The sequence below is a fragment of the Chryseobacterium gilvum genome (genome assembly GCF_025628965.1).
In the GTDB taxonomy this organism is placed as follows: Bacteria; Bacteroidota; Bacteroidia; order Flavobacteriales; family Weeksellaceae; genus Chryseobacterium; species Chryseobacterium gilvum.
Genome location: NZ_JAOTEN010000003.1, coordinates 288,358 through 341,063 on the forward strand (window position 1 = coordinate 288,358; position 52,706 = coordinate 341,063).

A 52,706-nucleotide genomic window follows, 5' to 3' on the forward strand; every position below is an offset into this window, starting at 1 on the left:
TTGGTTTCTTCCGGAACTCTCTGGTCAAAACACCTGTTTCCTGCTTCCATGTGGAAAATAGGAATATGTCTTTTCTTTGCAGGAATGGCGCACAAACAAGAGTTGGTATCTCCTAAAACCAAAAATGCATCAGGCTTTAATTCTTCTAATAACGGATCAATTTTAATTAAAATATTCCCTACTGTTTCTGTAGCTGTTTTTCCGGCAGCTTCCAGGAAATAATCTGGTTTACGAAGTCCTAAATCTTCAAAAAAAATCTGGTTTAATTCGTAATCATAGTTTTGTCCTGTGTGAACAATGATATGTTCTACAGCTTCGGAAGCATCTAAAGCATCTAACACGCGTGATAATCTGATGATTTCTGGCCGTGTTCCCACAACCGTCATAACTTTAAGTTTTTTCATTGTATGGTTTTGCTCCTGCATTTCAGCGATCGGCTTGTATAGCAGTGTTTAAGGTTATTATTTAACTAAACTTCCAGAAAATAAGTATCTGAATCTTCAGGATTAAAAGCTTCATTAATCCAGAAGATCGTATACAATTCTTCTTCTCCTATATTTTTAATATTATGGGTGTACCAAATCGGCATATCTACATAAGCAGGCTCATTTCCGTCAAGATAAAAATCTAAGACTTCATCGGTATCTATTTTTCTCAACTGAATCAAAGCTTTGCCTTTTATTACGGCAAAACGCTCAATTTTTCTCGTGTGGTAATGATTTCCCCTTGTGATATCCGGAACTGTAGTTGAAAAAGAACACTGCCCGCCAATTCCTAGTCTGATTACTTCTACAAAAGCGCCTCTCGGATCTTTATGTTGGGTAAATTTTACGGGAAAATGGCTTTTATAATCAATATACGAACGATAGGTATTGAATAGGTTATGTTCAAAAGAATCATTGATTACAGGAATTTCCCCACCATCAAAATATTTGGTTTTATAATCATTGAGTAAAGCTAAAACCTCGGAAACCTTTTTGGTTGCGGTAGGTTCTATGGAAAACTCAGCTTTACTGTTGCCTTCTCTGATTTCTCTGATAATCATATCAACCAATTCCTGCACATAAATCAATTTCACCTCCCCATCATTGGCAATCGTCGGAGTTTCTCCGTGTGTTAACTGATAGCAAAATGTAGCAACGAAAGAATTGTAGAAAGGTTTCCCGAAAGCACCGAATACATTTGGAATGATCAATCCTGTAATTTTACCTCCATTTTCTCCGGCCCAGTTAGCAAGAGCTTCCCTGCCTTCTTTTTTGGATCTTCCATATAGATTGTCTTTTTCTTCCTGAGTGGAAGAGGAAATCATCACGTGTGCTTTTGAATCGGTTCTTTTTAAAGAATCAACCAATTTTTGAGCTAAACCTACATTGGTCTCATAGATAAACTGCTCGCTTTCATGGCGGTTCATGGCTGCAAGATGTACAATAACATCACATTCTGCAATAAACTGATCCAGCTGATTCTGATTTTCAAAATAGTCTTTATTGAAATCAACTCTCTGAAATTCTTCAGGAAATAAACCTAACGTATTGTACAAATGTCTTCCGACAAAACCATTCTGACCGGTGATTCCGATTTTTTTCATCTTTATTCGCTTTTGCTGACTTTCGGCGCAACCGATTATCAATTATTGTATCGTTTTAAAATAGTCTAAACTGTATCTGTATTCATCATTGATTTCTCCCAGACTATAATCTGCTAAAACCAACAGCTTGCTGTTTTCTTCTTTTGCCTGAATGGCCGTGATGCAGCCAGAAGGAATGTGCAAATAGGTCAATACATCATCTTTTAACAGATATTTCTGAATGGTTACCTTTCTGGAAGGATATATAAAATCATCCACAATGATCACTGAAATTTCAAAGCTTCCTTTCATACACGCAAACCAGCGCTGTTCTATCTTATGGCCCTGCCAACCACGAATAAAATCTGTAGAATGATTTTCTATGGTATAGATTCTTTTAATCTGTGAGAGATCAAAATCATTATTGTAGGTAATGATGCCTCTTTCATCCTGATGACTTTTTCCTTCCAGTAACATGCTTCTATCAGATTAAGGATATTGCATTACATCTTCTCCGAATACCTCTTTACGGATCAGCGGTAATGTAGAAATCAGTTTTTTCAAGCCTTCTACACCCTGCTGTTCTGTATTATGAGAATGATAGTCTTCAATATGCGCTACTTCTTCTTCCCCTTCGGAAAAATACTGTGCATAGTTCAGGTCACGGTTATCTGCAGGAACACGGTAAAAATCTCCCATATCTTCCGCTTTAGCCATCTCTTCACGTGTACATAAGGTTTCGTACAGTTTTTCACCATGACGGGTTCCTATAACTTTTACAGGGACTTCTTTCCCGGTAAGCTCAATTAAGGCTTTTGCCAAGTCACCAATTGTTCCTGCAGGAGCTTTATTTACAAATAAATCTCCGGGATTTGCATGTTCAAAAGCAAACAGAACCAAGTCTACGGCATCTTCCAATGACATAAAAAAACGTGACATATTCGGATCGGTAATCGTGATAGGTTCTCCTTTCTGAATCTGATTTAAAAATAAAGGAATTACAGAACCTCTTGACGCCATCACATTCCCGTAACGCGTAAGGCAAACTACTGTTTCCGTTGTATTTCTGGATTCTGCTACGGCTACTTTTTCCATCATCGCTTTGGAAATTCCCATCGCGTTGATAGGATAGGCTGCTTTATCGGTAGATAGACAGATCACTTTCTGCACTTTATTAGCCGTAGCGGCACGAATTACATTCTGCGTACCTTCAACATTGGTTTTAACAGCCTGCATCGGGAAAAATTCACATGAAGGGACCTGTTTTAAAGCTGCGGCATGAAAAATATAATCTACCCCTCTTGTTGCCGGTTCTACACTTGAAAAATCTCTTACATCACCGATATAATATTTTATTTTATCGTTTTTGTACAAATTTCTCATATCGTCCTGCTTCTTTTCGTCACGGGAAAAAATACGGATCTCTTTAAAATGATCAGTATGCAAAAATCTGTTTAATACGGCTGTTCCGAATGAGCCTGTACCTCCTGTTATAAGAAGTGTTTTATTTTGAATTTTCATAATTTTTAATCAGTTTATTTATAATATTGAGATACTTATTCGTTCTATCCATGCTTGAGCCAAAACGTTTTAAATTTTCTGTTCCTTTACTTACCAAATTATTCCTGAGATGATCGTTATTCATTAATGAATGAATAGCAACTGCGTATGACTCAGCATTTGTAGGTTCACAAAAATAAGCAGAATCTCTGCAAATATCACGAGAAAATCCTAAATCTGATGCTACAATCGGTTTTTTCATCCGCATAGCTTCTAAATAGGTTGCCGAGAAAACCTCTAATAACGTAGGAATAAACACAATATCACTATGCATATATAATGACGGAATTTTTTCTAATTCTACTTTTCCCAAGTATTCTATATTTTCATTAATTGCTTCAGGAAAATTCAGATCTTCTTTTTGAAGGGTAATGAGAAATTTAAAATCTTTTGATTTCAGCTTATTCCTGAGGATTTCAATAAGCTCAGGAAGGATCTGCATATTTTTGTGCGGATAATTGGCCGTTAAAAATAAAATATTGCAGGATGATGAGGGCAGACTTTCAAAATCAACCCAACATTCCGGTTTTAAAAAAATTTCATTCAGTGTATTTCCTACTGTAAAACTATCTTTTTTGAAGCGTTCTCTTTCCGTAAAGATTCTTCTTGCATTTTCTGTTTCAAAAACCAATGCATCAGAATATTTTTTGAAGCTGTAGATCTTTATTACCGACAGAATTCTATAGTAGAGATTTTCTTTGAATGAAGTAAGTTTGAAAAACGGAGAATCCGGATAAATAATAAAGGGAATGGCAAAACCTACCAGTTTTGGAAATCTACTTTTATGATATGAAGGCCCGAAAAGGGTAAAAATACAGTCTGGTGCAATGGCGTTTTCGATTCTTTTTACACTTTTGATTCTTTTTGTTTTAGAATTTTCTTCAGTTTTGTTCAGGTTATAGAAAGTAAAATTATCCGGAAAGATCTCATCTCCAATAATATTGGCGCAATTGACAGACTGGATCACGTGAAATTCATCCGAGAGATTACTTTTCTTTAAATCTCTTAAAAATGATGCGGCCACCTGTAAGCCGCCTCCTGCGAAAAGATTAGAATTATCTATAATCAATTTCATTTTTTTATTTTTTGTAAAAATGAGATTAGATTTTCAGCTGCTTTTTTTCTTGTAAATGATGCTGAAGCAATTCTGAAAGATTGTTCACCCATTTCCTCTAACTGAGCTCTACTTGTTTCTGCAACAGTATTAATACTTTTCGTCAGATGTTCCTGAGTGATTTCGCTGATAATCCAGCCATTTTCATTGTTGGGAATCAATTCCTTTGAATTCCCTGCTTTTGAAGAAATGAGAAGTGCTTTTTTTAGAAATGCAGCTTCTATGGGGCTTAAAGGATTCGGGTCAGACTTGGTAGGAAGTGCAAATACATCTGCTGCAACCAGATATTCTCTCACCTCTTTTGCTTCAAGCTGACCGGTAAGCATATAATGATCTGAAAGCCGGTCTTCTTTTATTTTCTGCTGTAATGTTTCGTAGAACTCTCCGGTTCCAATCTGTACGACATACAGGTTTTCAATATTGGATTTTTTGAAAGCTTCGTAAAACTCTAAAACCCCTTTTCGCTGATCTAATGATGAGACCAAAACAATAATAGTTTTATCTGAAGGCAGGTTTTTTCTGTTTCTGCTCTCTGCTTTGGAATCACTCTCAGAAAGTGAGAAAAATTCTTCATCTACCGTATTGGGTAAAAAATCTGCAATAGCATCTGTATTATAGTGATGAATATATTCTTTTGATTTTAAATTGGGAACTACAAAATAATCAATGTTGCGTAATATTTTTTTTCTTAAATAATCCACGTATTGATTAGAGCGTACCTGTGCGTCAATATGTCCTTCACTCCAGAATAAAACAGGGATGTTTATGTTCTTTTTATTAAGAAGAACATTGATTGTTGCGGGAGCATTCCAGCTTCCTGCAAGCAATACCCAATCGGGCTTAAGCTTTTTCAGGCAGGAAATAAGCCCAAAATTAATATGAGGATAAAAGCCTTTAAATTCCGGATGAAAACCTTTTAAAAAAGTATAAGGGTAGGTATTTTCATCGGGATTAAATTTCCAATGTCTTCCGGTTTCTGTTTTTGCACAATAAATAACATGAAGGGAATCGCCCTTTTTCAACAATTCCTGATTCAGGATATTAAAAAAAGCGGTTCTATACGGCGTTGGTATGTTGGTTACTATTGCTAACATATTGTTTTTTATAAAATAATTTTAGAGTAATGAGCAGAAAAACCAGTAAGGTAACATTCTGAGGCAAATATCCCCGGGTAATTTCCTGAAACATTACCATTGCAATCAGTACAATGATTACACGGTCTCTGGGTACATTCAGATCTGTTTTTTTAGAAATATATCCCAGAAATATTCCTAGTACAGTCATAAAAAATATGATCCCGAAAAGACCGAAGGCGATATAATATTCAATGACATTAGAAACGGCAGCTCCAGCATACCTTCCTTCTTTAGAATTAAATGAACTTTTAATGATATTCATCTGAGGAATTTCCGGCTTCTTATTTCCTTCAAAAAAAGTTGCCGGGATAATTCTTACCAAGATATGGACAAACATAGATTCTCCGTAATCATACTCCACATTATTATTTCTCATATGATTGACGATCATCATTTCGGTTTTGTAATTATCAGTCTGATGCATAACCAATTGATATGGAGACAATCCATTTTCTACTTTTGACTCAAAGGTTACATCACTGAATTCTAATGTTTTAAGCGCGGTTCTGTTTAAAGTAATAAAATTAATTGCATATGAAATTGCCATCCCTATAAAAATCCATTTTATAATAGTTTTACCAGAAAGTTTATTGGTGATTACAAAATGATAAATAATGCCTATGATGAACAATAATATTCTGTATCTGAACCCTAAGATCATATAACAAAGCAGGGATGCTGCCAAAAGGACCCACAGCCAAGGTTTGTTGAATTTTTTCTCATAAATTAAAATGATAAATGCTATGATAAGAGAATCTCCCAGAAAAACCAAATAATTGAAAAAACCTCCACCATAAACACCCTCACTTACATTCCGCCCGATCATTGAGACCAATGATAAAAAGAAGAGCCACATGTAGTATTTATAATTGGGATTTAAAACAAATTTTTTTCTTTTATCAGAAATTCTTTTTTTAGAAAACCTAAAAGCAAGACCATACCCTGTTAGCAAGCAGAAAATCCCGATAGAATATAAATCTAAAGTGTCATAAAATCCATCAAAAAAATTACCGCCAAGATGGGTATATTTATTAAGATTGACAGAATTCAAAGGCCCCAGAAAAAAACATATAAAATAAATAAGTAAAATAAATAAAATAAGAAAATGTTTGCGAAAATCTCTCGCAACCATTAGAAGACCTAATAAAAATAAACTTCCTAATATATAAAACTCCATTTTCACTTTTTATAATAAAGACTTTTAAGATCAGTAATTATTTGCGCCCTGAAAGTTTTCCAATTTAGCTTTTCAGAGGTTTGAAATCCTGCATCTCCTATTATTTGAACCCTTTCAGGATGATTAATCAGCATCTGTATTTTTTCTCTAATTGCAGCATGGTTTCTTATGGGTATCAAAAATCCGTTTTCCCCATCAATAATAATATCTGCCGCAATTGTATTTTCTGATGCAATTACCGGAATTCCTGTAGCCATTGCCTCAAGAATCACCTGCCCGAAACCTTCTACCAGCGAAGGTAATACAAAACAATGAGAATTCTGTAAAATAGAAATCATCTCGTCATGCGGTATGTTTTTATGTATGCTGACTTTTACCCTATACTTGCTGATCAGGTCCATATCAAAAATACCTCTACCAATAATATGAAGTTCTACATTCGGAAGGCCATCCAGCGCTTCCAGCAAATAGGTAATTCCTTTTCTCTGGTTTAAACTTCCTATAAAAACTACTTTAAAAACCGATCCATTTTCACGTATTTCTCTTTTTTCATAAGGATAAAAAGAGGTATCAACTCCGTATGGAATGACTTTAATACGATCTTTTGAAACCCGTTCGTTTAGTAAAGATTTTGCAGTAACGCCGCTAGCGCAAATAATATGATCTGCCAGATGAATCTCTGTCGAAAGGTGTTCTAAAATTTCATCAGAAACCGAAAACTCATATTCCTGCAGTAATGATTTTCTGGAAATGGGATTAATCTCCATTTCTTCCGTTAATATTTTTTTTACAAATGCAGTATGCGGATGAAACTGAAATAAAACCTTAGGATGTATCTTATTTCCTTCAAAGGCATATTTTGCATAGGTATTCATACTTAGAACCGGTATGCCATGCTTCACTGAAAGTTTTTTGGCAGCATTTCCCAATGCTTTGTCCTTATGTGTACTGTATTTGATATTTCGGGTAAGAATATATAATATTTCGTAAAATATGGACAGGTAACTGATAAAAACCAATGTGCTGCTTAAACCCGGTTTGTATCTTTTTAAAAATTTGGACTGAATCGATTTTGGTAAAATTTTTATCAAATTACCTATAAGAATACTATCGTATGGTGCATAAAAATCTGTAACCAGAAACTTTAGGGCATTTTCTTCAGCAAGCGCCAAAGCCACCTGATAATCGTCTCTTCTACCTGCATGCACTACGATATATTTCATATGGATCTTTTCTTTAAAAATTTCGCAGGAATACCACCCCAAATCTCGCCTTCTGGAATATCTTTTGTGACCACGGCTCCTGCAGCAACCACTGCGTGATCACCTACTTTCACACCCTGCAGGATAATACAGTTCGCAGCCAGCCATACATGATTTCCAATTTCTGCTCTCCCTTTACTTTTCACAAAAGATTTGCTGTCATAAGTACTTGGATGAGTAGAATAATTATCGGCATCGTGCTCTTCCAGACCAATTTTAACGCCTGGTGCAATGCTGCAGTAAGATCCTACGGTTGCGTGCTGAATATATGCATCGGTCATATAAGTATGTTCTCCAATAACCGCCTCATCCAGGACTACGGAATTTCCGAAAACCGAGCAATTTTTCAAAGCGGCTTTTTTAGAAACATATGATGATGTCACTACTCTCACTCCTTTCATATTCCAAAAGAAGTAGCCTGTCATTTTTGACAGTGAATTGTATATATCAGACAGTAAAAATTTCATCAAACAATTTAATTATGGGTTAATTCTTTTTTTGCTTAAAAGTTCTTCGTAAAACGTCAGTGTTTTTTCTGTCATTGAAGAAATTGAGAATTTCTTTGCTCTTTGAAACGCATTTTCGCTGTATATTTTCCAGCGTTCTGTATTAAAGACATTATCAATCTCTTTCGCTAAATCGATAGGGTTGTTATCCTGTATCATGATCCCTGTTACATCATTCTGGTGCATATCAATAAGGCCACCTTCTACATTAAAGCTGAAAATAGGAATCCCAACAGATAAGGCTTCCAAGACATTATAAGGAAAGCATTCTTTCCTTGAAAGCATTAAAAAACCCTGAGCGTTAAGAAGTTCCGGTATTACATCTTTCTTCCATCCTGCAAATGTCACATATTGTGAAAGTGAGTGTTCTGCTATTGTTTTTTCTATTTTGCGGATATATTCTGTATCGTCCACATCTCCTTCGCCTACTAATGTAAGATGAAAGATGCGGCTGCTGTTTTTTATGAGATAATGAATAATTTCTATCGCGAGATCCGGCTGCTTATCCTGCGCAAGCCTTGATACCATGATTAAATTAATGACTTCTTCCGGTTTTTTATAAAGATTTTCGTTAAAATTGACAATTCCGTTATTGATAATTTTTCTTTCTGAAAAGGGTAAATAATTGATGTTTCTATAATATCTTTCTACATTTTCAGACAAATAGATGACCCCATCAATAATTTTACTGAAAAACTTATTCACTTGACGGTTTTGGTCTAACTGATGAATCGTATATATTATTTTACCGTTATAAAAAGTAAGCGGCAATACACTTAGAAAAGGGATGACGTTCAAGTGAATAATATCTGGTTTGAGGGTACGGATGATTTTATAAAAGGAATAATTCATTTTAAGATCTCTTCCGTTTTTTCCGTTCAGCTCATAAATTTTTATATTTTTAGATCTCAAAAATCCGATATCATCATTTTTTATTTTATAAAATACCAGCAGCGAAACCTCAATATTTTTTTCAGATAAATTCACTGCCAAATCGTGTACATATTTCTCAATGCCACCCATATAATATCTTCCTGTACAGAGTAATACTTTCACAATTTTTAATTTAAATGATATAATTAAGCCAGTTTATAATACAGTTCAACGGGCAGCCTTAAAGTTCTGAATAAAATTTTCGTGGGAACCGAAGCTTTACTTTCAGCAAAGAGATTCTTTAAAAAATAATCATATTCTGTAATATTCTTTTGGAATGAAGATACGTGATCTTTAATATATTTTTCAAAAATAATTTTTTCAGTTCTAAAAAACGGGTGGATATATAGTGCATTTTTACCTGATGAATACGTAGATTTTCCATGAATTCTGTAATAAATCAAAGCTTCATCGATGTAATGAAATTTTGTTCCGTTTTTGGTTATTTTTAACCAATACGGCCAGTCTTCACAGTTTGGGATAGTTTCGTCCAAATTTCCGTTTCTTTCAAACAGGGATTTTTTCATTATTACAGATGGTGCATTGATGGGACACGCCATTGATAATATGTGAAACTGTTTTTCTGAACTTACATCCCTGTTTAATTTTTTTTCATCATCAGAGGTGGGATACATCAGTTTCTTTGAACCGTCATTTTCTTTGCTGAATTTGATAACGGGACTGTGGATAATTTCACAATCAGGGTGATTTTTACTATACCCCATCATTTTTTCGATGTATTCTTCTGCAAGTAAATCATCTCCAGCAATAAGCTTGATCCAGCTGCCTTTTGAAGCGTTGAAACCCCGGTTGCAATTGGCAGGAATTCCGGTGTTTTTTTCAACAGTGATCACTTGCATTGCAGAAAATCTTTTTTCATTGTCTCGAAACCAATTGTTGCACAATTCTATTGTACTGTCTTTAGAACCGTCATCAGAAACAATAAGCTCTATGCTTGGATAGGTTTGCTTTTTGATACTTTCAAGAGTTTCAATAATAAATTCTGATGAATTGTATGTGATAACAACTACAGAAACCAATGGCATTTTATCAAAATTGTTTTCCAGCATACATCATGGTTTTTTACGTGAAAATTTCTGCATTATAAAGCTCTTTATATCGAGCCTTTTGTTTAGGTGGTGATAGCTGTAGGCTGCATTGAGTAAAAACAAAATGATGGAGCTTCCGTACGCTATGTACTGATTGGATATATAAAAACTAAAAAAAACAAGAAGTATAAATGCAAGTGAAATGAAGAAAAAACGACTGCTTTCTTTATCTATTTTAAAATTGTATAGCTTTCTGGTAGTTATAATTATCGCAGTAAAATAAATAATATATAAAGCTAAATACCCTATAGCAAGACCAAATAAACCATAAAAATAATATAAAATTAAACTCAGGATAAGATTGAATAAATTTCCTACAAGTCCTTCCATAATTAAATATGTTTTTCTATCATTTTTTGCGAAAGAGATATATCCCATACAATAGGATGCCAACTGAAAAAATGACCCAAAAGCTATAAATCTAATAAAATCGGTAATGGCAAAAAAATCTTTGGTCAGCAAAATTTTAATTAAAAGCGGAGAGGTAATAATCATAATGATCAGTAAAGGCGTTGCAAGCAGCAAAACTATTTCAGTCTGTTCGTTTACTACTTTATTTACTGCGTCTGTATCTGAAGAAACGGCAGCAAGCCTTGGAAAGTAATCTACTCCAAGTGAGGCTAAAATGAAACCCACATACTGACCACTGATGCTCATGGCAGCAGCATAAAGACCTACATCTTTTACATTACCGATTCTAGCGACACCTACACTTATAAGATATTTTACCAATAACCCTACAAGAATAGAAAAAACCAGCATCAATCCTAATTTCATCATTTGTTTGCCTTCCTGCCAAACTTCCCGATTAGTGATTTTCAGTTTTATTTTGGGAATCTTGCGGTAATAATACCATGATAAAGTTAAACTGCTCAATGCTGTGATAATCATTGTAGGAACAATCCCATTTATCCCGAAGAAATAATAGAACGGAATTGAAATGATAACCCCCGCTAAAGTACCATAAAACCCCGATTTAATTATAAAATTAACTCTTCTTAATCCTCTCATTACAGTTTGTTGGCCTTTTGAAAGAGTGGTAAAAAATACAAAAAGAGAGAGCAATAGATAGGAGACGGTATAATGGTAGTTTCCAAACGTAAAATGACTCAAGAGAGGAGAAAACACTGCCGAAATCATTGCGCCCAATAATGCCGTATAGAAAAACAGTTTTTGTACTATGGTAACCGTTCTGTTGGTTTGCTCTTCGTTTTCAGTTTCATGGGCCTCCGAAAGGCTACGCACTGCACTAAGATCCAGCCCCAAATCATTGAAAGTGGTAATCAAATTCATTGTTGTAAGTAAAAGATTATTAATCCCTATTCCTACCGGTCCCAAATAAACAGCAATAAATTTGCCTTTAATCAGATTAAGAAAAATAGTAATTATTTGTAATCCTCCAAAAGCAAGTGTGTTTTTAAAAGTTGATTTATATGATTTTTCCAAAATAAATTTAGTTTATAATTCTGTACCTCCAATGCCATATTTTTTTTGCAGTTCTTTACCACTATCATTAAGTGTGTAAAGTACTTTCTCTTCAACATCATTATAAACTTTAACTTCATCAGGTATAAGATTAACTTTATTTATACTTGACATAAGCTTTAGTTTTAGTCTGAATCCTCTGACAAAAAAATCATTTAAAATTTTAGGATCTATATCTATGGTAGGATTATTAACTATTTTTGATACCTGATTTAATAACGTTCCTACAGCTATTGACTTAATAGGTCCCAAGCCAATGCCGAAAAGCTTATTTCTCGTACAATATCCCATAACATTTCCTTCCAAGGATACAGGATTGTGGTATGGTACATTACGCAATATTTTCAGAAGTGTTTTACGGTGATATACAGTTGCATCAATGGCAAAGTTGTAAGACCAATGTGTAATATTTTTATCTACAAAATAATTCCACAAATAATTGTCTCCCCATCTTTTTACATAGGACGGAAAATCCTCTAAATTCTCCCCTACATACGCCCTATAGCTCACATTTTTCGGATTATTGCGTATTAACGAATATACATCTTCACCAATGGTCAAATTATCTAAAAAAACACCGTCATCTGTATTGAACATTATAAATTCACAGTCACTTTTTTTAATTTGTTTTTCCAGGAGTGCTTTAAAATTATCGGTATTTTTTTTAAAGAGCCGAGAATGCATTACGACAAATTTAAGATCAGATTTATTTCTTATCGCAAAAAGACTGGCAGTATCTAAAAGATTGGGTTTTCTTTCTACAAAAGAAAAGTTATCATAATTCTTATATTTCTCTTGTAGGATTTTATACCCTTCATGATGATTTCCTGTAGTATGATATAAAATTAAGATTTTATATTCAATTTTATAATTATCGATTATCGACTGCAAAAGATAATCTAATTGCATAGCTCTATTGAACGAAAAAATTATATTCAGAAGCATGCTATATTTTATTTATAATTCCTATGATATGACTCACGTCTTCATCAGTCATCACCGGGCTTATCGGTAAGCTCAGTACCTCATCATGAATTTTTTCTGTAATCGGGAAACTTAAATGATTCATTTCTTGATAAGCGCCCTGTTTGTGGGGAGGAATAGGATAATGAATTAAAGTCTGGACGCCGTTTTCTGTGAAAAAATTTTGTAGTTTTTCCCTTTCCTGCGTTCTGATCACAAAAAGATGCCAAACATGTTCCTTTTCATCTTTAGGCAATTCGGGAAGAATAATATCTGGATTTTTAATTTCAGAAATATATCTTCTGGCGATATCTTTTCTTCTTTGGTTTTCTGCATCGATATATTTTAGCTTCACATCTAAAGCAGCAGCCTGTATCTCATCAAGGCGCGAATTTAACCCTTGAAAAGTGTTTACATATTTTTGATTAGAGCCATAATTTGCCAACGCTCTTATGGTTTTTGCCAATTCTTCATCATTGGTTGTCACCGCACCCGCGTCACCCAAAGCGCCCAGATTTTTACCCGGATAGAAGCTAAACCCGGAAGCATCACCCAGATTTCCGGTGTTCACACCTTCGTATTGAGCACCGATTGCCTGCGCATTGTCTTCTATAGTCTTTAACTGATATTTTTCTGCCAGATTTTTTAATTCCTGAGAAAAAATAACTCTTCCGTACAAATGCACGATCATGATCCCTTTTGTTTTAGGAGTAATTTTCTCTTCAATTTTAGCAGAGTCAATATTGAAGGTATTGTTATCAGGTTCTACCAGAACAGGAACCAATCCATTATCTGAAATGGCTAAAACAGAAGCAATATAAGTATTGGCAGGAACGATGATTTCATCACCTTTCTGCATAATACCCAATTCAATGTATGCTCTGAGAATCAACCTCAAGGCGTCCAGTCCGTTTGCTACACCAATGGCATGCTTTGCACCTATATAGTTTGCTAAATTATCTTCAAAATTTTTCGCTTCGTTTCCTAATAAATACCATCCGGAACGAAATGTATCCAAAATTCTTTTTTCAATTTCTTCCTGATGTACCAGATTGATTTTCTGCAGGTCTAAAAATTTTATCATATTATGTTGATATTGTGGTAATTTTTAAATTTTTTTAATAAATCATTAAATAATGTTTTCTTAAATTTCAAATGAACAAGGTTTCCTGAAATTTTATAAATTTCACAGCCATATGACAGATGAAAATTTAATCCCTTTATATTTTCTGTTCTTACTTGAAAATCAGCAGTGGAAAGTTTTAGTATATTAAATCCAAAATTATAAACCATTACTAAACTTTCAACAGCAATGGTCTTTGGCGCAGTGCGTTTTACAATCCATCGACCTACATTAAAATTTTTATTAATGATATCATATGCAGCAGCTGTACCCAGCAATTCTTCCTTATTATTCATGATCATAAAATAATAATCACCATTCTTTTTTCTTTGATCATCAATCCATTCTTTCTGTTTCTGAAGTTCTGAAGAAGTTTCATTGATGAATTTTTTTAATTCCGGATCTAATCGAAGATCTAAAATAAACTGTGCATCATCAGTCGTTGCTGATCTCATCTGAATATTTTTACCTATCAGAACGTTGTTTAAAATCATAAGTTGATTTAAATGAAAATTATATATTTTATAAATATGTAATAACTCCATTTTCATCAATTGTGCCTCTGTGTTTTGCGGGATTTCCAAACCATACGGTATTGTCCGGAATATTTTTTGTTACTACGCTGCCCGCGCCGATTAAGGCGTTTTCTCCAATTGTATTTCCTGCAACTATTGTGGCATTAGCTCCTATTGAAGCTCCTTTTTTAACCAATGTTTTTGCAAAAGCTTCAGGATATTTTTTTGAACGCGGGATCAGATCGTTTGTAAAAGTTACATTGGGGCCTATAAAAACATTATCTTCTAAAGTAACCCCATCCCAGATCTGAACACCCGGCTTTATTGTTACATTATTTCCGATTACAACTTCATTTTCAATTAAAACCTGGCAGTTGATATTGCAGTTTTCCCCAATAATAGCGTCTTTTAACACGACACAATATTGCCAAATCATCGTATGATCTCCGATGTTTTTACTCTGAACATCAGATAAAGCATGAATTTTAACCATTTTTTCTAAAATTTAAAAACTGATTGTATTCTCTAATATAATCGCTTTCTGCATATTCTATAGAAGCAAAGACAAGACAAATACTCCCGCTGGAAAAGTCTTTCATCTCTCTCCAAATACCGGGAACGATGTGCAGTGCTTTATTGGGATGATTAAGAAATACTTCTTTTTTGTTTTCACCGTCATCTAAAATAAAGGTGAAAGATCCGCTTGCTGCTACTACGTATTGCTGCAATTCATAATGTGCGTGGCCGCCTCTTTCTGCTCCCATAGGAACATCATACAAATAATATATCCTACGAATCGCAAAGGGAATGTTCATATTGTTTTCCATCACGGTAATATTTCCGCTGGCGTTATGAACAATAGGTAATTCTACAACTTTACAATCATCAATACTAAATTGCATTTTTTATATTTTTAAATTGTTCAAAATCTCTGATATAATCACCTTCATCATATAATCTGTCTGAGACAATCAAAGCCAGAGAATTGGTTGAAAAATTCTCTAATTTCCGCCAATACATGTTAGGAATATATAACCCGTAATAAGAACGGTTTAATGAAAATCGTTCCTCTTTTTCACCATCATTCAGTACCACATCAAAACTTCCTGAAAGAGCAATGATAAATTCCTGCTGCTTTTTAAAGGCATGGCTGCCTCTTACTTCACCCCCAGGTACATCATAAATCCAATAGGTTCTTGCGATCTCGAAAGGAAGCTGGCCGGGATGCTCAAAAAAAGATAAGTTTCCCCGTTTATCCAATATTTTCGGAAGATCAATGATGCTTGGGTTCATTATATTTGCTTTTCAAAGTTTCTGTACTGATCATTTTATCGTAGTGTAGACTGATATTTCTCTAATTGATTATACACTTTTTTGACATCTTGGGATTTTTCTTTCTGAAGAATAAGTATTGCATCACTAGTGTGTACCAAAATGCAGTTTTTCATTCCTACAAATGCCGTGAAAATATCCGTACCGATGATCATGTTGCCGTTATCATCCACAAAATGCCCGCTGGAACGTAAATAATCATATAAAGACTCAAAAGATCCCAGGTCATTCCAACGGAAATGTGCCGGAATTACTTTTATCTTTTTAGAGCGTTCCATCACCGCATAATCGATGCTGATAGAGGGTATTCTTAAAGATGCATTAGAATCAATTACATTATCTTTGGAAAGTTTCCAGGTTTCCAGACATGTGTCGTAGACTTCCGGCTGCCATTTTCTTAGCTCATCTAAAAGAATACCTGCTTTAAAGCAGAACATTCCGGAATTCCATAAAAAAGTTCCTCGGTCTAAAAATTCTTGTGCTGTTTCTGTATTGGGTTTTTCCCTGAAAGATAGTACATCTTTTCCTTCGTATTCTATGTACCCGTATCCTGTTTCAGGTTTTGAAGGGACGACCCCGAAAGTGACCAGAAAATCTCTTTTAGCCAAATCAATAGCTTCTTTAATGGCTCTATCATAACTTTCCTGATTTTGAATCAGATGATCTGAAGGGGTAATGATTAGAATATCATCATGTCCTACCGCTAAAGCTGCAAAGGCTATCGCTGCTGCCGTATTTCTTGCCTGTGTTTCGGTGATAAATTGCTGAGGTAATGCAATATCTTTCAGAAGCTGTCTGCTCAGTTCGATATGATCTGTATTTCCTACCACCATTATTTCGTTCACTACAGAAGAGTTTCTCTCTGCTGTAAGTTCAAACAGAGATTTTCCCGAAAACAGCTTAAGAAACTGCTTCGGGTGCTGTTTGCGGGATAGTGGCCATAAGCGGCTACCTACTCCTCCGGATAATATGACATTAAAAATTTTCATGCGCGGTTATAATCATCTTCAATTCTTACGATATCATCTTCTCCAAAATAGCTTCCGTACTGTACTTCAATAAAAACCACGGGCTCTGTTGTTTTATTTTCTATCCTGTGATGTGCTCCTAAAGTGATCTGTGCAACTTGTCCCGGCTCATAATCTTTGATATCGTCATTAATGGTGATCGTTCCTGTACCGGAAACGATCGTCCATACTTCTGCACGATGATGATGATACTGAAGAGATAAACGTTGCCCGGGATTTACTAAAATTTTTTTCACTTTATGTGTGGCAGCATCTTCCAGCACCCAATATTCTCCCCAAGGTCTTACGTCGTGTTCTAACATTTATTTTGATTTTAATGATTAGTTTAACCTGAAACTATCTAATTGTTTATCTGTTTGCAAAGATAATGAGATTTTAACAGTGTTTAGGTTAATAAAAATTAACTATAATCTCTTATCTACCGTATGCTTTGGCAGTGCACCTTTTACATCATATATCAATCCGTCCGGCTTCAAATAGGCGATGAGGTCAAGATTAAGAAACTCTTCATGAGCGACAGTAAGAATAATGGCATCAAACTTTTCTTTAATCATATCCTGGGAACCTACCATATGTATTCTATATTCCCGGTATACTTCTTCCGTATCTGCCCACGGATCAAAAGTCACTACTTTTACGCCATATTCCTCTAAATTCTGAATTACATCAATCGCTTTTGAATTACGGATATCCGGACAGTTTTCTTTAAAAGTAATGCCTAAATTCAATATTTTTGCTTCTTTAATCTTGATGTCTTTCTTGATCATCAATTTGATTACCTGAGAAGCCACGAACGATCCCATTGAATCATTAAGCCTTCTTGCTGCCAAAATAAGCTCTGAATAATATCCTATTTCCTGAGCTTTCTGTGCCAGATAAAAAGGATCTACTCCTATGCAATGACCACCGACCAAACCTGGCTTGAAGGGCAGAAAGTTCCATTTGGTTCCTGCAGCTTCTAAAACGTCATGCGTATCAATATTCATTAACGAAAATATTTTTGCCAATTCATTAATAAATGCAATATTAATATCGCGTTGCGAGTTTTCAATAACTTTTGATGCTTCCGCCACTTTGATGGTCGGTGCCAAATGTGTCCCTGCAGTAATTACAGATTTATAAAGATTATCCACTTCTTTGCCTATCTCCGGGGTTGAGCCTGATGTTACCTTTAAAATCTTTTCTACCGTGTGTAATTTATCTCCCGGATTGATTCTTTCCGGGGAATACCCCACATAAAAATCTTTATTAAATAGCAACCCAGAAACTTTTTCCAGAACCGGTACACATTCTTCCTCCGTTACTCCGGGATATACTGTAGATTCGTAAATAACAATATCTCCTTGTTTCAATACTTTTCCAACTGTTTCACTTGCTTTGTAAAGTGGTGTGAGATCAGGATGATTATGTTTATCAACCGGTGTGGGAACGGTAATGATAAAAACATTTGCATTTTTTATATCTTCAAGTTCTGAAGTACAAAACAGGCCTTTGTTAATATTTTCGGAAACAGATCCCGTATTTTCAAACGGATTTTTTTTAATTAATACTTCCTGTAATATATGATCCTCTATCTCTAAGGTGGTATCCTTTCCATTGTTCAATTCGGCAATTCTGCCTTGGCTAATGTCAAATCCCACTACGGAATATTGAGTGGCAAATAAGCGTGCTAAAGGCAAACCTACGTATCCTAAGCCCACTACTGCAATGTTGTGTTTTTTATTCATTTTTTTTCATCTCTGTCTAATAAAGCTATCTATTGAATAGTTTGCTTATAAAAGATTTTTTACTATGTCCTGCTCCATAGCCGTACCCATATTTATAGCCGTACCCATAACCGCTATGGATTCTGTTTACATCATTCAGAATGAAACCAACATTTTTAAGTTTCTTTTCTCTAATCTGTTTGTTGGCAAATTCTATAAGCTCTTTTTCTGTGTAGCCGGATCTTGTAACATATACTGTGAGATCGGCAATGTCTGCAATAAGGAAAGAATCTGTTACCAACATTAAAGGAGCAGTATCTAATATAATATAATCATATAAGGGTTTCAGACTTTCAACCAATTCATCATATCTTCCGTTGGATAACAATTCTGTAGGATTTGGAGTGATCGCACCAGAATAAATAACATCACAATGCGGGTTGAATGATGTGGTATGAATAATTTCAGATACTTTTATCTGATCGTCATACATGAATTCTGATAACCCTACCAATCCTCTACGGCTTTCATTATATCTTTGAAGCTGTGGGTTTCTAATATCCGAGCCAATAATAACTACTTTTTTACGTGGGGTAGCTAATGTTAATGCCAGATTCACAGAAGTAAATGTTTTTCCTTCTCCTTTAACGGTTGAAGTAACAAGAACCACATGCCCTTTTTTGTTTTTGGGCAACATGAAATTAACATTGGTAATGAGAATCCGGAATGCTTCTGCTAATGGAGACTGATCATTAATCACCACAAGTTCAGGCTCGCCTTTTTCCAATGATGGTAATTCTGCAATAACCGGAGCTGCTTCTGAGAGCTTTTCCAAATCATGTTTGGATTTGATTTTATTATTGAACAGCTCCATTAAATAAATAATGATAAGCGGAACCAAAATACCGGCAATCAGAGCTCCTAGAAAAATCAACTGCCTTTTTGGTGAAACCGGGTTATACGAAGTTAAAGCATCATCTACGATTCTTGCTTTCGGGGCTGCAATGGCAAGTGAAATAGCTGCTTCTTCTCTTTTTTGCAATAAAAGCAAATAAAGCTGTTCTTTAATGTTCTGCTGTCTTTCAATACTTCTGAACAATTTTTCCTGTACAGGTATTTTTGATATTCTGCCGGATAATTTATTTTGCTCCCCTTGTATCGCATTTCTGCTAATTTCCAATGAAGATCTACTTTTGTCCAAACTTTGCTGAACAACATTACGCATGCTGTTGATCTGTCTTGTAAGATCCTGTACCACAGGGTTTGTATTGGTGGAATTTTCCAGCAAACGGCTTCTTTCTACGACGAGCTGATTGTAGGTTGCTATTTCAGCAGATGTACCAGAATCAGCCAACCCTACATTTAAAGGGAGCACCTGATAACTGCCTTGTCTGTTTAGATAACCTATTAAACTTCTTATCAATTCCAGTTGAGATTCAACCTCTAGCTGTTTCTTGCGGGTATCCATAGAGTTTTCCAGCGAAAGAGTGGCTTCTGTCTGAATATCAGCAATGTTATTTTTAACCTTAAATTCTTCTTTTTCTGTTTCTACTCTGCCCAACTCATTCCCAATGATATTGATTCTCTCATTAATAAACGCAGCTGTTTTCTGAGACTCAGAATTTTTATCTAAAATGGCTTCACGATTGTAATTTACTGCCAAACGATTCAGGATGTCTTCCGCTTTTTCAGGAATTGTATAATTGAGACTTATCCGCAAAACGGTAGCATTTTCCTGTATCAGATTTACATTCAACTGAGATAAAAGAGAGATCGCTCTATTCATCCCTGACATGAACTGTAATCTGTATTCTTTACTGTCTGAATTAGAATTAAAACTAGGATTTTTCTGAAACATGATAACGCCAAACGGCATGGCCAAAGCTTTATCGAATGAAGTTTCTATCGGCTTTGCAAAACCTTCTGACTCTATAATAACCCTATTTCCTTTTATCTTTGCAATAACCTCTTTACCAGGATATTGACCTTTATTCTTTTCACTGATGACCCGTACCAAAAACGGGGCCGCTTCTTTATACAATTCTGTGTCTTTAAGCTGCCCTTTTGAATAAACATTGGTTTCCAGTCCCAATTCTCTTACCACTGACAGCATCAGTTTTTTAGATTTGAAAATTTCAATTTCATTATCGACAGAATTGGTTCCCATTCCCCCAATGCCACCTATTTCGGAAATTACCGACATTTCGGGTTGAGAAGAAGAAGATTTTTTCACCTCTTTGATCAATAACGTTGATTCCGTTTTATAAACGGGTATGCTATACCGCAAAAAAAACCAAGCAGCAAAAACTGCTATTACTGCCCCTAAAACGATAAAATACCAACGATATAAATAAGGCTTCAGTATTTCTCTAATATTTATTGACTGTTCTTGCGTCTGTTCTTGTGTTTGGTTCTGATCCACTATAAAATTGGTATAAAATAAAAATTAATTTCTTGTAAAGGCAAGAATTCCCAGTGTTATTGAAGCAATAACTGAAGCAACGGAAATGTACAATCCTATATTTGGATCTATTCTTGCAGATTTCTCTCTATTGGAATTGGGCTGAACATAAATGATATCATTTTGTTTCAGATAATAGTATGGTGAATTGATAAATTGGGCACTGGTAAGGTCTATCCTGTCTTTGGTCATCTGACCGTCAACAGTTCTCACAATTAACACATTATTTCTGAGTCCGAAAGCAGTCAAATCACCTGCCATTCCCAAAGCTCCCAATATAGTACTGTTTCCATCCGGAATAACATAGGTTCCCGGCTTGTTTACTTCTCCTAAAACAGAAACTTTAAAATTGATTAACTTAATATCAACTATAGGGTTCTTTACGTAGCTGCTGATTAAATCCGCAACTTTTAATCTGAACGATTCTACATTTTCATTTTTGGTATTGATTTTTCCGATCTGCGGAAAAATGATATTATTATCTAAATCTACTGTATATGTGGGGCCGCTTGAAGGAACCTGCTGAAATTGTGCATTCCCAGCTGCTGCAGAATATTGAGCTACTGTTGCGGTAGAAGAATAATTTTGATTAAATGGTTTTACAACATCCATATCTTTTGCAGTAACCGTAATGATCATCTGATCACCAGGCTGTAATGTACTTCTGCTATTGATAATTGAATTTTCTAGTGCTACACTTTCGATATCTTTCATATAAGAAATCTCCTGTTTAGCGGTACATGAAAAGACGGTCAGACTCAATGCTGCGTACACAAAATATTTTTTTAAAATCATTTTTTATAAATTTTCACAAAAATAGGATTATATTTTTTAAACAAAAATATATTTTTTAACGTTTAATTATTATGGCTTTTACTGAATTCAACTTATATCATCAATCAATATTTGTTGTAACGATATTATCTACCGAATCATCCTGCTTTTTATCCAACACTTCAAACTCAGAATTATTACTAATAAACTCAGGAACAATATTTTTCAATAATCTTACAACCTGTAGCTTATCTCTTTTTACAGCAGATTTTATAATTTGCTGGCATAAAATTTCCACTTCTTCAAATCCCATCAGCGGATCTTTAGAAATCATAATTTTCTCGTGGTGTGTAGGAACGGTAGTAGAATTGTTACTTAAAAGCTCTTCATATAATTTTTCTCCCGGTCGTAACCCGATAAATTTTATTTTAATATCAACGTCCGGTGCATATCCAGATAATTTAATCATTCTTTTCGCAAGGTCTAAAATTTTAACAGGCTCTCCCATATCAAAAACATAGATTTCCCCTCCTTTTCCCATGGTTCCTGCCTGAAGCACTAATTCACAGGCTTCCGGAATGGTCATGAAATAGCGTATAATATCTGGATGTGTAATGGTAACAGGTCCTCCTTTTTCTATCTGCTTACGGAAATGAGGAATGACAGATCCGTTTGAACCTAATACATTTCCAAAACGCGTAGTAATAAATTTGGTGGTATTGCCTTCAGAATTCTGCAGCGACTGTACAAATAATTCGGCAACACGCTTTGAAGCTCCCATTACATTGGTAGGATTTACTGCTTTATCTGTAGAAACCATTACAAAACGATTGACCTTGTATTTTCTGGAAAGCATTGCCACATTCTTAGTCCCTAGAATATTGACAAAAATAGCCTCATGTGGATTTTCTTCAATTAAAGGCACATGTTTATATGCAGCCGCATGATACACCATTGAAAAATTATAGGTTTCGAAAAGCTTTTCAAGACGGTAATTATTGGAGATGTCAGCAAGAACAAATTTGAATTTCTGCTCCGGAAATTTTTCCAGAAGCTCTAATTCAAGTTCATAAAGAGGTGATTCTGCCTGATCAAGAACCACAATAAGCGATGGGCTGAATTGTGACACCTGCCTTACAATTTCGCTTCCGATTGAACCGGCTCCCCCGGTTACCAGAACATTTCTTTCGGAGTGCCTGCTTTTTACTTCTAAACTCTCAATTTTGATAGGTCTTCTATTCAGCAAATCTTCAATCTGAAGCTGACGAATCCCTCCAACAAGATCAGAATCTCTCATTTTACTGAGTGTGGGTGCCTTTAAAATTTTTAATCCTTTATCCAAAGCCAAAGTCATCCATTCCTCCAGCTCTCTTTTGCCCATTATTTCTTTAATGATAAGCACAGCATCAAAACGGCTTATTAATTTTTCATTTTTAAAAAAATGCTCACTATTATAAATTTTATGACCCAGCAATATCGCTTTATTTGAATCTGATCTTTTGGTAAGAAAACCTTCTAATCGGTAAGGATAATTAGGATTATGCATAATTGCCCTGGCTAAAGATACGGAAGCGTCTCCCACTCCTACTACCGCAACCCTTACTTTGGTTGAAGATCCTTTAAAATCTATCAAAATATTAAAAAACTGCTTGGTAAACATTCTGAAAAAAAACATTAAAGTAACCGAAATAAAGAAATACAGAAAAAGATTAGGATAGAGATAGAGCGGTTTTCCTAGCCAGATTTCGGTTCCGTAATTAAATAGGGTAATTGCGATCAGAGTGCTTCCTGAAGATAAAACAATCTTAAAAAAATCGAAAAAAGTAGAGTGTCTTATAATCCCTGCATAGGTTTTAAATACGAACATAAACAAAACATTCACCGCCACAATAATTAACGTATTTTCGGTACTGTATTGCGGAAAATTATTTTTTACGTGAAGCTTTTGTAAGAAAAAATCAGCCAGTAAGATAGAGAAGACAATGATCAAAACATCAAGTAAAATAACCAGCCATCTCGGAATATATCTCAATTCTGTGATTTTCACAATGTTATCGCCGTTGTAAAGCGCACTAAAAGCATCATAGAGCTTCTTCATTCAGCATTGGGTGTTTTATACATATTATCCGGCAAAGTTAATGATTATATTTACATTCTATATATTCTCTTAATATTTTTTTTATGTTAACAATAATACAAGTAATAAAATAAGCATCTTACGCTTTGAATAAAAAATATATCATTAGTTATTAACCACTTACACTAAATATTACAAAAATAAAAAATGATTTAAAAAAAAGAAATTCATAATTATTCGGTGCAAATACCAAATTTATGTTATTTAAATTAAAAAGTATTTATTAACTTTTAAAAGAAAATCTTTTATTTGACACTCTTTGATAACTCATTATAAACAACAACTCCTGACGCTTGTATCAGGAGTTGTATATTATGATAAAAAATTGCTGCTATACCGCTGTCTTTTTTCTTTTTGCAAAAACGACGACCATTCCTATTGCCGTTAATAAAAGAACAGGAACATACTGATCGATAGGTGCTGCTGTAGGATCTCCGGGATTTCCGGGAAAAGTATCTCCTTCCGTTACTTCCGGCTCATCATAAACATATGAGTTTTCGGAAGATTGCTGCTGTGAAAAAGCTAAGCCTGAAAGTACAACCGAACCTATTATTAATATTTTTTTCATTATTTATTATTTAATTATTTTTTTAGAGTATTCTTTGCCTTCTGAAACTGCTTTTAAAATATACATTCCTTTAGCACTTACCGGGATACGGATCAGTTTTGAATTTGCTGTGATCTTTGTGATCATTCTTCCTGCTGCATCATATACTGTTACCGAATCAATATTTTTCGTATTTCTTACGACAAAATCCTCCCCGTCTCTATATACTTCAAGACCTGCTTTTTCTACTTCAGTGGTAGCAAGCACATTAAGCTTGTAAACGATTTCAAAACGTTCTGTAAATTCACCTGAATTAGCAGTAAAGCTATATGTTCCGTTTTGTAGATTGGTATAGGTTCCCGATACTTTATCGTGAAGATAAACCGGCTGCCCTGCATTGAAAATCCCTTCTTTCTGAATAAGGCTGATCACAAAGTTTCCATTCTGGAAATACTTGTTACCCACTGGTACCACATCATCAGTATCAAAACCTGCCTTCCCCTGGATCAATAATTTCTGAGCATCTGCCATCGTGTAGAATGCATCAGATCCTGTAGCGATTGCTTTAGAATCATAATTATCAAAAGAATCAGAAGCCGGAGCCAAATATGCTACCGCTAAAGTATTGTTGGTATTGTATGAAGAATTGATTCTTAACCAGAATTTACCTTCCGTATTGTTGGTCGTCTTGTTAAAAAATGTTCCCGTAGTGGCAACTCTCATATCATTGGTAAAACTTAAAGATGTATCGGTAGGTGTTGCAAGGGTCTGAACAAAGAATCCCTGTCCTATATTGGCGCCATTTCCTGCAGGAGTAATTCCACTATTTGGTGCAGCAGCCCATGTTTGTGATAAAGCATTATACGTTGCATATCCTATATTTACAGAAGTTGTCCCTCCTTGAGTCGTTACAGAATTACTGGTATTATCCCAAAAATAGAACGTACTGTTGATTCTTCCTGAATTTGCATTGTAAAATGCTACCAAATCAAGATTTGAAGGGTAAGGGTTTCCAACAAGATTATGACCGCTTCCTGTAGTTGCTAACGTATACGTTTGTGCTCCGTTGTTAGGAGTTCCGATAAAAATACCGGAAGCTGCTGCAGCAGGAGTTTTGATAGAATATCCTTTCCCAACTACCGATGTGTTGGAAGTAGCGGTTACAAAATAATCTGTCGCGGTGTTATATTCCGTGATAAATGAAGGAGTAAGCCCTGCACCATACATGGTAGCAAGATTCTGTGATGCTACCGGAGAAGACCAGAACGCGTATTTATCCAATGCGCTTGCACCGTTTTTATTCACCGTAAATGTTCCTGTTCCAGAATATGTTCCTGCTGCAGTCTGAATTAAATTTCCACCGTCATTTACTATAACTGCACCGTTATTGGTAAGATTACCGGTCGTAACGGTTTGTCCTGAGTTAATCGTTAATGTAAAACCTGAATTTACAATCAAAGTCTTTGCGGTAAATCCTGTTCCAGTGTAATTATCATTAATAGCAGCATTTAATGTAGATGATGGCGTTCCATTAGACCATGTCGTACCGTTCCATACAGTTATATTTGATCCGCTATAAATTTTCAAATTATCAATATCCACATTTGCTGTTCCATTAGAAATAACAAATTTAAAATCTGTTAAGCTTTGTGTTGCGGTCGTTGCAGGGAGCGAAGTTAATGCTTTTGTGGTTCCAACCCATAAATCAGCCTCATCATTAGATAGTGTACCTACAGTATTGTCAGGCGCAAGATAGAATGCTGTCGCCCCTGTGTTGTTTATTACCCAAAAAATATTTTGAGTACCACTGAAAACTGAAGAATTTAATGATCCGCCAATGTCTCTCAACGAAAAGCTGCCATTGGTAGCTGTTAAATTTAAACCAAGTCTGGAATGCACAATTGAATTAGCTTCTGTACTATTGCCGGTTGTAAAAGCTGAACCAATCTGCCAAGTAGCCGCATTTGTAACAGCAGCTGTATTATTTGAAACTGCTAAGTCAAACTGATAAATCATCAATTGAGGGGTTGGTGTAAGATCTGTCGTTCTTGTATATGCACCAGCATTACCGGTTCTTGCAAATCTTAATTTCCCACCATTAATACTAAGTACAGTTCCACTTCCCGAAGTACTAATTGCATTAAATTGCCCAGAGTTTGGAGTTGTAGCGGAAACATAGGAACTAACAGTAGAAGAAGAATTAAAATCTTGTTCAAAAATTTGTGCCCAGCCCGATATTGAGAATAAAGCCATCAAGAACGTCATTGACGCCTTTGATACATGTTGTAATTTTAAATTCATATAAATTATTTTTTCTGGTGACAAAACTATAAAATTTTCTCTGAAAAAACCAGAACTTAAAATTACATAAATGTTAATTGTCAATTACTTGTAAAATATTTTCATACTCAAAACCCCTGCTTAAAAGATATTTAACAGTCTTTGATTTTCTTTGATATAACTGCAATCCTTTTAATTTTGAAAAGTAATTTTCGTAGACTTTTCTTATTATGTTTGTATAATCGTCATCATCTATTTCATCAAAACATTTGGATATTAATTTTTCTGTAATTCCTTTTTGTTTTAAGTGTATCTTAATTTTCGCTTTACCCCATTGTTTCATATAAAACTTTCCGCGAATGTAGCTTCTGGTGAACCGTTCTTCGTTGAGATAATTTTCTTTAAGCAGATATAATAAAATTTCTTCTTTGGCTTCAGGAATCAATACGAATTCTCTCATTTTCTGCTCTACTTCAGAATGACAGCGATCCTGATACACACAATAATTGACCAGTTTCTGTTTGATTTCGGTAAAAGTGAACAATTTCTTTTCGTTTTCCATAGCGGTCTTTTACAAATTTAAATCAAAAAAGGCGCAAAAAATTGCGCCTTTATATTATATAAGATAAATATTAATAATTAAATAAGGCTTTCCCTTCCATTAATGCATTCACCTTTTTTCTGACTTCAGAAATCGTCTCTTCGTTTTTGATATTGTCGACTACTTCAGAGATTAGTTCTGCAATTGTTTCCATATCATTTTCTTTCAGGCCTCTTGTAGTGATCGCTGCAGTTCCCAGTCTGATCCCGGAAGTGGTAAAAGGAGATTTGTCATCAAAAGGGACCATATTCTTATTACAGGTAATATCTGCCTTCACTAACGCTTTTTCGGTTTCTTTTCCGTTCACGCCTTTATTTCTTAGATCTACGAGCATCAGGTGATTATCTGTACCGCCACTTACAATGTTAAAACCTAAATCTACCATTGCTTTAGATAAAGCCTGAGCGTTAGATTTCACTTGTTTTGCATATGTTAAGAATTGATCTTCAATTGCTTCTGCAAACGCTACCGCTTTTGCTGCGATTACGTGTTCCAACGGGCCACCCTGAATTCCCGGAAAAACAGCACCGTCTAAAACCTGGCTCATCTGTTTGATTTCTCCTTTCGGAGTTTTATGACCGTAGGTATTTTCAAAATCTTTCCCCATCATGATCATCCCTCCTCTCGGGCCTCTCAATGTCTTGTGCGTCGTTGTGGTCACTACATGACAATGCTCGAATGGGGAATTTAATAATCCTTTCGCCACCAAACCTGCAGGATGTGCAATATCTGCCCAAAGCGTCGCGCCGATCTCATCTGCAACCGCTCTGAATTTTGCATAATCTAAATCTCTGGAATACGCTGAGAAACCTGCAATAAGCATTTTCGGCTTTTCTCTCAATGCTACCTCTCTCATTTGGTCATAATCGATCAAACCTGTTTCCTGTTGTACACCATAAGAAACGACATTATACTGAATTCCTGAGAAATTCACCGCAGAACCGTGTGTAAGATGGCCTCCCATAGAAAGATCCATCCCCATGATTTTATCTCCCGGCTTCAAAACAGCAAGATATACCGCTGCATTGGCCTGAGAACCGGAATGCGGCTGAACATTCACGTAATCTACCCCGAAAAGCTGTTTTGCTCTTTCGATGGCTAAAGTCTCAACCTCATCTACCACTTCACAGCCTCCGTAGTATCTTTTTCCCGGATATCCTTCTGCATATTTATTGGTCAACACGCTTCCCATTGCTTTCATGACGTTTTCGGAAACAAAATTTTCTGAAGCAATCAGTTCTAATCCGTGGGTTTGTCTTGCTCTTTCTTTTTCGATAAGGTCAAAAATAATGTCCATTTATTTTTTAAATTTAGATTTTGAAGTCCAAAATTACGGAATTTCATATAGATTATAGTATGGATGTCCTAATTTTTTAATGGAAAAGATTCTAGATAAATTATGATAAGGATGACAAATTTTCATCAACAAATTGTCGGCAGTACATTTTAATCTGTTCTCTTACGAATTTAAACTCTTCATTAATTTCAGATTCTGTACCAACCGCTTTTGCAGGATCCGGAAAGTTATGATGAAATTTTTTCGCAGTAGAAGGAAAGTATGGACAGTTTTCTTTGGCGTTGTCACAAACTGTAATTACAAAATCAAATGGAAGATCTTCATACTCACTGATAAGATTAGAAGTATGGCCGGAAATATCAATTCCGTCCTCTTTCATTGTTGCAATTGCTTTGGGATTGACTCCGTGCGTCTCAATTCCGGCGCTGTAAACATCTGCTTTATCAGTAGCAAAATATTTTAGATAACCATGTGCAATCTGGCTTCTGCAACTGTTTCCTGTACAGAGTACCAATATATTCTTTTTCATAATTTAAACGAATAACCAAATAATATTAATAATACAGAATTTGGGATCAAAGCCGAAAATGAGCTGCAAAACTATCACAGAAGCGGTTATAATAATCGGTTTTTTATATTGTATCAGTTTTTTCATGAGCAACATCCTGAGTTTGGAGTACAGCCGGATTCCGGACTGCTTCTTAATTCGCTGAGATTCAATTTTATTTTTTCTCCCGGAATGCCACATGCTTCTTCAGCTAAACAGGTGGTTGTTTTGTTTATTAAAACAAAATTTTTCCCATTGAAATCCAGATTATATCTGCCTATCGTTCCCGATTGGTATTCTACTTCGATTTCAGAATCTTCAATTCCCAATTTTTCTTCAGCGAGCCGGATGATTCCTAAAAGTTTTCCGGGTTTTAAGCGGTGTTCAAAATCATCGGCGTTCCACAATTGGAAACCAACCGCTTTTTCTGAACGGATAGCGCCGCCACAATCAATAAAATTTTTGACAACCTGCCCTACTTCTGTTACATGAAAATGTTCCGGAACAAAAGTTCCGTCTTCTAATTGAAACGCCACATTTTCTAATTTGGGCACAATTTGTTTTAGATCTGAAAGTTTCATAGTATTATTTTAAATATATTAATGTAATATTGCTATATAACGATGATATTGTATAAAATTTTAACAACAAGATTCAGAAGTTATATCCTGAATAAAAAAAGAGCCTAATTCAGCCTGAATTGACTTCCAAACCGTATTATCAATACAATAACAGACTGATTTTCCTTCAATGGAACCTTTGATGATCCCTATATTTTTAAGTTCTTTTAAATGCTGGGAAATGGTAGCCTGCGCCAATCCCAACTCCTCTACAAGATCATTGCAGATGCAGGCTTTCTGATTGATGATATGCTGCAAAATCGCAATTCTTGCAGGATGTCCCAAAACCTTAAAAAGCGTGGCCAATCTGTTTTGCTTTTGTGTGAAAATTTCAGTCTTAGTAAGTCCCATTTGTATATTTTAATATTGCAATATTACGATAATAAATTGATTTTGAAAAATTAATTTAAAGAATCTGGATATCGGGTTTTAAATTTTTTAAAAAATTTAGACTTAAAAAAAATAATAGTTTCGATGAAAGAGATATATTTGTAGACCTCTTAAAAATAGAAAAAGTTTGATATTATGGGAAAGAAAAAATATAAGAAACATTTGCTCAAATCTTTAAAATCTCTTGGTGAATCTGAATACCTGATTCTTAAAAGCATGACCAATCTGATGCTGCACAAAGAATTGAAGAAAAATAATATTGAGTTTAAAGATGGCGACACCTTCAGCTTTAAGGATAATATCTTTGATTACAGCGAAGATAAAAATGTGAGAAAACTTGCAAAACTCCGCAGATCAATGCTGAAAACCGTAAATAAACTGGTGAGTAAGAATAATTTTAAAGATAAAGAAATTAAATTTTTAGGCTAAAAAAAATCTAAATCTGATTATCAGATAAAAAAAGTCCCGGAATAACCGGGACTTTTTATTTTTATATCAAGCCGAATCTACTTCTTCGCTTTTTCCTTTAATTCTTCCTTATCTTTATCAGACGGGTTCCATACTTTTACTTCCGCATTTTTATCGATTCCTGAAAGCACCTGTACATTGATTCCGTCACTTGCCCCCAATTTCACATATACTTTCTTAAACTTTCCGTCCGGTTGTTTTACCTCAACGAAAGGCCTGTCTTTTCCGTTATTTTTCTCGTACTGAACAAGAGATTCGTCCAATAATAATGCATTTTTCTGTGAACTTAAAACAATCTCGCCATTGGCAGAAAACCCGGCTCTGATGTATTCGTTATCCGGATTGTTTACATCACCTTCTACAGGGAATTTGATGGTTCCGTTGGTATCCTTTCCTTTTGGTGCAATCATTGTCAGCTTTCCGGGAAACGTTTTATTCTGTAAGGCACCGATGACGATGTTCATACTCATTCCCTGTTTTAGTTTTCCGGCTTGAGCCTCATCAATTTCCCCTTGAAAAATCAGTGAATTCAGATTTGCAATAGAACAAATGGTCGTTCCTGCATTGAAGGAGTTGGCTTCAATAACCTGACTTCCCACTTTCACGGGCACTTCAAGCACGGTTCCGGCTGCTTTTGAACGGATCTGGGTTGTTGCCAAACCCTGCAGTTCCGGAGTGGCTCCCGTTTTTACGATCTGTAATCTTTTCTGAGCGGTCTGAAGCTGCTGATTGGCATTTTTCAGGCCTTGTTGGGTAGAAAAGAGCTGCTGTTGGGAATTCAGATATTCCTGTTTTGAAATAACGCCTTGGCTGTAAAGTTTTTGCTGCATCGCAAACTGTTTCTGCATATTGTCAACATTCATTCTGGCATTGCTGATCTGAAGCTGAGAATTAAGAACTTCCTGCTGCGCATTGTTTACTTCAGCGATATTCGGGATGATTTTCACAGTCGCAATCAGCTGTCCCGCTTCTACCCGGTCTCCTTCATCGACCAAGATTTTATCGATAATCCCTGCAATATTAGGTTTGATTTCAATCTCTTCTTTCGGAATAATTTTTCCTGTTGCCATCACTTTGTCATCCATATTCTGAATGGTTGGTTTTCGGGTCAGAAAAGCTTCACTTTCTTTAGAATTAGACTTTACAAGATAGCCGATTCCGGCAAATAATGCTGCGGCAAGCAACAGACCCAGGAATATATAAACGGCTTTTTTCCAGGTAAATTTCTTTTTCATTGTATATAGTTTATTTTTTTAATATTATTTAAAGATTATTCGCTTCTCAGCGCTTCAATCGGTCTTATTTTTACGGCTCTCTGTGCAGGAATCATTCCGATAATCAGTCCCAGCAAAATCATCACGCCCATCGCGGCAAAAACGTCTCCGTAATTAACTGTAGGATTGTAAAAAGGAAACTTATCTTGGTTCTTCGTGAGAATATCAATAATCATCAACAGCAATATCCCGAAAATAAAGCCCAGTAATCCTGAAGCTAAAGTAATGACAACACTTTCGAGCAATATCTGATTGCGCACTTCTGATGGTTTTGCGCCCAAAGCTCTTCGGATACCGATTTCTTTTGTACGCTCTGTAACTGTGATCAGCAGTATATTTGAAATGGCAATAACTCCTGCGATAATAGTTAAAGTTCCTACAATAATAGTTAAAAGCTGCATCCCGGTAAGAAATCCCGTAACTTTTTCAAACATTTTACCCAAATTGAAGGTTCCGAAAGCATTGGTATCTTCCGGAGATACATTGTTTTTCTTTTTAAGTTCTGTTTTGGCGAGATTTTCTACCACCGTAAGATCTGCATCGGGTTTACTGACCACTGCAAAAAAATCTACCTTATCCCCGTCATTAAACATTTTTGTGAATGTTGAAAGCGGTATAAATGCCGTTGTATCGTTGTTGTTGGGACCTCCTGCCTGTGCAACTTTATATACGCCAATCACATTAAAAAACAATCCTTTGATGTTGATCGATTTTCCGATAGGATTTTCATTCTTTTTGGCATCAAAAAAGTTTTTATAAATAGCTTCTCCAATTACCACAACATTTTTGTTTGCCGTAACATCGGCATCATTGAGATAGCGTCCGAAAATCAGTTTTTTTTCTGAAATTTTATTTCCTACAGGATAATCACCGGTCAATGTATAAACAGAGTTTTTTCCGTTTCTGCTCATCTGTTCGCCTGCATTTCCGAAACTTCCCCTGGAATTCTGAGGGGAAATATAATCAATCTGCGGAATTCTTCTCTGAAGCAGATCCATATCCGGCAAATGCAGGCTTACCTGTCTTCCTTTAGGGAAACCGTTGTAGGGAATTGATGTATTCTGAGCCCACATAAAAATAGAATTGGTGGCAAAGCCGGAGAATAATTTATCAAAACCATTCTCCATTCCTTTTGCAGCTCCCAGAAGGCTTACGAAAAGGAACATTCCCCATCCTACGCCGATCATGGTAAGAAAGGTACGGAGTTTATTATTCTTCAGTGAATAATAAATTTCCTGCCACGTATCTTTTTTAAATATAATATTCATTTCTAACGTATGACTTTAATTAAAAATTATTGATCATCCCGGTCTATTCTGTACGCAGAGCTTCGATCGGCCTGATCTTGGAAGCGCGGTATGCAGGGATAAATCCGGCAATCAATCCTGAAAGGACCAGGCTTACAAATGCCGCAAAAATCAATCCCCATCCCACACTCGGATCTTTGATAAAATATTTTTCCAGGCTGTCTCCGATCAGTTCCAGGGTTAAAACCCCAATTCCTACGCCCACAAATCCGGAAATTACCGTAATTACGATACTTTCCTGCATAATCAGTGCTACAATGCTTCTCGGTTTTGCACCAATGGCTTTTCTGACCCCGATTTCTTTGGTTCTTTCTTTTACTATATAAACCATGATGTTGCTGATTCCAATGATTCCCGCGAGTAACGTACCCATCCCAATAAATCCTACAATCATGGTAATTACGAACAGGAAAGTGAAAGAATCTTGCAGACCTTCCGCTCTATTATTAACCCCAACTGCGCTTTGATCATCCGGAGAAACTTTTTTTCTTGCCCTCAATTCTTTTTCCAGATCTTTTCCATATTTGATCGCCTCATCGGGTTGCATCTTTTCATCGTATGCAATAAATACCGTGCTAAGTGTATCCGATCCTTTTTTTACCTGCTGCAGGGTAGAGATCGGCACGCTGATCATTCTTTCATCCCAGTCTCCCCCATCATCACTGAAAACACCGATCACTTTAAAGATGCTTCCGTTGATTTCCAGATCTTTCCCTACAGGATCTCCGTTTTTAATCAAATCACGCTGTACCATTCTTCCGATGACAGCGACGTATTGATTATTGGCAATATCTCTTTCGGAAATAAACCTTCCGTTCATCAGTTTTCTGTTTTCAATAAAAGATTCCTGATCATTGGCTCCTGAAATCTGGTAACTCCCGCTTTCCTTCCCATATTTAACGAGAAAATTGGTAGAGTATCGTGGCGATGAATACTGTACTTTTTCAGGCTGAGCTTTGATGAGAGCATCGTAATCTGAATTATTGAGCGTAATATTCCGGTCTGCCTGCAAACCGCCGTACGCAATATTGGCACGTCCGGTAAAAATCGTGATCAGGTTTTGGGCATCTCTTGTAAATCCTTCCTGGAAAGCATTCTGCAAACCATTCCCGATCCCGAAAAGCACAATGAAAATATAAAGTCCCAACGCGACTGTAAAACCGGAAAGTACCGTCCGCAATATATTACTGCGAATCGAACTGAATATTTCCTGCCAACGATCTAGGTCAAACATTTTTTTAATTGATTTTAAATTTTATGAGTTTATTTACAAAACAATCTGCTTTATAAATTCATCGCTTTCTATAATTCCGTCTCTCAGAATGACATTTCTTTTGGTTTGTGCGGCAACGTCGGGTTCATGGGTTACCACGATAATGGTTTTTCCTTCATTGTTAATATCCTGCAGCAGTTTCATAATGTCGTGAGTAGTTTTTGAATCCAGCGCTCCCGTAGGTTCATCGGCTAAAATAACTTTAGGATCCGTAATTAATGCTCTTGCGATGGCTACTCTCTGCTTCTGCCCTCCGGAAAGCTCATTCGGGAGATGATTGGCCCATTGTGTCAAACCAACTTTTTCCAGATATTCCATCGCTCTTTGATTGCGCTCTTTTCTGGGAACATTTTGATAATATAAAGGAAGCGCCACATTGTCCAGAGCAGTTTTGTAGCCAATGAGATTAAAGGACTGGAAAACAAACCCTAAAAATTTCGAACGATATTCTGCAGCTTTTATTTCATTAAGATGTTCGATAGGAATTCCGTCTAAATCATATACGCCACTGTCTTTTTCATCCAAAATCCCGATAATGTTCAGTAATGTAGATTTTCCGGAACCTGAACTTCCCATGATAGAGACAAACTCACCTTCCGTAATGTTGAGATTGATGCCTTTAAGAACATGCAGTTTACTCTTTCCTGTATCGTATGACTTGTTTAAATCCTGAATAACTAACATTAATGATGGATGTTTTTGTTCTCAATAAGTAGCTTATCTTTTACATTTGTTACAACAATCATAAATTCTTTAATGAAATTACTGTTTAATACATATGTATTTAAAAATCAATAATTTAATCAACATCGTTTAACATAATATGGATTAAAACATTTAATTGCGATTGGTAATCATCATGAAATCAATATGACAGGCGTTCTTATGTAAATGTGGAAAACTTTTAGGGCTAAAACTCAGCCAATTACTCATTACCTCTTTTAAAATCAGTCTTTGTTTTCTAACTTTGTAATTCACAGAGATGAAAAAAAATGGCTTTTGAGTTTAACAGGTTAAAGACGTAACATTCATACAATTAAATAGTTATGAATTTTTATATCCTATAATCATTTTTTAATTATAAGAATTACAATTTTTAATATGGGAATTTTTGATAAAAGAGTAAGCTACAAACCATTTGAGTATCCTGAAGTTCTTCAGTTTACAGAAGCCATCAACAAATCATTCTGGGTACACTCTGAGGTTGATTTTACCGCAGATGTTCAGGATTTTCAGTCACAGCTGGAGCCGCATGAGAAAAACGCAGTAAAAAATGCACTGTTAGCCATTGCCCAGATTGAAGTCTCTGTAAAATCTTTTTGGGGAAATCTTTACAATCATTTACCAAAACCTGAACTCAATGGCTTAGGAGCTACTTTTGCAGAATGTGAATTCCGCCATTCGGAGGCGTATTCCCGATTGCTGGAAGTTTTGGGATACAATGAAGAATTCCTTCACGTGGTGGAAGTTCCTGCCCTGAAAAAGAGAATTCAGTTTTTATCAAACGTATTGAAACATGCCAATTCTGCAACACCGAAAGAATATGTTTCCTCTTTGCTTTTATTCAGTATTCTGATTGAGAATGTATCTTTATTCTCTCAATTTGCCATTATATTATCATTTACCAGATTCAAAGGTTTCCTGAAAAATGTTTCCAATATCATTGCCTGGACGTCTATTGATGAGCAGATTCACGCCAATGGCGGAATTTATCTGATCAATAAAATCCGCGAAGAGCAGCCGGATCTTTTGACAGATTCTGATATTGAAGATATTTATACTTTGGTAGATCAGTCGATCGAACTGGAAGGAGAAATTCTGGACTGGATTTTCGAAATGGGCGAACTGGATAAATTTTCTAAAGAAGACCTTATCAACTTTATGAAATACCGTGTTGACGAAAGTCTGACGAAAATCAACATGGAAAAACGATACAACACCACTGCTGAACAATACAGCCCGATGAAATGGTTTGAAGAGGAAGTTTTTGCCAATTCTATGGACGATTTCTTTGCCAAAAGACCGGTGGATTATACGAAGCATGATAAGAGTATTACGGCGAATGATTTGTTTTAAATTCTAACAAAAAGCTTAGTTAAAATGTCAAGATGTACAGCACCTCGTTATGGACACCGCACGGCAAGTGCAGCAGCAAACTGCCCTGCGTGTAGTAGTCGTAGTAGTCGTAGCTATTATTCTTCTTACTCTTCACCATATTCTGATTCCTCCTATTCTTTTAATAGATTAAGTAATAGTAGTTCAAATAGTGGTGGTGGAAAATCAAGAAGTAAAAAAGCTAGTTGGTCTTCAATCAGTTCAACTATACTATATACATCAGAAGAGATAAAAACTCTTACACCTGTTCGTGAGAATGTTGAAAAACGTTCTAGTTTACCAGACCTTCGTGATATTTTTCTTTGTCATGCTTGGGATGATCGTAAAGAATCGGCTAAAGAATTGCACGATTTATTGGAATCGAAAGGTGTTTCTGTTTGGTTTAGTGAAAAGGATGTTGTGTTAGGCTCACCTTTAATGCGTGAAATTGATAGAGGCTTAGCCAAGTCTAAAGTTGGAATTGTTTTAGTCACACCTTCATTTCTTAATCGAATTAACAATGCAGGCATTGCTGACAAAGAATTATCTGCTTTACTGGCTCGCGATTTATTAATTCCAATTGTACATAATACAACTTATGACAATCTACGTGACGTTAGTCCTTTACTAGGCTCAAGAAGCGGCTTAAATACAGCTGAGGAAACATTGGCGGAGATTGCCGCTAAATTAGCAGAACTGGTTGCTCCAGAAGATACATTAATTGAAGCATAAATACTTTAGATTGCTTCGTTCCTCGCAATGACAAGATTCAGAAGTAAAGAAAACAAGAAGTCGTCTTAGCCCTGATTGCAGCGGCATCCTTTTTTGTTTGAAAAACAAAAAAGATACAGCGGAAAGCAGGTACACCCGTGAAGAGAAAACAATATTTCTGCTCATGAAAAAAAATTAACAAACAATGCATACGTTGCATTTTACAATATATACACATGGAAGAACAAACCAACAATATCTGGTGGCTCAACGAAGAATCTGAGCAAATGTTGAACAGAGGATACCTCCTCAAAGGGGAAACCGTAGACGGCGCTATTGACAGAATCACGATGGCAGCGGCAAAACGACTATATAAACCAGAACTGCAGCCCGCTTTCAAAGAAATGATCACCAAAGGATGGATCAGTTTCTCATCGCCGGTTTGGGCCAATATGGGAACGCAGAGAGGGCTTCCTATCTCGTGTTTCAATGTTCATATTCCGGACAGCATTGAAGGGATAACCCACAAAATGGGCGAAGTCATCATGCAGACAAAAATCGGAGGCGGTACTTCAGGTTATTTCGGGGAACTTCGTAACCGGGGAACTGCCGTGACCGACAACGGAAAATCTTCAGGAGCCGTATCGTTCATGAAATTATTTGACACTTCGATGGATGTCGTTTCTCAGGGCGGCGTAAGAAGAGGTGCTTTTGCAGCCTATCTGGATATTGATCATGGCGATATTGAAGAATTTTTGTCCATCAAAGATATTGGAAGCCCGATTCAGAATCTTTTTACGGGAGTTTGCGTTCCGGATTACTGGATGCAGGATATGATCGATGGAGATGCAGACAAAAGAAAAATCTGGGCACGGGTTCTGGAAAGCCGTCAGCAAAAAGGCCTGCCTTATATTTTCTTTACCGACAATGTGAACAGAAACAAACCTCAGGTTTATAAGGATCTTGGATTAACGGTAAATGCAAGTAATCTTTGCTCCGAAATTATGCTTCCTTCTACAAGGGAAGAATCATTTATCTGCTGTTTATCATCTATGAACTTAGAATTATATGACGAGTGGAAAGATACCAACGCGGTACAGTTGGCGATTTATTTCCTGGATGCCGTTTTATCAGAATTTATTGAAAAAACGGAGGGAAATTATTACCTTCAGGGCGCAAGAGATTTTGCGATGCGACACAGAGCACTTGGTTTGGGCGTTTTAGGATACCATTCTTATCTGCAGAAAAATATGATTCCTTTCGAAAGTTTTGAAGCGACACAGTTTAATGCAAGAGCTTTCAGACATATCAGAACTCAGGCCGATATCGCATCTAAAGAACTGGCCAACATCTATGGTGAACCGGAACTTCTGAAAGGTTACGGGATGAGAAATACCACCGTAATGGCGATTGCTCCTACCACTTCAAGTTCGGCCATTTTGGGGCAGACTTCCCCTGGAATTGAGCCTTTTGCATCCAATTATTATAAGGCAGGTTTGGCGAAAGGGAATTTTATGCGTAAGAATAAATATCTTGCAAAATTACTGGAAGAAAAAGGCCTTGATAATGAAGAAACATGGAGAACGATTATGTTGAATCATGGTTCTGTACAGCACCTGAGCGAACTGACCGACGAAGAAAAAGCAGTATTCAAAACCTTTAAAGAGATTTCTCCGATGGAGATCATTTCGCAGGCTGCACAGAGACAGCAATACATTGATCAGGCGCAGTCTCTGAACTTACAGATTCCGTCTACAATGCCGGTAAAAGACGTCAATTATCTTTACATTGAAGCCTGGAAAAAAGGAGTGAAAACATTATACTATCAAAGAAGCTCATCGGTTTCTAAAGAAATGATGGTGAACTTTGTGACCTGTTCGGCTTGTGAAGCTTAAACCATAAATCATTAAACCGTAGAAGTCTACGGTTTAATTTTGAAACAATATGTAAAATAAACTTTACATATTGTAAAATATTTTTTACATTTGTTGTATTAAAATTACAACTATGAAAACATTACAACTTTTTCCGAACCGCTTCAAAAAAACAGGTTGGTTTATTTTTATCACTTCATTACTTTTGGGAATCGTATCTCTTACGGGTGCATTTAATTTCCCTTCGGTCACTTTGCCGGTTTTCTATAATTCAGGATTTCCTCTGAGTAATGAAACGTCCGGATTATTCAAGAATACAGAAATAGAACTGTTTCCTAATCTTTTTGGAGTTTTAATCATCATTGGCGGAATCTTAGTGGGATTTTCAAAAGAGAAAATTGAAGATGAATATATTTCAAGCATCCGATTAAAATCGGTATTCTGGAGCCTCATCGTAACCTATTCTATCGTTCTGATTCTTTTTCTAACTGTTTTCGGAATCCTTTTCTTTACATTAATGATTCTCATTATGTATTTACCATTGGTACTTTATATTTTCAGATTTAATTATTTACTGCTTAAAAAATGAAGAACACCCTAAAAGTTAAGAGAGCCCAGAAGAATATTACCCAGGAAGATTTGGCTCGGCAAATTGGCGTTTCCAGACAGACCATCAATGCGATGGAAGCCGGAAAGTATATTCCTTCAACGGTTTTGGCTTTAAAAATTGCAAGATATTTCGGGAAAAGAGTTGAAGATATTTTTGAATTGGAGGATAGCGATTAAGTGCTCTGTTGAATTGCTAAGGAATTAATCATTATCTGGAAATATTGTCAGATTATTTGGTAAAATCTTTCTAAAAATAATTATGATTATTCATTTTCAAAATTAAATAAAACGGCATTTATTATTATATTTGTTAGAACCAATCCTTTCAAAATTATTAAAACGACATCGTATGCAATTCGGAAAAGTAGAAGACCCTTCAAAAATAGATTTCACCTTACCCAAAGACCATCCAAAAACCAAAGAAATTTTAAAGCAAAATAAAAAAGGGCTTGAAAATATCTCCATCGGATGTGCAAAATGGAATAAAACAGATCTGAAAGGTTTTTATCCGAAAGGCACAAAAGATGAGCTGACCTATTACGCGACTCAATTCAACTCCATAGAATTGAATGCTACTTTCTACGGAATGCCGACTGCTGAACAGGTGCTTACCTGGAAAGAAAAAACCCCTGCCGATTTTAAGTTTTTTCCAAAAATCACCAATACGGTTTCCCACTTCAGAAGACTCTTGAATATTGATGATGTGGTCACCCAGTTTGCTACAGCAGTTCTTAATTTTGATCAGAAACTGGGAATGGTTTTCCTGCAGCTTCATGATAATTTTAAGCCGAAAGATTATGAAAGACTGGAGCAGTTTGTCAATAAATGGCCAAAAGAAGTTCCGTTGGCTATCGAGCTCAGAAATACAGAATGGTTTACCGATGAAGAGATTTTTAATACCACCTGCAAGCTTTTTGAAGAGCATGACATTACCAATATTATTGTAGATACCGCCGGAAGAAGAGACATGCTTCACATGAGACTCACAACGCCCAACGCTTTTATACGATATGTAGGAGCCAATGCAGAAAGTGATTACGAACGACTGGATGACTGGCTGAAACGTCTGACTCAATGGAAAAAAGAAGGCCTGCAGAATGTATACTTCTTTGTGCATCAGAATATTGAAAAAGCTTCCCCATTATTGTCATCGTATTTTATCGAACAGCTGAACAAAGAATGGAAAACTGATATTACCGTTCCTAAAATGGGACAACCTACACCTTTAAGCTTATTTTGAAAATTCTTTTCTGACTAATAAGCTGAGATTTAAAAACATCAGGAGAAAGCAAAGCGTGACCCAGATTCCCAGCTGGATATTTTCAAAATTATAGGTTTCAACATATTTTTTGGCAATTTCAGACAGTTTTTCGCTTTGATTGATGTAATTCTGGACCTCAATCATCTGATCCATATTTTTGTTGGGCACCGAATGCTGCGAAAAATAGACGAGATTTTTCTTCCCGAGGTATCCCACTATCCAATATTCATCAGAATTCTTCATTTTCAGATGGTCTGTTCTAAAATATTCAGGACGTACTTTACCGATATGCTGCGTTTCCAAATCAGAATTTTTATCAAGATTATTCAGATTAATCACATAAAAATCCAAAGTCTGCGGAAGCTTATTAATGACCTGGATTGAGACTGAATCATTAACAATACCGATAGAACTTTTTTTGATAAACCAATACGTAAAAAGGGAGATCGAAACCACCAAGGTAACAATACGGAACAACTTTGCCCATTCAGCGCCTTTGCCCGACATTACCTTAGATAAAACAAGTGAAAAAACCAGGGCTAGAAAAATGATAAAAATGATGAATCCCATGTGACAAAGATACAGAATAATGATGTTTTTAAAAAAGCATTACTCTACATTCCATTCTTTAAAAAACCGGTCGAGGAAAGTCAGCATAAAATCATGTCTTTCTTCGGCTATTTTTTTACCTTCATTGGTTTTCATCAAGTCTTTCAGCAACAGTAATTTTTCATAAAAATGATTGATCGTAGTACCGTTTGATTTTTTATATTCCTCCTTCGGCATATTCAGTTTCGGTTCAATATCCGGATGATACATAAGATTATTTTTAAAGCCTCCGAAATTGAATGTTCTTCCGATGCCTATTGCCCCGATTGCATCAATACGATCTGCATCCTGTACGATTTTCAGCTCAACAGGCAAATCTTCCGGAACGTCACCTCTGTTTTTAAATGATATATTTTTGATCACAAATAAAACCTGCTGAATCACATCTTCATCTACTTCTTCATGTTCTAAAAACGCACGGGAAATTTTTAAAGCCAGCGTTTCATCGCCATCATGAAATTTCGGATCGGCAATATCATGAAGCAAAGCAGACAATTCTACTACTTCCCGATTACAGATTTCAGTTGCTGCAATTTTTTTTGACAGTTTCCAGACTCTTTCGATATGAAACCAATCGTGTCCCGCTTCTGCACCTTCGAGCTTTTGCTTTACAAATTCTACTGTTTTATCAATACTATTCATGAGTCAGTTCTTTTAAAATAATGTTCCAGAGTTTTTTATTATAGCTTCTGAAGAAATTAATATGTCCTATTTTCCCCTTTTCAGATTCTGAAGTTCTGATGAATCGGTAGGAAGGTGTAACGTTAGGATAAGTGTCATTTAATAAAGACATTACTCCTTTTTCTGTTAACCACGCATCATCTTCCGCCCGAATTACCAATACCTTCTGGCTCAATTCTTTAGAACAATCAGCCGTTTGCTCCAACAATCTGTTGGTAGATTTACGGTTCAAAATTAAGGTTCTCCAGTCATAAGCGCAATTTTTCGGAAGACTTTCTCCCAAACCAAACCACTGTGCAGGAAAATATCCCAAAAGCTCGGTAACAAATGGCTGAACAATGCCGAATCCAAAAAAAGCTTCCACTTTTGTACGCCACTTTAAGTTCCCGATAAAAGCGTTCTGGGTTCCTACAAAAACAAAAGCATCAAAAATGATTGAACCTCTGCTCATTCCAAGCAATAAAGCTCCTACTGAATGTCCCAGACAGTATTTCTTATCATTCGGAAAGTTTTGAGTGATATAATTAGTTAAACAATGATAATCTTCTGTTCCCCAGATTTTCATCGAAGCTTTACTTTTTTTAATATTTTCAGGTTCTGAAAGCCCAATTCCTCTGTAATCATAGGTAATTACCGTGAAGCCTTTTTCGGTAAAAAACTGCGCAAATGAATAATAAATATATTGCTTTACGCCGGTTGCGGAATTAATGAGTATAATTTTGTGATTGCTTTTTTCTGGCCGGAAAACATGTGTAGTGAGAGCAACATGATCATCTGTGGTGAGAATTACTTTTTCCATGGAATTAAAATGAAATATCCACTTCAAAAGTGGATATTTTTATTCACAGTCTGCTTATTGATTTCTGATTTTCAATATGCAGCAAATAATTATAGTTATACAAAATCTGAAAGTCTGGGCAAACGTGTTTGCGCGCCGGTTCCCAAAGAAACTTTCGAGGAGACTTCATTTCCGAATTTTACGCAGTCTTCGATCGTATTTCCATGACACAATGCAATAGCAAAACCTGAGGTAAATGCATCTCCCATTCCCATTCTGAAGACCATATTATCATTTTCGTATCGGAAATATTTCATTTCAGTCCCGTCAAAATAGATGGTAGAATTGGTATCATCTCTAATAAAGACTTTGTTAAAGTATTTGGTAAGGATAATTTCTTTCTGATTTTCACCAAAAACCACCTCCAGTTCTGTACTTTTAACGACAATAAAATCTGCACCGTCAATGATTTCCTCACTCAGCCTTCTTCCGGGAGAAGCATAAATGCCCACCATTTTACCGTATTTCTTTGCTTTTTTTACCGTATATTCTATGACATCTATCGGAATCTCCAACTGTAAAAGGACAAGGTCTGCAGAAAAAATACATTTATCTGCTTCTTCGATACTTTTCGGGCTAAGATGATTATTCGCCGCAGGAACAACAACTATGGAAGCATTACCCGTAGAGCTGGTTACATAAGCAGTACCGGTACAGTCTTTTTCAGTTTCAGATACATAGGTGACGTTTACCTCTTCACTCACCAGATTTCTCATAATCTGCTGTCCTAAAGGGTCCATCCCCACACATCCTACAAAATATACATTTGCGCCCAATCTTGCAGCTCCTACTGCCTGATTGGCGCCTTTTCCTCCGAAATAACTCTCGGAATGCGTTGCCAAAACAGTTCCGTTCGAGCATGGAAGCCTTTGGGTATATAAAACCAAATCTAATGAGCAGCTACCCACAACTACGATTCTAGGTTGTGTAGAAGAAAAATTCATCGCTTTATTTTTAATTAAAAATTGTCTGTAAAGGTACTTTTTACTCTACAATAATTTCAATAAACTCAGTAATTATTTTTACAGGATCTCTGCCGTTTTTACCAAACGCGATGTAGCTTGCGTAAAAGCCTTCTCCATAACCGGTTTCAAAAGCAAATATATTTCCGGGAAAATCTTCTGACGGTTTTAAAAACGCAAACTGATCAATGGCTCCGTTTTCGTCAAAAAAATGCTCATGAAAAAATTCTTCATAAATCCCCATAAAATCTACTCCTTTGCTGTGGTAGAGTCTTTTTTCAAGATCGGTAAGGTGTTGCTGAGTTTCTGCATCCATAAAACAGCCCATTCCGCTTTCAACAGGGTATCCGAAAATTTCTCCTTCCGAGAGATCTTTGATGTTCTGATCGCGGGTTATTGCCATTTTCCATTCAGAAATTTCTGAATCGCTGAAAACGATCTCTGCGTAAGCAACACAATTGCTTTCTCTTTCTTTATGTAACAATACCGGAAAACTTCCTGTAGGAAAAGAGGTCGAAAACGCATCCATATCATTGGTAATCAAAGGATCGCACGCTACCAGTTTTCCGGTTGAAAGATATATTTTTCCTGCGTCGAAACTTTCTAACAAAGGGCTTTCTACGAAATTCTTTGAGAATAGTTTCTGTATGTTCTGTATGTGTGTCATTCTGTATTTTTAGGTTAAAACTGAGCTTAAGGATATCACCCGGCTTTAATCTTAATCTTTTATAAGCTTTTAAGTTTCTCTTCTAAAATTGCAATCTTATCCTGCGCGTCTTTTTGTTTCTTTCGCTCAACTTCTACCACCTCCGGTTTTGCATTGGCAACAAATTTATCATTAGAAAGCTTTTTGTCCACAGAAATTAAAAATCCTTTCAGATACTTTACCTCTTCTTCCGTTTTCTTTTTTTCTTCCTCCAAATCTAAATTTTCACTTAAAGGAATTGATACTTCAGTAGATCCAACCAGGAATGTAAAGCTTGGCTTATCGGTCTTTTCACCAAAATGAATTTCAGAAATATTCGCTAATTTTCTGACAACGGCTTCGTTTTCGAATGTCATTGCATTGGTATAAACTTCGGCAGTTTCCCTTGGTGATATTCCTTTTGTCTGGCGGTAGTTTCTGATTCCTGAGATCAGTTCTTTAGCAGTTTCAAAAGATTCAATTTTTTTAGTATCAAAATGTTCTGCTTTTTTCTGCTGAGCAATCACTAAAGCATTTTCCGGCGTTCTTTGTGAAATTAACTGCCATAATTCTTCTGATAAAAACGGCATGAATGGATGAAGCAGCTTCATCAGTTCTTCAAAGAAAATAATCGTCTGATCGTAGACCGCTTTAGAAATCCCTTCGCCGTAATTAGGTTTGATGGCTTCCAGATACCAACCACAGAAATCATCCCAAATCAATTTATAGATTAAATGCAGCGCATCGGAAATCCTGAATTTGTCAAATTGCTGATCGATTTCTGTAATCGTTTTATTTAATTGATGCCCAAACCATTCGATCGCTTCGTGATCTGAATCAATAAGCGGCTTATCTTCTTTGTTCCAGTTTTGGATCAGACGGAACGCGTTCCATATCTTCGTCATGAAATTTCTTCCCTGAACCATTAAATCTTCATCAAACAGCAGGTCATTTCCGGCAGCGGAACTCAACAAGCTTCCAACACGTACTCCATCTGCACCGTATTGAGAAATCAGATCTAAAGGATCCGGTGAATTGCCTAGTTGCTTAGACATTTTTCTTCTCTGCTTATCTCTTACAATTCCCGTAAAATAGACGTTTTTAAAAGGAACTTCACCTTTAAATTCCAATCCTGCCATAATCATTCTGGCAACCCAAAAGAAAATAATATCCGGACCGGTAACCAGATCTGAAGTAGGGTAATAATAATTGATGTCTTTATTTTCAGGATCAAGCAAGCCGTCGAAAACCGACATTGGCCATAACCATGATGAAAACCAGGTATCAAGAGCGTCTTCGTCTTGTTTTAGGTTGCTGGTTGCTAGTTGTTGGTTATTCGTTTTTTGTTTTGCGAGTTCTAATGCTTCTTCGATGCTTTCTGCAACAACAAAATCATTTTCACCGCCACCGTAGTAATATGCAGGAATTTGCTGCCCCCACCAAAGCTGACGTGAAATATTCCAGTCGCGGATGTTTTCCATCCAGTGTTTATACGTATTTTTAAATTTTTCAGGATAAAATTTTACGGTGTCATCCATTACAACATCCAGTGCGGGTTTTGCAATATCAGACATTTTCAGAAACCATTGTACAGAAACTTTAGGCTCGATAACCGCTCCTGTTCTTTCCGATGTTCCCACTTTGTTTACGTAATCTTCCGCTTTTAATAAAAGATTTTTTTCTTCAAGCTCTTTTGCGATCTGCTTTCTTACGTCAAATCTGTTTTTTCCGGCATAGTGTAATCCGTGGTCATTCAGGTTTCCATCATTGTCTAAAGAATCTATCATTTGAAGATGGTGTTTTTGTCCGATTTCGTAGTCATTGATATCATGAGCCGGCGTAATTTTCAACGCTCCCGTCCCGAATTCAATATCTACATATTCGTCTTCAATAATAGGAATAACTCTATTGACGATAGGTACGATCACGTTTTTACCTTTCAAATGCGCATATCGCTCATCATTTGGATTGATACAAACTGCAGTATCGCCGAAAATGGTTTCCGGACGTGTGGTTGCTACCGAAAGGAACTCCTCTGTTCCTTCGATCTTATATTTTAAATAATATAACTTACCATTTTGTTCTTTAAAGATTACTTCTTCGTCAGAAATATTGGTTTTGGCTTCCGGATCCCAATTGACCATTCTGTAGCCTCTGTAAATCAATCCTTTATTGTATAAATCAACAAAACTTTTGATCACCTGCTGAGACATTTTATCTTCAAGGGTGAAGCGAGTCCTGTCCCAGTCGCAGGAGCAGCCTAACTGTTTGAGTTGTTCCAGAATTGTCCCACCATATTTATCAGTCCATTCCCATGCATGTTTTAAAAATTCTTCGCGTGTGATCTCAGATTTATTGATGCCTTCAGATTTTAGCTTGGCAACTACTTTTGCTTCGGTAGCAATGGAAGCATGGTCAGTTCCCGGAACCCAGCAAGCGTTAAAACCCTGCATTCTCGCACGGCGTACTAATACATCCTGGATGGTATTATTCAACATGTGACCCATATGAAGAATTCCGGTGACATTAGGCGGTGGAATGACAACAGTGTAGGGTGGCTTTTCGTTGGGCTCTGAATGGAAAAATTTATTTTCAAGCCAGTAATTATACCATTTTTGTTCTGTTTCCTGAGGATTGTATTTTTCTGAAATCTGCATAAATTCTAATTTCTTATCTTATCAAAGTGCAAAAATAGCTTAAAGTAAAAAAATTATAAGTAATAATTAAAATAATTTTTAACTTTGTTTCTTTAAGTTTATCTAACAAACATATTAACATTCAAGAATATGAAAACATTATTTGCAGGAATTGCATTATTCGGAACATTTGCTTTGGCATCTGCACAAACTATTACCTTCGACAAGACTACTTTCGATTATGGCGATATCAAGCCTAGTTCTGACGGTACAAGATTTTTTACGGTAACCAACACCGGAGATAAGCCTTTGATCTTATCAAATGTAAAACCATCTTGTGGGTGTACAACTCCAGAATTTAGCCAAGATCCTATTATGCCAGGAAAATCTGCTAAAATCAAAGTAGGTTACAATACAGCGCTTAACGGACCTTTCAATAAAATGATTGAGGTATTTTCTAATGACCCTGCAAACAGCAGAAGCGTAATTTATATTAAAGGTAATGTAGATGCTAATGCTCCAGAAGCAGTTGTAGCTCCTGCTGCACCGGCAAATACAAAATCTGCGAAAAAAGCAGCAAAAAAAATGGCTAAAGTAGCAGCAAAAAAATAATCTCTACTTAAAAAAGCAAAACCGTCTCCTTCGAGGCGGTTTTTTTGTTATATTTAAGTAAAATAAAACTGTACATGAGCAATAACTTTTCGGAAGAATTTAAAATTCAGGGAAAATTTTCCATAAAAAATACTTCGACAGAATATAAAGGCAAACTTACCAAGGAAGAAGGCGAACAACTGCTGAATAAGGAAAAAGAAAAACTTCGCGCTCTTCAGGAGCAATTGTATGCAGATGGAAGCAAATCTTTATTGGTTGTTATTCAGGCAATGGATGCGGCAGGAAAAGACAGTTTGATTGAGCATGTTTTTGGTGGTGTGAATCCTCAAGGCTGTAATGTAACTAGCTTCAAAACCCCAAGCTCCAAAGAATATGAACATGACTTTTTATGGAGACATTATATTGCATTACCTCAGAAAGGGATGATTGGTATTTTCAATAGATCGCATTATGAAAGCGTTTTGGTCTGTAAAGTACATCCTGAATATAATTTAAGCGAAAAAACATGGAATTCTGTGAAAGATTTTGATAAAGAATTTTGGCAAAACCGTTATGAAAGCATCGTAAATTTTGAAAAACATCTATCGAAAAACGGAACGAAAATGATTAAAATCTTCCTGAATGTTTCAAAAAGTGAACAGAAAAAAAGACTTCTGGACCGAATCAACGAACAGGAGAAAAACTGGAAATTTTCATCTGCCGATCTTCCTGAAAGGGCGTTATTTGATGAATATATGAACTGCTACGAAAAAGCAATTAACGAGACTTCAAAAGATGATGCGCCTTGGTATGTGCTTCCCGCAGATAACAAATGGTTTGCAAGAGTGGCTGCAGTACAGATTATCATTAATGCTTTAGAAGAAATGAAATTGAAGTATCCAAAACTTTCAGAGGAAGACAGACTGAGTCTGGATGCGTCTAGGAAACAGCTGGAAAGCGAGTAAGTATTTGTTTCAACAATAATTTTAAAAACCACGAGAAAACCTGTAAGCCGGATTTTGTATCCCGAAAAATCGGGTGCCTGTTATTTATCTGCGTTGTACATTGCTGCACAGCTTGAGCTGATTACCCCTCGGTTTTCAGGACGAGCCGCCCCTATTTTCATTACTGAAAAGAACCGATATACTTATCATTGCACCGCAAAGAGTTTACCTGGTTTCACTACAGCCGAACTGTACCTGCTTTCTGTTGCACTTGTCCTGATCTCGCGACCGACGGATGTTATCCGCTTTGCTGCTCTATGGTGTCCGGACTTTCCTACCCTTGCCGAAACAAGAATCAACAGACCGATTTTCTCGTGGCTGCAAAGATAATTAAATCTAACAATGTATCGTTGTAACAATTTACCAATTCAATAAAATATAAATTTTCTCATTGTTACACTGTTAAATTGTTAAATTATTAGTTTATATTATTATCTTCGTGGCAATTATACATTATTTTGATTTCTAAAGAGAAAGAGTTTGCCCAGCTGATAAAAGATAATCAAGGTTTGATTATCAAGGTTTCCCGGCTTTATACCAATTCTCTCGAAGATGAAGAAGATCTTTTTCAGGAGATCGTTTTACAGCTCTGGAGAAGCTATGATTCTTTTAAAGGAAATTCTAAAATCTCAACCTGGATGTATCGTGTAGCCCTTAATACCGCGATTACCCTTTTCAGAAAAAAAAGCAAAAGCCTTCCCACAAATGAATTGGATATCAATCATAAAGATTTTGTGGAAGATGACGATGACAAACAACAGCAAATCTCTTTATTATATACCGTAATCAAAACATTACCCAATGTAGAGAGAGCCATTGTAATGATGTACCTGGATGATTTACCTTATAAGGATATCGCAGAAAACCTCGGAATCACCGAAGTAAATGCCCGTGTGAAAATGAACAGATTAAAAAAAACCCTTAAAGAACAGATGCAAAAATATGCCTGAATTTGATTTAGACAATTTTAAAAAGACATGGCAAGAGCAACCTGTTCAGCCTAAATATAACGATACCGAAATCCTGAAAATGCTCAACCGGAAGTCGCGCAACTACATGAAGTATATTTTCTGGATCAGTGTTGCAGAATTTCTGTTCTTTTCTATTTTTGGATTATTTTACATTGTACAAAGTAAGCAATCTAATAGTTTTATGAGCATTCTTGCGAGGCTGGGTGTACAAAAAAATGCGCAGCTTGAAAGTGATCTTGAAATAATCTATTTAATAATCAAGCTGGTGAGTCTTGCTGTAACAGGATATTTCGTTATTAAATTTTATCAGAATTACCGTAAAATAAAAATTGAAGAAGATCTTAAAGAATTTATTTTAAGAATTATTAAATTTAAGAAAACGGTCAATGCTTTTATTTTAATAAATATTATTCTGGTTGTTTCGTTTACAATGATTTTGACCTTTTTTGTATTTTATGTTTTGAAATCACAAAATATCACATTAAGCAATTCTTCCATCACTGGTTTTGCCATAGGACTTATAATCAGTACCTCGTTATGTATTATCCTGCTTTGGACCTATTACAGGCTCGTTTACGGAATCCTTATTAAAAGGCTTGATAAAAATCTAAAACAGCTTAAGAATATAGAAGCACAGGAAATTTAATTTTTACCCTTACAATAAAAAAAGCATTTCAATTTGAAATGCTTTTTGTTTTATAATTCTTTTCTAAGTCTTGCAACGGGAATATTCAACTGTTCCCTGTATTTTGCAATCGTTCTTCGGGCAATATTGTATCCCTGCTCTTTCAGCATTACGACTAACGCATCATCTGTAAGCGGTTTTCTTTTATTTTCTCTACTGATAACCTCCTGAAGATGCATTTTAATTTCTTTTGTAGAAACTTCTTCACCATCATCGTTGGTTAAGCTGTCGGAGAAGAGATCTTTAAGATAAATAATCCCATTCGGTGTATCTGCATATTTGCTTTTTACAACCCTTGAGATGGTAGAAATATCAAACCCGGTAATATCTGCGATGTCTTTTAAGATCATTGGTCTCAAAGATTTTTCATCACCGGTAATAAAATAATTTTTCTGGAATTTTACAATAGCCGTAATAGTCTGTAATAGGGTATTCTGACGCTGATTAATCGCGTCAATATACCATTTAGCCGCATCCAGTTTTTGCTTTATAAATAAAGCGGCCTGTTTATGCTCTGCAGAATTTTTATCGTGAGAATACGTAGATAAAATATCTTTATATTCTTCCGAAACTCTTAAAGTGGGAGCGTTTTTACTGTTTAATAGAGGAATTACATGGCCGTCTTTTACCTGAATGACAAAATCGGGAATTATTTCCTGGTTTATGGTAATGGTTTGCGTATCAAAATTTCCACCTACTTTCGGGGAGAGTTTGGAAATTTCTTCCAAAGCATCCTTTAGATCTTCCTCTTCAATATCGTATTTTTGAATGATCTTATTATAATGCTTATTGGTTAAAGCATCAAACTGATATCTCAAAATATTCGCTGCTAAAGATACTGCTTTATCAGAGGTTACTTTTTTCTCAATCTGCAAAAGCAAACACTCTTGTAGACCTCTTGCACCGACTCCTGAAGGATCTAATTTCTGAATATAATTTTCCAGAATATCAGTCACTTTTTCTGTTGTCGTATAAATACCCTGAGAAAAAGCGAGATCATCGACAATAGATTTAATTTCTCTCCGTAAATATCCGTCTGTATCTAAATTTCCAATAATGTATTCGGCAATTTTAAGGTCTTCTTCATTGATATTAATCAGATTAATTTGCTCCATAAGGTAATCATAAAGAGATTGTCCCTCAGTAAGCAAGCTTTCGTTATCAAATTCTTCATCATCTGCAGAATAATTGCTTGAAGCCGTTTTATAATTTGGCTCATCGTCGTAAATATAATCGTTTACATCAAAATCGGTTTCTATACTATCAGTTCCTTCATTTTCATACGTTTCATCGGTTGAGGTATATTCATCTTCTTTAGATTCTTCTTTGGCAATTTCCAAAGCAGGATTCTCTTCTAATTCTTTTTCCAGTTCTTCTTCAAACTCTAACGTATGAAGCTGAATTAACTTCATCAGTTGTATTTGTTGAGGGGCAAGTTTTTGTCCTAATTTAAGTTGTAAATGTTGTTTGAGCATAGCTACTTTAGGTTAACATAACATATTCTACGAATTTAATAAATTTAATTTGATAAAAATAATTTTTAGCACGATTTTTGCATTAAAGAATATAAGTAATCCTATATCATCGATGTAGGATTTTTTTTATATGATAATCTTATCGCTAAACATTATCATAAATAATAAATTTTTGTGAATATAAATAAAAGATTTATTATTACTGAAAATTGATTCTATATAATTCTTATATGATATCGAATTATATGTGAGTTATTTTAGATAAGTATATCTTTATTTATAAGGGAATAGCATGTAATAAATTATACAGTTGAGTTTTGCGTACGATTACAATATATTCTACTTTCTGTTACGAGGTAAGATATATAAACGAAAAAGCTCATCAATTGATATTGATGAGCTTTTAAAAAAGACTGGCGGCGACCTACTCTCCCGCTTTCGCAGTACCATCGGCGCTGGTGGGCTTAACTTCTGTGTTCGGAATGGGAACAGGTGAGCCCCACCGCTAAAACCACCCTAAAGAAGGTA

Annotated in this window: 53 protein-coding genes, 1 rRNA gene and 1 other RNA gene (1 of these 55 running past the window's edge); 11 read left to right on the top strand and 44 right to left on the bottom strand. The window is 35.8% G+C overall.

Annotated elements, in window-relative coordinates:
• The 31 genes from wecB to N0B16_RS11740 form a co-directional block, all read right to left on the bottom strand.
• A protein-coding gene (gene wecB / locus N0B16_RS11590; protein WP_262991105.1) for a non-hydrolyzing UDP-N-acetylglucosamine 2-epimerase crosses the window boundary here: on the bottom strand, positions 1-404 show its beginning. 736 nt of this gene lie to the left of the window's left edge; 404 of the gene's 1,140 nt are visible here — the first part of the coding sequence; its start codon is at positions 402-404; its stop codon lies beyond the left edge, outside the window.
• A gap of 65 nt (positions 405-469) precedes the next feature.
• On the bottom strand, positions 470-1,588 hold the full coding sequence (locus N0B16_RS11595) for a polysaccharide biosynthesis C-terminal domain-containing protein (protein WP_262991106.1): 1,119 nt from the start codon (positions 1,586-1,588) through the stop codon (positions 470-472).
• Positions 1,589-1,630: 42 nt separating this feature from the next.
• Complete coding sequence (locus N0B16_RS11600; RefSeq protein WP_262991107.1) at positions 1,631-2,044, bottom strand: WxcM-like domain-containing protein; 414 nt, start codon at positions 2,042-2,044, stop codon at positions 1,631-1,633.
• A 12-nt stretch (positions 2,045-2,056) separates the two neighbouring features.
• Positions 2,057-3,088 (bottom strand): polysaccharide biosynthesis protein, encoded by a 1,032-nt coding sequence (locus N0B16_RS11605; RefSeq protein WP_262991108.1) that lies wholly within the window; start codon positions 3,086-3,088, stop codon positions 2,057-2,059.
• Positions 3,072-4,202 (bottom strand): glycosyltransferase, encoded by a 1,131-nt coding sequence (locus N0B16_RS11610; RefSeq protein WP_262991109.1) that lies wholly within the window; start codon positions 4,200-4,202, stop codon positions 3,072-3,074. Before N0B16_RS11610 ends, N0B16_RS11605 begins: the two co-directional genes overlap by 17 nt.
• Positions 4,199-5,335 carry a glycosyltransferase family 4 protein gene (locus tag N0B16_RS11615; protein WP_262991110.1) on the bottom strand — a complete coding sequence of 379 codons (1,137 nt, stop codon included), beginning with the start codon at positions 5,333-5,335 and terminating at the stop codon, positions 4,199-4,201. The genes N0B16_RS11610 and N0B16_RS11615 overlap by 4 nt, the downstream gene beginning before the upstream one ends.
• A complete protein-coding gene (locus N0B16_RS11620; RefSeq protein WP_262991111.1) occupies positions 5,298-6,554 on the bottom strand; it encodes an O-antigen polymerase in 1,257 nt (418 codons plus the stop codon). The genes N0B16_RS11615 and N0B16_RS11620 overlap by 38 nt, the downstream gene beginning before the upstream one ends.
• A 2-nt stretch (positions 6,555-6,556) precedes the next feature.
• Positions 6,557-7,777, bottom strand: a complete 1,221-nt coding sequence (locus N0B16_RS11625; RefSeq protein ID WP_262991112.1) for a glycosyltransferase family 4 protein — start codon at positions 7,775-7,777, stop codon at positions 6,557-6,559.
• A complete protein-coding gene (locus N0B16_RS11630; protein ID WP_262991113.1) occupies positions 7,774-8,283 on the bottom strand; it encodes a GlgC family sugar phosphate nucleotidyltransferase in 510 nt (169 codons plus the stop codon). The genes N0B16_RS11625 and N0B16_RS11630 overlap by 4 nt, the downstream gene beginning before the upstream one ends.
• 12 nt (positions 8,284-8,295) lie before the next feature.
• Positions 8,296-9,378, bottom strand: coding sequence for a glycosyltransferase family 4 protein (locus N0B16_RS11635; protein ID WP_262991114.1), 1,083 nt, complete (start codon positions 9,376-9,378; stop codon positions 8,296-8,298).
• Between the two features lie 23 nt (positions 9,379-9,401).
• Positions 9,402-10,325 (bottom strand): glycosyltransferase, encoded by a 924-nt coding sequence (locus N0B16_RS11640; RefSeq protein WP_262991115.1) that lies wholly within the window; start codon positions 10,323-10,325, stop codon positions 9,402-9,404.
• Positions 10,326-10,328: 3 nt separating this feature from the next.
• Positions 10,329-11,810: an O-antigen translocase gene (locus N0B16_RS11645; RefSeq protein WP_262991116.1), complete on the bottom strand. Its 1,482-nt coding sequence runs from the start codon at positions 11,808-11,810 to the stop codon at positions 10,329-10,331.
• A 12-nt stretch (positions 11,811-11,822) separates the two neighbouring features.
• Entirely contained in the window at positions 11,823-12,758 is a 936-nt protein-coding gene (locus tag N0B16_RS11650; RefSeq protein WP_262991117.1) for a hypothetical protein, read from the bottom strand.
• 37 nt (positions 12,759-12,795) lie between these two features.
• A complete protein-coding gene (locus tag N0B16_RS11655) occupies positions 12,796-13,896 on the bottom strand; it encodes a DegT/DnrJ/EryC1/StrS family aminotransferase (RefSeq protein ID WP_262991118.1) in 1,101 nt (366 codons plus the stop codon).
• A complete protein-coding gene (locus N0B16_RS11660) occupies positions 13,893-14,480 on the bottom strand; it encodes a GNAT family N-acetyltransferase (protein ID WP_262991119.1) in 588 nt (195 codons plus the stop codon). The genes N0B16_RS11655 and N0B16_RS11660 overlap by 4 nt, the downstream gene beginning before the upstream one ends.
• Entirely contained in the window at positions 14,458-14,943 is a 486-nt protein-coding gene (locus N0B16_RS11665; RefSeq protein ID WP_262991120.1) for an acyltransferase, read from the bottom strand. Before N0B16_RS11665 ends, N0B16_RS11660 begins: the two co-directional genes overlap by 23 nt.
• Positions 14,936-15,352, bottom strand: coding sequence for a sugar 3,4-ketoisomerase (locus N0B16_RS11670; protein WP_262991121.1), 417 nt, complete (start codon positions 15,350-15,352; stop codon positions 14,936-14,938). The genes N0B16_RS11665 and N0B16_RS11670 overlap by 8 nt, the downstream gene beginning before the upstream one ends.
• The gene (locus N0B16_RS11675; RefSeq protein WP_262991122.1) at positions 15,342-15,743 is read right to left on the bottom strand and encodes a sugar 3,4-ketoisomerase; all 402 of its coding nucleotides are present in this window, start codon (positions 15,741-15,743) and stop codon (positions 15,342-15,344) included. Before N0B16_RS11675 ends, N0B16_RS11670 begins: the two co-directional genes overlap by 11 nt.
• Positions 15,744-15,778: 35 nt before the next feature.
• Positions 15,779-16,771 carry a mannose-1-phosphate guanylyltransferase gene (locus N0B16_RS11680; protein WP_262991123.1) on the bottom strand — a complete coding sequence of 331 codons (993 nt, stop codon included), beginning with the start codon at positions 16,769-16,771 and terminating at the stop codon, positions 15,779-15,781.
• Positions 16,768-17,112 carry a phosphomannose isomerase type II C-terminal cupin domain gene (locus N0B16_RS11685; protein ID WP_262991124.1) on the bottom strand — a complete coding sequence of 115 codons (345 nt, stop codon included), beginning with the start codon at positions 17,110-17,112 and terminating at the stop codon, positions 16,768-16,770. The genes N0B16_RS11680 and N0B16_RS11685 overlap by 4 nt, the downstream gene beginning before the upstream one ends.
• Positions 17,113-17,214: 102 nt before the next feature.
• Entirely contained in the window at positions 17,215-18,537 is a 1,323-nt protein-coding gene (locus N0B16_RS11690; RefSeq protein ID WP_262991125.1) for a nucleotide sugar dehydrogenase, read from the bottom strand.
• 25 nt (positions 18,538-18,562) lie between these two features.
• Positions 18,563-20,749 (bottom strand): GumC family protein, encoded by a 2,187-nt coding sequence (locus N0B16_RS11695; RefSeq protein WP_262991126.1) that lies wholly within the window; start codon positions 20,747-20,749, stop codon positions 18,563-18,565.
• 213 nt (positions 20,750-20,962) lie between these two features.
• Positions 20,963-21,772, bottom strand: coding sequence for a polysaccharide biosynthesis/export family protein (locus N0B16_RS11700; protein WP_262991127.1), 810 nt, complete (start codon positions 21,770-21,772; stop codon positions 20,963-20,965).
• A 100-nt stretch (positions 21,773-21,872) separates the two neighbouring features.
• Positions 21,873-23,849, bottom strand: coding sequence for a polysaccharide biosynthesis protein (locus N0B16_RS11705; protein ID WP_262991128.1), 1,977 nt, complete (start codon positions 23,847-23,849; stop codon positions 21,873-21,875).
• 370 nt (positions 23,850-24,219) lie between these two features.
• A complete protein-coding gene (locus N0B16_RS11710) occupies positions 24,220-24,456 on the bottom strand; it encodes a hypothetical protein (RefSeq protein WP_262991129.1) in 237 nt (78 codons plus the stop codon).
• 6 nt (positions 24,457-24,462) lie between these two features.
• Positions 24,463-26,736: a T9SS type A sorting domain-containing protein gene (locus N0B16_RS11715; RefSeq protein WP_262991130.1), complete on the bottom strand. Its 2,274-nt coding sequence runs from the start codon at positions 26,734-26,736 to the stop codon at positions 24,463-24,465.
• 73 nt (positions 26,737-26,809) lie between these two features.
• A complete protein-coding gene (locus N0B16_RS11720) occupies positions 26,810-27,277 on the bottom strand; it encodes a regulatory protein RecX (protein ID WP_262991131.1) in 468 nt (155 codons plus the stop codon).
• Between the two features lie 70 nt (positions 27,278-27,347).
• Positions 27,348-28,613: a serine hydroxymethyltransferase gene (gene glyA / locus N0B16_RS11725; RefSeq protein ID WP_262991132.1), complete on the bottom strand. Its 1,266-nt coding sequence runs from the start codon at positions 28,611-28,613 to the stop codon at positions 27,348-27,350.
• Positions 28,614-28,713: 100 nt separating this feature from the next.
• Positions 28,714-29,142: an arsenate reductase ArsC gene (locus tag N0B16_RS11730; RefSeq protein WP_262991133.1), complete on the bottom strand. Its 429-nt coding sequence runs from the start codon at positions 29,140-29,142 to the stop codon at positions 28,714-28,716.
• Positions 29,143-29,264: 122 nt separating this feature from the next.
• Positions 29,265-29,741: a DUF6428 family protein gene (locus N0B16_RS11735; protein WP_262991134.1), complete on the bottom strand. Its 477-nt coding sequence runs from the start codon at positions 29,739-29,741 to the stop codon at positions 29,265-29,267.
• Between the two features lie 60 nt (positions 29,742-29,801).
• Entirely contained in the window at positions 29,802-30,131 is a 330-nt protein-coding gene (locus tag N0B16_RS11740) for an ArsR/SmtB family transcription factor (protein WP_262991135.1), read from the bottom strand.
• 174 nt (positions 30,132-30,305) lie between these two features.
• On the opposite strand from N0B16_RS11740, the gene N0B16_RS11745 reads away from it, so the two are divergent.
• Positions 30,306-30,599, top strand: coding sequence for a hypothetical protein (locus N0B16_RS11745; RefSeq protein ID WP_262991136.1), 294 nt, complete (start codon positions 30,306-30,308; stop codon positions 30,597-30,599).
• A 77-nt stretch (positions 30,600-30,676) separates the two neighbouring features.
• Here N0B16_RS11745 and N0B16_RS11750 read toward each other — a convergent pair whose 3' ends face one another.
• Genes N0B16_RS11750 through N0B16_RS11765 form a run of 4 tightly spaced genes read right to left on the bottom strand, consistent with a single transcriptional unit; the run spans position 30,677 to position 35,176 of the window.
• Positions 30,677-31,873, bottom strand: a complete 1,197-nt coding sequence (locus N0B16_RS11750) for an efflux RND transporter periplasmic adaptor subunit (RefSeq protein WP_262991137.1) — start codon at positions 31,871-31,873, stop codon at positions 30,677-30,679.
• Between the two features lie 35 nt (positions 31,874-31,908).
• A complete protein-coding gene (locus N0B16_RS11755; RefSeq protein ID WP_262991138.1) occupies positions 31,909-33,180 on the bottom strand; it encodes an ABC transporter permease in 1,272 nt (423 codons plus the stop codon).
• Positions 33,181-33,223: 43 nt separating this feature from the next.
• On the bottom strand, positions 33,224-34,453 hold the full coding sequence (locus N0B16_RS11760) for an ABC transporter permease (RefSeq protein ID WP_262991139.1): 1,230 nt from the start codon (positions 34,451-34,453) through the stop codon (positions 33,224-33,226).
• 33 nt (positions 34,454-34,486) lie between these two features.
• Positions 34,487-35,176 (bottom strand): ABC transporter ATP-binding protein, encoded by a 690-nt coding sequence (locus tag N0B16_RS11765; RefSeq protein ID WP_262991140.1) that lies wholly within the window; start codon positions 35,174-35,176, stop codon positions 34,487-34,489.
• A gap of 417 nt (positions 35,177-35,593) precedes the next feature.
• On the opposite strand from N0B16_RS11765, the gene N0B16_RS11770 reads away from it, so the two are divergent.
• The 6 genes from N0B16_RS11770 to N0B16_RS11795 all read left to right on the top strand — a co-directional run bounded on the left by N0B16_RS11770 (position 35,594) and on the right by N0B16_RS11795 (position 41,020).
• Positions 35,594-36,568 carry a ribonucleotide-diphosphate reductase subunit beta gene (locus tag N0B16_RS11770; protein WP_262991141.1) on the top strand — a complete coding sequence of 325 codons (975 nt, stop codon included), beginning with the start codon at positions 35,594-35,596 and terminating at the stop codon, positions 36,566-36,568.
• Between the two features lie 24 nt (positions 36,569-36,592).
• Positions 36,593-37,318: a toll/interleukin-1 receptor domain-containing protein gene (locus tag N0B16_RS11775; protein WP_262991142.1), complete on the top strand. Its 726-nt coding sequence runs from the start codon at positions 36,593-36,595 to the stop codon at positions 37,316-37,318.
• Positions 37,319-37,533: 215 nt separating this feature from the next.
• Positions 37,534-39,192, top strand: a complete 1,659-nt coding sequence (locus tag N0B16_RS11780) for a ribonucleoside-diphosphate reductase subunit alpha (protein WP_262991143.1) — start codon at positions 37,534-37,536, stop codon at positions 39,190-39,192.
• 112 nt (positions 39,193-39,304) lie between these two features.
• Positions 39,305-39,760 carry a hypothetical protein gene (locus N0B16_RS11785; RefSeq protein WP_262991144.1) on the top strand — a complete coding sequence of 152 codons (456 nt, stop codon included), beginning with the start codon at positions 39,305-39,307 and terminating at the stop codon, positions 39,758-39,760.
• Positions 39,757-39,957, top strand: a complete 201-nt coding sequence (locus tag N0B16_RS11790; RefSeq protein ID WP_262991145.1) for a helix-turn-helix transcriptional regulator — start codon at positions 39,757-39,759, stop codon at positions 39,955-39,957. The genes N0B16_RS11785 and N0B16_RS11790 overlap by 4 nt, the downstream gene beginning before the upstream one ends.
• Positions 39,958-40,129: 172 nt before the next feature.
• A complete protein-coding gene (locus N0B16_RS11795; protein WP_262991146.1) occupies positions 40,130-41,020 on the top strand; it encodes a DUF72 domain-containing protein in 891 nt (296 codons plus the stop codon).
• Here the strand turns inward: N0B16_RS11795 and N0B16_RS11800 are convergent.
• The 6 genes from N0B16_RS11800 to N0B16_RS11825 all read right to left on the bottom strand — a co-directional run bounded on the left by N0B16_RS11800 (position 41,012) and on the right by N0B16_RS11825 (position 47,473).
• On the bottom strand, positions 41,012-41,611 hold the full coding sequence (locus tag N0B16_RS11800; RefSeq protein ID WP_262991147.1) for a hypothetical protein: 600 nt from the start codon (positions 41,609-41,611) through the stop codon (positions 41,012-41,014). The genes N0B16_RS11795 and N0B16_RS11800 overlap by 9 nt on opposite strands.
• Positions 41,612-41,650: 39 nt before the next feature.
• A complete protein-coding gene (locus N0B16_RS11805) occupies positions 41,651-42,292 on the bottom strand; it encodes an HD domain-containing protein (protein ID WP_262991148.1) in 642 nt (213 codons plus the stop codon).
• Positions 42,285-43,130 (bottom strand): alpha/beta hydrolase family protein, encoded by an 846-nt coding sequence (locus N0B16_RS11810; RefSeq protein WP_262991149.1) that lies wholly within the window; start codon positions 43,128-43,130, stop codon positions 42,285-42,287. Before N0B16_RS11810 ends, N0B16_RS11805 begins: the two co-directional genes overlap by 8 nt.
• Positions 43,131-43,225: 95 nt before the next feature.
• Positions 43,226-44,113: a ribokinase gene (locus N0B16_RS11815; RefSeq protein ID WP_262991150.1), complete on the bottom strand. Its 888-nt coding sequence runs from the start codon at positions 44,111-44,113 to the stop codon at positions 43,226-43,228.
• A 40-nt stretch (positions 44,114-44,153) separates the two neighbouring features.
• Positions 44,154-44,798, bottom strand: a complete 645-nt coding sequence (locus N0B16_RS11820) for a DUF4241 domain-containing protein (protein WP_262991151.1) — start codon at positions 44,796-44,798, stop codon at positions 44,154-44,156.
• 59 nt (positions 44,799-44,857) lie between these two features.
• Complete coding sequence (locus N0B16_RS11825; RefSeq protein ID WP_262991152.1) at positions 44,858-47,473, bottom strand: valine--tRNA ligase; 2,616 nt, start codon at positions 47,471-47,473, stop codon at positions 44,858-44,860.
• Between the two features lie 129 nt (positions 47,474-47,602).
• Between N0B16_RS11825 and N0B16_RS11830 the strand changes: the two genes are divergently transcribed.
• Complete coding sequence (locus tag N0B16_RS11830) at positions 47,603-48,064, top strand: DUF1573 domain-containing protein (RefSeq protein ID WP_262991153.1); 462 nt, start codon at positions 47,603-47,605, stop codon at positions 48,062-48,064.
• Between the two features lie 74 nt (positions 48,065-48,138).
• Entirely contained in the window at positions 48,139-49,008 is an 870-nt protein-coding gene (locus N0B16_RS11835; protein ID WP_262991154.1) for a PPK2 family polyphosphate kinase, read from the top strand.
• 27 nt (positions 49,009-49,035) lie between these two features.
• Here N0B16_RS11835 and rnpB read toward each other — a convergent pair.
• An RNA gene (gene rnpB / locus N0B16_RS11840) (RNase P RNA component class A) lies at positions 49,036-49,362 on the bottom strand.
• A 143-nt stretch (positions 49,363-49,505) separates the two neighbouring features.
• Between rnpB and N0B16_RS11845 the strand changes: the two genes are divergently transcribed.
• Both N0B16_RS11845 and N0B16_RS11850 read left to right on the top strand, forming a co-directional pair.
• The gene (locus N0B16_RS11845) at positions 49,506-49,997 is read left to right on the top strand and encodes an RNA polymerase sigma factor (protein ID WP_262991155.1); all 492 of its coding nucleotides are present in this window, start codon (positions 49,506-49,508) and stop codon (positions 49,995-49,997) included.
• Complete coding sequence (locus N0B16_RS11850; protein ID WP_262991156.1) at positions 49,990-50,664, top strand: DUF8845 family protein; 675 nt, start codon at positions 49,990-49,992, stop codon at positions 50,662-50,664. The genes N0B16_RS11845 and N0B16_RS11850 overlap by 8 nt, the downstream gene beginning before the upstream one ends.
• 50 nt (positions 50,665-50,714) lie before the next feature.
• Here N0B16_RS11850 and rpoN read toward each other — a convergent pair whose 3' ends face one another.
• Both rpoN and rrf read right to left on the bottom strand, forming a co-directional pair.
• Entirely contained in the window at positions 50,715-52,178 is a 1,464-nt protein-coding gene (rpoN, locus tag N0B16_RS11855) for an RNA polymerase factor sigma-54 (RefSeq protein WP_262991157.1), read from the bottom strand.
• A 411-nt stretch (positions 52,179-52,589) separates the two neighbouring features.
• Positions 52,590-52,697, bottom strand: a 5S ribosomal RNA gene (rrf, locus tag N0B16_RS11860).
• Positions 52,698-52,706 lie beyond the last annotated feature (9 nt).

Excerpts from the sequence above, each read along its gene's own strand:
- N0B16_RS11735 (WP_262991134.1), bottom strand. The coding sequence starts at position 29,741 with ATGAAACTTTCAGATCTAAAACAAATTGTGCCCAAATTAGAAAATGTG.
- N0B16_RS11740 (WP_262991135.1), bottom strand. The coding sequence starts at position 30,131 with ATGGGACTTACTAAGACTGAAATTTTCACACAAAAGCAAAACAGATTG.
- N0B16_RS11610 (WP_262991109.1), bottom strand. The coding sequence starts at position 4,202 with ATGAAATTGATTATAGATAATTCTAATCTTTTCGCAGGAGGCGGCTTA.
- N0B16_RS11825 (WP_262991152.1), bottom strand. The coding sequence starts at position 47,473 with ATGCAGATTTCAGAAAAATACAATCCTCAGGAAACAGAACAAAAATGG.
- N0B16_RS11805 (WP_262991148.1), bottom strand. The coding sequence starts at position 42,292 with ATGAATAGTATTGATAAAACAGTAGAATTTGTAAAGCAAAAGCTCGAA.
- N0B16_RS11690 (WP_262991125.1), bottom strand. The coding sequence starts at position 18,537 with ATGAATAAAAAACACAACATTGCAGTAGTGGGCTTAGGATACGTAGGT.
- N0B16_RS11820 (WP_262991151.1), bottom strand. The coding sequence starts at position 44,798 with ATGACACACATACAGAACATACAGAAACTATTCTCAAAGAATTTCGTA.
- glyA (WP_262991132.1), bottom strand. The coding sequence starts at position 28,613 with ATGGACATTATTTTTGACCTTATCGAAAAAGAAAGAGCAAGACAAACC.
- N0B16_RS11730 (WP_262991133.1), bottom strand. The coding sequence starts at position 29,142 with ATGAAAAAGAATATATTGGTACTCTGTACAGGAAACAGTTGCAGAAGC.
- N0B16_RS11710 (WP_262991129.1), bottom strand. The coding sequence starts at position 24,456 with ATGAAAAAAATATTAATAATAGGTTCGGTTGTACTTTCAGGCTTAGCT.
- N0B16_RS11835 (WP_262991154.1), top strand. The coding sequence starts at position 48,139 with ATGAGCAATAACTTTTCGGAAGAATTTAAAATTCAGGGAAAATTTTCC.
- N0B16_RS11780 (WP_262991143.1), top strand. The coding sequence starts at position 37,534 with ATGGAAGAACAAACCAACAATATCTGGTGGCTCAACGAAGAATCTGAG.
- N0B16_RS11670 (WP_262991121.1), bottom strand. The coding sequence starts at position 15,352 with ATGCAATTTAGTATTGATGATTGTAAAGTTGTAGAATTACCTATTGTT.
- N0B16_RS11600 (WP_262991107.1), bottom strand. The coding sequence starts at position 2,044 with ATGTTACTGGAAGGAAAAAGTCATCAGGATGAAAGAGGCATCATTACC.
- N0B16_RS11830 (WP_262991153.1), top strand. The coding sequence starts at position 47,603 with ATGAAAACATTATTTGCAGGAATTGCATTATTCGGAACATTTGCTTTG.
- N0B16_RS11605 (WP_262991108.1), bottom strand. The coding sequence starts at position 3,088 with ATGAAAATTCAAAATAAAACACTTCTTATAACAGGAGGTACAGGCTCA.
- N0B16_RS11680 (WP_262991123.1), bottom strand. The coding sequence starts at position 16,771 with ATGAAAATTTTTAATGTCATATTATCCGGAGGAGTAGGTAGCCGCTTA.
- N0B16_RS11785 (WP_262991144.1), top strand. The coding sequence starts at position 39,305 with ATGAAAACATTACAACTTTTTCCGAACCGCTTCAAAAAAACAGGTTGG.
- N0B16_RS11715 (WP_262991130.1), bottom strand. The coding sequence starts at position 26,736 with ATGAATTTAAAATTACAACATGTATCAAAGGCGTCAATGACGTTCTTG.
- rpoN (WP_262991157.1), bottom strand. The coding sequence starts at position 52,178 with ATGCTCAAACAACATTTACAACTTAAATTAGGACAAAAACTTGCCCCT.
- N0B16_RS11775 (WP_262991142.1), top strand. The coding sequence starts at position 36,593 with ATGTCAAGATGTACAGCACCTCGTTATGGACACCGCACGGCAAGTGCA.
- N0B16_RS11720 (WP_262991131.1), bottom strand. The coding sequence starts at position 27,277 with ATGGAAAACGAAAAGAAATTGTTCACTTTTACCGAAATCAAACAGAAA.
- N0B16_RS11770 (WP_262991141.1), top strand. The coding sequence starts at position 35,594 with ATGGGAATTTTTGATAAAAGAGTAAGCTACAAACCATTTGAGTATCCT.
- N0B16_RS11655 (WP_262991118.1), bottom strand. The coding sequence starts at position 13,896 with ATGATAAAATTTTTAGACCTGCAGAAAATCAATCTGGTACATCAGGAA.
- N0B16_RS11745 (WP_262991136.1), top strand. The coding sequence starts at position 30,306 with ATGGGAAAGAAAAAATATAAGAAACATTTGCTCAAATCTTTAAAATCT.
- N0B16_RS11640 (WP_262991115.1), bottom strand. The coding sequence starts at position 10,325 with ATGCTGGAAAACAATTTTGATAAAATGCCATTGGTTTCTGTAGTTGTT.
- N0B16_RS11850 (WP_262991156.1), top strand. The coding sequence starts at position 49,990 with ATGCCTGAATTTGATTTAGACAATTTTAAAAAGACATGGCAAGAGCAA.
- N0B16_RS11705 (WP_262991128.1), bottom strand. The coding sequence starts at position 23,849 with ATGAAGAAGCTCTATGATGCTTTTAGTGCGCTTTACAACGGCGATAAC.
- N0B16_RS11815 (WP_262991150.1), bottom strand. The coding sequence starts at position 44,113 with ATGAATTTTTCTTCTACACAACCTAGAATCGTAGTTGTGGGTAGCTGC.
- N0B16_RS11595 (WP_262991106.1), bottom strand. The coding sequence starts at position 1,588 with ATGAAAAAAATCGGAATCACCGGTCAGAATGGTTTTGTCGGAAGACAT.
- N0B16_RS11620 (WP_262991111.1), bottom strand. The coding sequence starts at position 6,554 with ATGGAGTTTTATATATTAGGAAGTTTATTTTTATTAGGTCTTCTAATG.
- N0B16_RS11765 (WP_262991140.1), bottom strand. The coding sequence starts at position 35,176 with ATGTTAGTTATTCAGGATTTAAACAAGTCATACGATACAGGAAAGAGT.
- N0B16_RS11685 (WP_262991124.1), bottom strand. The coding sequence starts at position 17,112 with ATGTTAGAACACGACGTAAGACCTTGGGGAGAATATTGGGTGCTGGAA.
- N0B16_RS11795 (WP_262991146.1), top strand. The coding sequence starts at position 40,130 with ATGCAATTCGGAAAAGTAGAAGACCCTTCAAAAATAGATTTCACCTTA.
- N0B16_RS11810 (WP_262991149.1), bottom strand. The coding sequence starts at position 43,130 with ATGGAAAAAGTAATTCTCACCACAGATGATCATGTTGCTCTCACTACA.
- N0B16_RS11755 (WP_262991138.1), bottom strand. The coding sequence starts at position 33,180 with ATGAATATTATATTTAAAAAAGATACGTGGCAGGAAATTTATTATTCA.
- N0B16_RS11625 (WP_262991112.1), bottom strand. The coding sequence starts at position 7,777 with ATGAAATATATCGTAGTGCATGCAGGTAGAAGAGACGATTATCAGGTG.
- N0B16_RS11650 (WP_262991117.1), bottom strand. The coding sequence starts at position 12,758 with ATGCAATTAGATTATCTTTTGCAGTCGATAATCGATAATTATAAAATT.
- N0B16_RS11675 (WP_262991122.1), bottom strand. The coding sequence starts at position 15,743 with ATGAACCCAAGCATCATTGATCTTCCGAAAATATTGGATAAACGGGGA.
- N0B16_RS11700 (WP_262991127.1), bottom strand. The coding sequence starts at position 21,772 with ATGATTTTAAAAAAATATTTTGTGTACGCAGCATTGAGTCTGACCGTC.
- N0B16_RS11630 (WP_262991113.1), bottom strand. The coding sequence starts at position 8,283 with ATGAAATTTTTACTGTCTGATATATACAATTCACTGTCAAAAATGACA.
- N0B16_RS11615 (WP_262991110.1), bottom strand. The coding sequence starts at position 5,335 with ATGTTAGCAATAGTAACCAACATACCAACGCCGTATAGAACCGCTTTT.
- N0B16_RS11800 (WP_262991147.1), bottom strand. The coding sequence starts at position 41,611 with ATGGGATTCATCATTTTTATCATTTTTCTAGCCCTGGTTTTTTCACTT.
- N0B16_RS11665 (WP_262991120.1), bottom strand. The coding sequence starts at position 14,943 with ATGGTTAAAATTCATGCTTTATCTGATGTTCAGAGTAAAAACATCGGA.
- N0B16_RS11660 (WP_262991119.1), bottom strand. The coding sequence starts at position 14,480 with ATGGAGTTATTACATATTTATAAAATATATAATTTTCATTTAAATCAA.
- N0B16_RS11790 (WP_262991145.1), top strand. The coding sequence starts at position 39,757 with ATGAAGAACACCCTAAAAGTTAAGAGAGCCCAGAAGAATATTACCCAG.
- N0B16_RS11750 (WP_262991137.1), bottom strand. The coding sequence starts at position 31,873 with ATGAAAAAGAAATTTACCTGGAAAAAAGCCGTTTATATATTCCTGGGT.
- N0B16_RS11760 (WP_262991139.1), bottom strand. The coding sequence starts at position 34,453 with ATGTTTGACCTAGATCGTTGGCAGGAAATATTCAGTTCGATTCGCAGT.